This is a genomic window from Amycolatopsis dendrobii, assembly GCF_014145675.1.
Taxonomy (GTDB): domain Bacteria; phylum Actinomycetota; class Actinomycetes; order Mycobacteriales; family Pseudonocardiaceae; genus Amycolatopsis; species Amycolatopsis dendrobii.
Genome location: NZ_JACGZW010000018.1, coordinates 56,434 through 114,104, shown reverse-complemented (window position 1 = coordinate 114,104; position 57,671 = coordinate 56,434). Strand labels below are relative to the sequence as shown.

Sequence of the window (57,671 nt, the reverse complement as noted above, 5' to 3'; positions counted from 1 at the left end):
CGGGTGAACTCGGCGGCCGCGCGTCATTCCCGGGGACGCCTTCCCTCTCGTTTCGTGTGGCGGTGACCGGCCGGCACGCCCCCCGACCGGCCGGTCACCGCTTCGCCCGTCTGCGGCGGCGGGGCGAATGGCGCCGCGGGGCGCCGCCCGGGACACTGGTCCGGTGCGCATTCCCGTCCCCCGGACCGAAACGTGACCCCCGGACTGGCCGAACTGGCCGCCGCCCATGGAGTCGCCACCCGCTACGAAAACGCCGACCAAGTCGAAGTACAGGTAGACCCCGACGTCGTAGTCGCCGTATTGGCGCAGTTAGACGTCGATGCCGGTAGTCCACAAGCAATTCGGCGAGAATTGGCCGCGGTGCGGGAAGCCGCCGCGGCGCACGTGCTGCCGCCGACAGTCGTGGTGCGCGCCGGGCAAGAACGCGAACTCGGCCAGACCGCGCGGGTCGAACTCGAAGACGGCACAACGCGTGACGTCGGCGCCACACTTCCGGCTGACCTTCCGCTCGGCTGGCACCGGATCGTGACCGCTGAGCAACGGGTTTCGCTCGCCGTCGTCCCGGACCGGCTGCCCGCGGTGCCGCCCGCGTGGGGCTGGATGCTCCAGCTTTACGCGCTGCATTCCGAGCGGTCGTGGGGGATGGGCGACTTCGGCGATCTCGCCGAGGTGGCGTCCCGGTCGGCCGCCGAACTGGGCGCGGGCGTGCTGCTCGTCAACCCGGTGCAAGCGATCAGCCCGGCGCATCCGGTGGAGCGGTCGCCGTACTCGCCGTCCAGCCGCCGGTTCGCGAACCCGCTGTACCTGCGGGTAACCGACACCGAAGCGTTCGCCCGCGCCGACGAGGACACCCGGCGGCGGGTGGAAGCGCTCGCTCCGGATCCGGTCGGCGAGCTGATCGACTACGACGCCGTGTGGACCGCGAAACGGGCCGCGCTGGAACTGCTGCGCCCGCACCATCCGCATCCGATCGAACTGGACGACGACCTTCGCGATTTCGCCGCGTTCGGCGCGCTCGCCGAGGTGCACGGCGGCGATTGGCGCGAGTGGCCCGAGCCGTTGCGCGATCCCGGCAGTGCCGAGGTGGCCGCCGCGCGCGAGGAACTGGCCGAGCGGATCGAATTCCACGGCTGGCTCCAGCAGCTTTGTCACGAACAGCTGGATAGCGTCCGCCGCGCCGCGCGCGAAGCGGGCATGCCGGTCGGTGTCGTGCACGATCTGCCGGTCGGCGTGCATCCCGGCGGCGCGGACACCTGGGCGCTGCGGGACGTTTTCGCCGCGCGGGTGCGGGTCGGCGCGCCGCCGGACGCGTTCAACCAGCAGGGCCAGGACTGGAATCTGCCGCCGTGGCGGCCGGATCGGCTCGCCGAAGCCGGGTACGCGCCGTTCCGCGACGTCGTGCGCGGCGTGTTGCGGCACGCCGACGGCATCCGCGTGGATCACGTCGCCGGGATGTGGCGGCTGTGGTGGATCCCGCCGGGCGAACCGGCGGGCCGCGGCACGTACGTGCACTACGACGCCGAAGCGATGCTCGGCGTGCTCGCACTGGAAGCGCACCGAGCGGGCGCGGTCGTGGTGGGGGAGGACCTCGGCACCGTCGAGGACACCGTCACCGAAACCATGCACGAACGCGGCCTGCTCAGCTCCGCGGTGCTGTGGTTCCAGCGCGACTGGGACGCGCCCGGCAAGCCGTTCGTCCGCCCGGACCGCTGGGACCCGGACGCGATGGCCAGCATTTCGACGCACGACCTGCCGACCGTGTCCGGCTGGCTCGAGGCCGAGCACGTCCGGGTCCGCGCCGAACTCGGCCAGCTCGACCGTCCGGTGGAGCAGGAGCACGCCGAGGCGGCGGCCGAACGCCGGGCACTGCTCGAACTGGTTGCGAGCGAAGGAATTCCGGACGACGACTTGGTGGTCGCCCTGCACACTCTGCTCGCTTCGGCGGCGTCGCGGCTGGTGCTCACCTCGCCGGCGGACGTCGCGGGCGAACGGCGCCAGCCGAATCTGCCGGGCACCGTGGATGAGTACCCTAACTGGCGCATCCCGCTTCCCGTCACTGTGGACGGGTTCTTCGCCGATCCGCGGGTGCGGGCGGCGGTCGCCCCGCTCGCCGCGGCCCGCCCGCTCCGCTGACCCACCCGAAAAGCCTGTCCGGACAACGAAAACCGATGCCCAAGGAGAAGCCCTGTGCGGCCCTGGCCCGGAAAGCCCTACCCGCTCGGCGCGACCTACGACGGCGTGGGGACGAACTTCGCGCTGTTCTCCGAGGTCGCCGAGCACGTCGATCTCTGCCTGTTCGACGACGAGGGCAACGAAACCCGCTCGCGGCTGGAGGAGGTCGACGGCTTCGTCCACCACGGCTACCTGCTCGGCGTCGGCCCCGGGCAGCGCTACGGATTCCGCGTGCACGGGCCGTACGACCCGAGCCGCGGCCAGCGCTGCAACCCGGGCAAGCTGCTGATCGACCCGTACGCCAAGGCGCTGTCCCGCGGCGTCGACTGGTCCGAGGCGCTGTTCAGCTACCGCTTCGACGACCCGGACCAGTTCAACGAGGACGATTCGGCGGGCCACGTGCCGTATTCGCTCGTGGTGAGCCCGTTCTTCGACTGGGCCAACGACCGCGCGCCGCGCGTGCCGTACCACGAAACGGTCATCTACGAGACGCACGTGCGCGGCATGACGATGACGCACCCGTTCGTCCCGGAGCGGCTGCGCGGCACGTACGCCGGGCTGGCGCACCCGGCCGTGGTCGAGCACCTGCAGAAACTCGGCGTGACCACGGTGGAGCTGATGCCGGTGCACCAGTTCGTCACCGACCACGGCCTCGACGAGAAGGGTCTGCGCAACTACTGGGGTTACAACACGATCGGGTACTTCGCGCCGCATGACGCCTACGCCGCGATGCAGGGCCAGGGCGGGCAGGTGCAGGAGTTCAAGGGCATGGTCCGCGCCCTGCACGAGGCGGGGATCGAGGTGATCCTCGACGTGGTTTACAACCACACCGCCGAGGGCAACCACCTCGGCCCGACGCTGTCCATGCGCGGCATCGACAACGAGGCGTACTACCGCCTGGTCGAGGACGATCCGCAGTACTACATGGACTACACCGGCACCGGGAACTCGCTCAACGTGCGCAGCCCGCACACGCTGCAGCTGATCATGGATTCGCTGCGGTACTGGGTGACCGAGATGCACGTGGACGGCTTCCGGTTCGACCTCGCCTCCGCGCTGGCCCGCGAGTTCTACGACGTCGACCGGCTCTCGACGTTCTTCGACCTCGTGCAGCAGGACCCGATCGTGAGCCAGGTGAAGCTGATCGCCGAACCGTGGGACGTCGGGCCGGGCGGCTACCAGGTCGGCAACTTCCCTCCGCTGTGGACGGAATGGAACGGGCAGTACCGCGACACGGTGCGCGATTTCTGGCGCGGCGAACCGTCCACCCTCGGCGAGTTCGCTTCGCGGATCACCGGGTCGTCGGACCTGTACCAGGACGACGGCCGCCGCCCGTTCGCGTCGATCAACTTCGTCACCGCGCACGACGGGTTCACGCTCGCCGACCTGGTGTCGTACAACGAAAAGCACAATGAGGCCAACGGCGAGGACAACCGCGACGGCGCGGACGACAACCGGTCGTGGAACTGCGGAGTCGAGGGCCCGACCGACGACGAAGAGGTGCTCGCGCTGCGCGCCCGGCAGCGGCGGAACCTGCTCGCCACGCTGCTGCTGTCGCAGGGCGTGCCGATGCTGCTGCACGGCGACGAACTCGGCCGGACCCAGCAGGGCAACAACAACGCGTACTGCCAGGACACCGAACTGTCCTGGATGGACTGGGAACTCGCCGCCGAGAACGCCGGCCTGATCGAGTTCACCGGCGCGCTCGCCGCGTTCCGCAAGGCGCATCCGGTGTTCCGCCGCCGCCGGTTCTTCCAGGGAAAGCCGGTGCGCAAGGGCGAGGAGCTGGGCGACATCGCCTGGTTCACCCCGGCCGGCGAGGAGATGACCGAGCAGAACTGGGACGACGCGTTCGGCAAGTCCGTCGTGATTTTCCTGAACGGGGAAGGGATTCCGGACCTCGACCCGCGCGGGATGCCGGTCGAGGACGATTCGTTCCTGCTCGCGTTCAACGCGCACTGGGAGGACATCGCGATGACCCTGCCGGGCAACGGCTACGGTCGCGAATGGACAGTCGTGGTGGACACGGAAACCGGGGCTGTCGGGCACAGCGATGTCGAGCCGGTCGAAGGCGGGGGCAAGTTCACCCTCGCCGCGCGTTCGCTGGTGGTTCTTCAGCGCACCGCCAAGGAGGGCGAATGAGCACGCCGTCCTCGACGTACCGCGTACAGCTGCGGCCAGAGTTCGGTTTCGCTGACGCCGCCGCGATCGTGGAGTATTTGCGCGAGCTGGGCGTCGGCGCGTTGTACGGCTCGCCGATGCTCGACGCGACGCCCGGGTCCACGCATGGTTACGACGTCACCGATCCGACGCGCGCCCGGGGCGAACTGGGCGGCGAGGAAGCGCGAAAGGCGTTGGCCGCGCGGCTGAAAGGAGCCGGGCTCGGGTTCGTCGTGGACATCGTGCCGAACCACATGTCGGTCGAAGTCCCGAAGGCGAACCAGTGGTGGTGGGACGTTCTCCGGAACGGCCAGGATTCGCCGTACGCGCCGTTTTTCGACATCGACTGGAGTCGCGGCCGGGTGCTGCTGCCGATCCTGGGCGACGACAACGACGAGCTGACTGTCGAGGGAGACGAACTCGTCTACTACGACCACCGGTTCCCGATCGCGCCCGGCACCGGCGGCGGCACGCCGCGAGAGGTGCACGCGCGTCAGCATTACGAGCTGGTCGGCTGGCGGCGCGGCAACCGGGAGCTGAACTACCGGCGGTTCTTCGACATCACGAACCTGGCCGCGGTCACCGTCGAACGGCCGGAGGTGTTCGCCGAGACCCACGGTGAGGTGCTGCGCTGGGTGTCCGACGGCGACGTCACCGGCCTGCGCGTGGACCATCCCGACGGGCTCGCCGACCCGGGCGGCTACTTCCGGCGGCTCCGCGAGGGCGCGCCCGGGGCGTGGCTGGTGGCGGAGAAGATCCTGCACCCCGGCGAGGCGCTGCCGCAGAGCTGGCCGGTCGACGGGACCACCGGATACGACGCGCTGCGCGAGATCACCGGCGTGTTCGTGGACCCGGCGGCGGCGTCGGTGTTCACCCGGCTCGCCGCCGAACAGGGCGTGCGCACCGACTATCACGCGGTCGAGGAGAACGCGCGGAGGCTGGTGACCGACGGGATCCTGGTCGCCGAGGTGCACCGGATCGCCGCGCTGCTCCACGGCGTGGACGCGGACGCGGCCCGCGCTGCGGTCGCCGAGGTGATGATCGCGTTCCCGGTCTACCGTTCGTACCTTCCCGAGGGTTCCGGCCACTGGGCGACCGCCGTCGCGCGCGCACGCAAGCGGCGGCCGGAACTGGCCCCCGCGCTCGACGCGCTCGACAGCCAGGTGCGCGGCGCGCCCGAGGGCGAGCTGGCGACGCGGATCCAGCAGACGTCCGGCATGGTCGTCGCGAAGGGCACCGAGGACACGACCTTCTACCGGTTCACCCGGTTCGCCGCGCTGAACGAGGTCGGCGGAAACCCGGACCGGTTCGGCTTGAGCACCGGGGAATTCCACACGCTGGCCGCGGGCCGGGCTGCCGCGGCTCCGGCCACGATGACCACGCTGACCACTCACGACACGAAGCGCTCCGAGGACACCCGCGCGCGGATGGCCGCGCTGTCGGAGGTCGCGGACGAGTTCGCGGTCGCGGTACGGCGGTGGACCGCCGCGCGCGGGATCGACGAGCCCGCGCTGAATCTCCTTGCGTGGCAGACGCTTGTGGGCGCGTGGCCGATCTCGCCGGAACGGCTGCGCGACTACCTCGACAAAGCCGCGAAGGAAGCGAAACTCCGCACCTCCTGGACGGACCACGACGAGGACTTCGAGCGAGCCGTCGCCGAGTGGCCGTCCGCGGTGCTGGGCGACGCGGAGCTTACGGCGGATGTCGAGTGCTTCGTCAAGCGGGTGCGCGGCGCGGGCTGGGCGAATTCGCTGGGACAGAAACTTGTGCAGCTGGCCGGACCCGGCGTGCCGGACGTTTACCAGGGCACCGAGCTGTGGGACTACTCGCTGGTCGATCCGGACAACCGCCGCGAGGTCGACTACGCCGCCCGGCGCTCCCTGCTCGAACGCGTCCAGGCGGGCGAACAGCCGGAGATCGACGAGACCGGCGCGGCGAAGCTGCTGGTGGTGCACCACGCGCTGACCCTGCGCCGGGACCGGCCGGAGCTCTTCACCGGATACCGGCCGCTGCAGGCGGAAGGCGTTGCCGCGGAACACCTTCTGGCCTTCGAACGCGGCACTGGCCTGACCGTCGCGGTCACGCGGCTGCCGCTGGGACTGGAGCGCGCGGGCGGCTGGCGCGACACCGTGCTGCCGCTGCGCACCGGCGAATGGACCGACGTGCTGACCGGCCGCGGGATCGGTGACGCACCGCAGGTTTCGGCGTTGTTCGACCAGTACCCAGTCGCGCTTCTGGTGCGGGAGGACTCCTGATGTTCCGCGTATGGGCACCTTCGGCCGAGCGCGTCCGCGTCCGGGTCGACGGCGCCGACCACGAGATGACCGCCGCCGCCGCCGGCGACGGCTGGTGGCAGGCCGACGTCACCGGCGCCGACTACGCCTTCCTGCTCGGCGACGACGACCGCCCGCTGCCGGACCCGCGCTCGCTGCGCCAGCCGAACGGCGTGCACGAAGCGTCGCGCGTCTACGACCATTCCGCCTTCGAGTGGACCGACCAGTCGTGGACCGGACGGCAGCTGCCCGGCGGCGTGGTCTACGAACTGCACGTCGGCACCTTCACCGAGGCAGGCACGTTCGACGCGGTCATCGAACGGCTCGGGCACCTGGTCGACCTCGGCGTCACGCACGTCGAACTGCTGCCGGTGAACTCCTTCGACGGCACCGCGGGCTGGGGCTACGACGGCGTCCTGTGGGGCGCGGCGCACGAGCCGTACGGCGGTCCCGACGGGCTGAAACGCCTGGTCGACGCGTGTCACGCCCGCGGGCTCGCGGTGCTGCTCGACGTCGTCTACAACCACCTCGGCCCGTCCGGCGCCTACCTCGACCGGTTCGGCCCGTACTTCGCCGGCCGCACCGACTGGGGCGCCGGGCTCAACCTCGACGGCCCCGGTTCCGACGAAGTCCGCCGCTACGTCATCGACAACGCGCTGGGCTGGCTGCGCGACTTCCACTTCGACGGCCTCCGCCTGGACGCGGTGCACGCGCTGGTCGACAAGCGCGCCGTGCACCTGCTGGAGGAACTCTCCGCCGAGGTCGACGCGCTGTCGGCGGCCCTGAACCGCCCGCTGACGCTGATCGCCGAGTCCGACCAGAACGACCCCAAGCTCGTCACGACCCGTGACGCCGGCGGCTACGGCCTGCACGCGCAGTGGTCCGACGACCTGCACCACGCGCTGCACGTCCGGCTCACCGGCGAAACCACCGGCTACTACACCGATTTCGCCGAGCCCGGCGCGCTGGCCAAAACCCTGCGGGAGGCGTTCTTCCACGCCGGGACCTGGTCGTCGTTCCGCTCGCGCGTCCACGGCCGCCCGCTGGACCGGCGCGCCGCCCCCGGCCACCGGTTCCTGGCCTACTTGCAGGACCACGACCAGATCGGCAACCGCGCGACCGGCGACCGGCTGTCCGCGACCGTTTCGCCCGGCCTGCTGGCCTGCGGCGCGGCGGTGGTGTTCTGCTCGCCGTTCACGCCGATGCTGTTCATGGGGGAGGAGTGGGCCGCCGAGACGCCGTGGCAGTTCTTCGCGTCGTTCCCGGACCCGGAACTGGCCGAGGCCGTCCGGACCGGCAGGCGCCGCGAGTTCGCCCGGCACGGCTGGGGCGAAACGGACGTCCCGGACCCGATGGACCCGGCCACCGTCGCCCGCTCGCGGCTCGACTGGACCGAACCGGGCACACCGGGCCACCGCGAGATCCTCGGCCTGTACCGGACGCTGATCCGTCTCCGCCGCACGCATCCGGAGCTGACCGATCCGCGGCTGGACCGGGTCGTGGTGGAGACCGCTCCGGACGACGCGTGGCTGATCCTGCACCGGGGCGCTCTGCGGCTGGCGTGCAACTTCGGGGCGAAGCCGGTCGAGCTTCCGGTGGCGGGGGAGGTGCTGGCTTCGTGGGGCAACCCCGAGGCCGGCTCCACCGGGACGGTGCTGCCCGCGGAGTCGTTCGTCCTGGTCGCTGCCCGCTGACCTCGGGGTACTGGCGGAGCATCGCCGTCAACGCCTCCGCCAGCCGGTCCCGAAGCTCTTGCGGCGCAACCACCTCCGCCAACGGGCCGAGCCGCAGCAGATCATGCACGGCTTGGTCCGGCTGCTCGACCGGAACGACCACCCGAGTCCATCCGTCCGCCTCGGCAACACCACCCGCGGCCGCGCGGGCCACGGCCGGTTCGGCGAGCTGCGGCAAAAGCCGCATCCCCTCCGGAGACAGCCGCAGTACCGCCTCGCCCCGGTGCCGCCGGGCGTCGAAGTCGTCGAGATAGTCCGACCAGCAGCGGCCCAGGTCGAAGTCGTCGGCCCGATCGAAGGTCTCGTCCAGCAGCGCCGCCTCGACGATCCGCGCCACCCGGTAGGTCCGGAACTCCCCGGAACGCCGGGCGACCAGGTACCAGTGACCGGCCTTGAGCACCACGCCGTACGGCTCGACGGTCCGGGCGACTTCGCGGGGCGCGGCCCAGCGCTGGTACCGGATCCGGACACGGCGCTGCTGCCACACCGCGTCCGCGACTGCCGGCAGCTGCGGCGTGGCTTCTGTGTCGTGGTACCAGGACGCCGCGTCCAGGTGGAACCGCTCGCGGACCCGGTCGGCGTGGGATCGCAGTTCGGCCGGGAGCGCGGCCAGCAGTTTGCGCTCCGTGTTCGCGACGACCGGTCCGAGGCCCAGTCCGGAGGCCGCGACGGGCAGGCCGGCGAGGAAGAGCGCCTCGGCCTCCTGCCTGGTCAGGCCGGTCAGCTGGGTGCGGTACCCGTCGACCAGCCGGTACCCGCCGTCGTGCCCGGGCTCGCCGTACACCGGGATCCCGGCGGCGCTCAGCGCCTCGATGTCGCGGTAGACGGTGCGCGGCGAGACCTCCAGCCGGGCGGCCAGTTCGTCGGCGGTCCTCGGCTGGCGGGCCTGCAGCAACAACAGAATCGAGACGAGCCGGCTCGCGCGCATGAGGGCCAGCATGCCGGGGTCCGCTGACAAAACCTGTCAGGAATCCCCGGGCCGGAGGGCACGCCCGGCCCGCGACCCCTACTGGCATCGCCATCGGTCCAGGTCATCACCCCTGCTCCGGGCAAGTTCAGCCAAGCGCCGGAGCCCGCGCCCGCCCCGGGTTTGAAAAGATCGGCGCATGGCACAGCGACCCGCATCCGACAACCAGGTCCTCGCCGGACGTCCGTTCCCGCTCGGCGCCCACCCGGAGGCGGGCGGCGTCCGGTTCGCGGTGACGTCCGCCGTCGCCGACGCGGTCGAGGTGTGCCTCATCGGCGACGACGGTTCCGAACGGCGGATCGAACTGACTGAACGCACGTTCGGCGTCTGGCACGGCCTCGTCCCGGGCGTCACGGTCGGTCAGCACTACGGCTACCGCGTGCACGGTCCGTACGACCCGGCGCACGGTTACCGCTGCAATCCGGCCAAGCTCCTCGTCGACCCGTACGCGCGCCGGATCGACGGCAAGCTCGCCAGCCTGCACGCCGCACAGGGCTTCACTGGCGACCCCGAGCGCGGTCCGATGTCCACTGTGGACTCGCTGGGCGCCGTGCCGCTGTCGGTCGTCACCTCGCCGGGCGGGCAGGACACCGGGGTCAAGCCGGAAGTGCCGTTCGAGGAATCGGTGATCTGCGAACTGCACGTGAAGGGGTTCACCCAGCAGCATCCGTTCATCCCGGAGGCGCTGCGCGGCACGTACCTCGGCCTCGCGCATCCGGTGGCGATCGAGCACCTGACCCGGCTCGGCGTGACGACGGTCGAACTGCTGCCGGTGCACGCGTTCGCCGACGAGCCCGCGCTGATCCGCTCGGGACGGCACAACTACTGGGGCTACTCGCCGCTGGGCTACTTCGCGCCGCACGCCGGGTACGCGAGCGAGCCGGGCCGCGAGGTCGAGGAATTCCGCACGATGGTGGCGGCCCTGCACGCGGCGGGCATCGAGGTGCTGCTCGACGTCGTCTTCAACCACACCTGCGAAGGCGGCCCGGACGGTCCGACGCTCTCGCTGCGCGGCCTCGACGCCCCGGCGTACTACCTGCACACCCGCCGCGGCCACATGGCCGACCTCACCGGCTGCGGCAACACTCTCGACGCCGGGTCGCCCACGGTCGTCCGCCTGGTCACCGATTCGCTGCGGTACTGGACGCAGGAGATGGGCGTCGACGGGTTCCGCTTCGACCTGGCGAGCACGCTCGGCCGCCCGCGCGGCGAGATGTTCGACCGCGAGTCGACGATGCTCACCGCGATCACCACCGACCCGGTGCTGTCCCGCTGCAAGCTGATCGCCGAACCGTGGGACGCGACCGGCGAGGGTTACCGCGTCGGCGACTTCGGCGCGCAGTGGGCCGAATGGAACGGCCGCTACCGCGACACTGTGCGCGATTTCTGGCGCGGCGCGACCGGCGTGCGGGACCTCGCGTACCGGCTGTCCGGCTCGTCCGATCTGTACGACCACAACCTGCGCCGCCCGTGGCAGTCGATCAACTTCGTCACCGCGCACGACGGCTTCACGCTGCGGGACCTGGTGTCCTACAACGAAAAGCACAATGAGGCCAACGGCGAGGACAACCGCGACGGCACGAACGACAACCGCTCGTGGAACCACGGCGCGGAGGGCGAGACCGACGACGCGGGGATCGTCGCGCTGCGCACCCGCCAGGCGCGCAACCTGTTCGCGACGCTGCTGCTGTCCACCGGCACGCCGATGTTCACCGCGGGCGACGAGATGTGGCGGACCCAGCACGGCAACAACAACGCCTATTGCCTCGACGACGAGACGTCGTGGATCGACTGGACCCCGACGGAGCTCTCGGAGCCGATGCTCGACTTCGCCCGCCGCGTGGTCCGGCTGCGTGCGCACAGCCCGGCACTGCGGCAGCCCGAGTTCTTCGAGGGCCGCACCACGGTCACCGGCAAGCCGGACCTCGTCTGGTTCCGCCCGGACGGCGAGGAGTTCGACGAGATCGACTGGTTCGACGAGGACCGCCGCACGCTCTGCATGTGGATCGACGGGTCGAACAGCCAGGCGCGCAACCGCGAGGGCGCGCTCGTCACCGACCACTCGTGGCTGCTGGTGCTGCACGCGGGAGCGGAGCCGGCGGAGATCGTGCTGCCCGGCCCGGAGTACGGCGAGACTTTCAAGCCCACTTTGGACACCAGCACCGCCGACGGCACCCCGGCCAACCCCGGCGTGCTGGAGCCGAAGGCGCGGATCACCGTCGAGGCGCGGTCGCTGCTGTTGCTGCGCGCGCCGCGCGACACGGTGGAGATCCCGCAGCTGTAAGGAGACACCGAGTCCGAGAAGTCCGGGCGATCCCCGTGATTGTCCGGGGCGCCATGGGGCATCCTGACTGGAGTCCGCCGCCGCCGAGAAAGCTTCACCAGGACATCCGCACCGATACTCGCCGGTAATCACCGGAACGCGCCGCCGATTGTTAACGCAATTCGGCGGGCGTGTTGCGGGCGGGAGACGGGAATGCGTCCGGGAGTTCCGCCGAATGGGCGCGTTTCGCCCGACCGGGTGGCGGGAAAATCAGAAAAAGGCCCCGCTGTCAACGGCTTTGGAGGAATCAGGCACACTGACCGTGCTCGCGGAAGCACACTCCGACCACCCTCCCACCCACCGTGAAAAAGGGGCATCGCCATGACCGGCAGGCTCGGGATCGACGACGTCGCACCCATTGTCAGCTGCGGCCGGTATCCGGCCAAAGCCGTTGCGGGCGAACATTTCCCCGTCACCGCCACGGTCTGGCGGGAGGGGCACGACGCGGTCGCCGCGACGGTCGCCTGGCGCGGTCCGGGCGACCGCGCCGCGCGCCAGACGCGGATGGCCGAACAGGGCCGCGGGCTCGACCGGTTCGGCGCGGTGATCGTGCCCGACGCCGAGGGCATGTGGACCTATCGCGTGGACGCGTGGAGCGATCCGTGGGCCACCTGGGAGCACGCGGTCGAGGTGAAGATCGCCGCGGGGCAGGGGCCCGGCGAGCTGGCGAACGACCTGGAAAGCGGCGCGCTGCTGCTCGACCGCGTCTCCCGCCGCCCGGAGCGCCGGGCCGAGCGCCCGCTGCTCGCCGGGGCCGCGGCCGCGCTGCGCGACGACGAACGCGATCTCGCCGAGCGCGTCGGACCGGCGCTCTCGCCCGAGGTCCGCCAGCTCATGCACGACTTCCCGGTGCGCGAGCTGATCACCAAGGGCCGCGTGCTGAAGCTGTGGGTCGACCGCAAACGCGCCGCTTTCGGTTCCTGGTACGAATTCTTTCCCCGTTCCACCGGCGGGGTCGACGCGCAGGGCCGCGCGGTGCACGGCACCTTCGCCACCGCCGAGCGCGAGCTGGACCGCGTCGCGGGCATGGGCTTCGACGTCGTCTACCTGCCGCCGGTGCATCCCATCGGCCGGGTGAACCGCAAGGGCCCCAACAACACTCTCGACGCGACGCCGGACGACGTCGGCTCGCCGTGGGCGATCGGCGCGGACGAGGGCGGGCACGACGCGATCCACCCGGAGCTCGGCACGATCGAGGATTTCGACTCTTTCGTGGCGCGCGCGGAGGACCTCGGCCTGGAGGTCGCGCTCGACCTCGCGCTGCAGGCCGCGCCCGACCACCCGTGGGTCGTCAAGTACCCGGAGTTCTTCACCACCCGCCCGGACGGCACCATCGCCTACGCGGAGAACCCGCCGAAGAAGTACCAGGACATCTACCCGGTCAACTTCGACAACGACCCGCGCGGCATCTACGACGAGGTGCTGCGCGTCGTGCTGCACTGGGTGTCGCACGGGGTGCGGATCTTCCGGGTCGACAACCCGCACACCAAGCCGCCGGACTTCTGGGCGTGGCTGATCCAGTCGGTGAAGGACACGCATCCGGACGTGCTGTTCCTCGCCGAGGCGTTCACCCGCCCGGCCCGGCTGTGGGGGCTGGCGAAGCTCGGCTTCACCCAGAGCTACACGTATTTCACCTGGCGCACCACGAAAGAAGAGCTGACCGAGTTCGGCACGGACCTGGTCGAGCATTGGGACCACGGCCGCCCGAACCTGTTCGTCAACACTCCGGACATCCTGCACGAATCGCTGCAGCACGGCGGTCCGGGCATGTTCGCGCTGCGTGCCGCGCTCGCCGCGACGATGTCGCCGACCTGGGGCGTGTACTCCGGCTACGAGCTGTTCGAATCCGAGGCGGTGCGGCCGGGCAGCGAGGAATACCTCGACTCCGAGAAGTACCAGCTGCGCCCGCGCGATTTCGCCCGCGCGCTCGCCGAGGGCCGTTCGCTCGAACCGTGGCTGGCCCGGCTCAACGCCATCCGCCGCGCGCATCCGGCGCTGCAGGGCATGCGCTCGCTGCGCTTCCACTCCGTCGACAACGACGCGCTGCTCGCTTACTCCAAACAGGACCCGGCGACCGGGGACACGATCGTCGCCGTGATCACCCTCGACCCGCACAACACGCAGGCGGGCACGCTCCGGCTCGACCTGCCCGCGCTCGGCTTCGACTGGCACGAGCGCCTCATCGCGCACGACGAGGTCACCGGCGAGACGTGGGACTGGGGCGAGGCGAACTTCGTCCGGCTCGAGCCGTGGCGGGCGGTCGCGCACATCGTGGCGCTGCGCCGCAGGCTCGCGGCCTGAACTCGACAACAGCACTTCGCGCGTGGTTATCCCGGAGCCGTTCGGGATAACCACTACTCAGCACAGGCAACTCACGACAAGGTGGAACGGATGGACGAGGAGAGCCGGCCCGGCGCCGCGGCGGGACTGGCGGGCGTGCCGCACACGGGTGAGGCGGTCACCGCCGACGGCCTGCTGGTCGAGCCCCAGGCGGACGATTTCGGGCACGCGCACGAGGCGCCGGCGGACCCGGAATGGTTCAAGAGCGCGGTGTTCTACGAGGTGCTGGTGCGCGCGTTCGCCGATTCGAACGGCGACGGCACCGGCGACCTGCGCGGGCTGGCGGGCAGGCTGGACTACCTCGAATGGCTCGGGGTGGACTGCCTGTGGCTGCCGCCGTTCTACGCCTCGCCGCTGCGCGACGGCGGCTACGACATCAGCGATTTCCGCGCCGTGCTGCCGGAATTCGGCAGCGTCGAGGACTTCGTGTACCTGCTCGACGAGGCGCACCGGCGCGGCATCCGGGTGATCACCGACCTGGTGCTGAACCACACCTCCGACGCGCATCCGTGGTTCCAGCAGTCGCGCTCGGACCCGGACGGCCCGTACGGCGACTACTACGTGTGGAGCGACGACGATTCCCGCTACGCCGACGCGCGGATCATCTTCGTCGACACCGAAACGTCGAACTGGACCTACGACCCGGTGCGCGGCCAGTTCTACTGGCACCGGTTCTTCACCCACCAGCCGGACCTGAACTACGAGAACCCGGCCGTGCAGGACGCGATGATCGACGTGCTGCGGTTCTGGCTCGACATCGGCATCGACGGCTTCCGCCTCGACGCCGTGCCCTACCTGTTCGAACAGGAAGGCACGAACTGCGAGAACCTGCCGCGCACGCACGATTTCCTCAAGCGCTGCCGCAAAGTCGTCGACGACGAGTACCCCGGCCGGATCCTGCTCGCCGAGGCGAACCAGTGGCCCAGCGACGTGGTCGAGTACTTCGGCGACGCGGAGTCCGGCGGCGACGAGTGCCACATGGCGTTCCACTTCCCGCTGATGCCGCGGATCTTCATGGCGGTGCGCCGGGAGTCGCGGTTCCCGATCTCGGAGATCCTGCTGCAGACGCCGCAGATCCCGTCCGGCACGCAGTGGGGCATCTTCCTGCGCAACCACGACGAGCTGACGCTCGAGATGGTCAGCGACGAAGAGCGCGACTACATGTACTCCGAGTACGCCAAGGACCCGCGGATGAAGGCCAACATCGGGATCCGCCGCCGGCTGGCCCCGCTGCTGGACAACGACCGCGACCAGCAGGAGCTGTTCACCGCGCTGCTGCTGTCCCTGCCCGGGTCGCCGGTGCTGTACTACGGCGACGAGATCGGCATGGGCGACAACATCTGGCTCGGCGACCGCGATGCCGTCCGCACGCCGATGCAGTGGACGCCGGACCGCAACGCCGGGTTCTCCACGTGCGATCCGGGCCGCATCTACCTGCCGGTGATCATGGACCCGGTGTACGGGCACCAGGCGCTGAACGTCGAGGCGCAGGCCGACAACGCGGCGTCGCTGCTGAACTGGACGCGCCGGATGATCGAGGTCCGCAAACAGCACCACGCGTTCGGCCAGGGCGATTTCGCCGATCTCGGCGGCTCGAACCCGAGCGTGCTCGCCTACCAGCGCCGGTGGCTGCGCCCGGACGGCCGCGAGGACGTCGTGGTGTGCGTCAACAACCTGTCCCGTTTCCCGCAGCCGGTGGAACTGGACCTGTCCGCGCACCAGGGCGCGACGCCGGTCGAGCTGACCGGCGGGGTGCGCTTCCCGGACATCGGCGAGCTGCCGTACCTGCTCACGCTGCCCGGCCACGGGTTCTACTGGTTCCAGCTGCTCGAGCCGGAAGAATGAGGTGAGTCCGCTGTCGCACCACGGTTCCCCGCCCGAACTGCCCGAGGTTTCCCGCGCGCTGACCGCCCTGCTGCCGGACTGGCTGCCCGCGCAGCGCTGGTTCGCGGGCAAGGACCGGCCGGTCGACGAGGTCCGCCCGGCGGGCCTCACCGCGCTGGCCGGCCCGGATCCGCTGCTGGTGCACGCGGTCGTCGACGTGGTGCAGGGCGACCGCACCGAGCCGTACCAGCTGCTGATCGGCCGCCGGTCCGGGGTGCCCGAGGTCGCGTCGGCAGCGCTGCTGGGCGAACGGTTCTACGAGGCGAGCGGCGACGCGGACCTCACCGCAGGGCTGCTGGACCGGATGGCGGCGGGGGAGTCCGCGGGGCCGCTGCGGTTCTCGGCGGAGCCCGACGCGAAGCTCGAACCGGGGCTGCGCTCGCGGCCGATCACCGCGGAGCAGAGCAACACCTCGCTGGTGTACGGCGGGCAGTACATCCTCAAGCTGTTCCGCAAGCTCAGCCCGGGGACGAACAAGGACCTGCTGCTGCACCGCGCGCTGCAGGACGCCGGGTGCAAGCACGTGGCGCGCGTGGTCGGCTCGATCTCCGGCGAACTGCACGGCGAACCCGCGACGATGGGGATGCTGCAGGAGTTCCTGCCGGACGCGGTCGACGGCTGGGCGATGGCGACCACGAGCGTGCGGGACCTGCTGGCCGATCCGGACCAGCCCGCGGCCGAGGCGGGCGGCGACTTCGCCGGGGAGTCCGAGCGGCTCGGCGCGGCGGTGGCCGAGGTGCACGCGGACCTCGCGACCGCGCTCGGCGCCGAGCCCGCGGACAGCGACGAGCTGGACCGCACGGTGCGCGCGATGACCGAACGGCTCGACCAGGTGTCCGAGGCGGTCCCGGAGCTGGCGGTGCACGCGCCCGCGCTGCGCGAGGTGTTCGAAGCCGTGCGCGCGCACGAGGCGCCGATTTCGCTGCAGTACATCCACGGCGATCTGCACTTGGGCCAGGTGCTGCGTACCGTCAACGGATGGCTGCTGCTGGACTTCGAAGGCGAACCGGCCGCCCCGGTCGCGGAACGGCACGCGCTGCGCTCGCCGCTGCGCGACGTCGCGGGCATGCTCCGGTCGTTCGACTACGCGGCGCACCAGCGGCTCGTCGGGCAGCCCGAGAACGCGGACGTGACCCGGCACGCGATGGAATGGGCCCGGCGCAACCGCGCCGCGTTCTGCGCCGGGTACGCCCGCGCCGGCGGCCCGGTCGGCGACCCGCAGGAGCACGCGGACCTGCTGCGCGCCTTTGAACTGGACAAAGCGGTGTACGAGGTCGCCTACGAGCACGCGAACCGGCCGGACTGGCTGAGCGTGCCCCTGGCGGCGATCGCCCGCAGCACCGACGGAAGCGAGTGACCCCGTGAACGCTGTCCCCGCGGATCTGCCCTCGGCGGCGCCGTCCCCGCTCGACATCGACCGGCTGCTGGCGGGCGAGCACCACGACCCGCATGCGGTGCTCGGCGTGCACACCGACGGCAGCGACATCGTCGTGCGCGCGCTGCGTCCGGGCGCGACGTCGGTGTCGGTCGTCGCGGGGGAGCGCCGCGTCCCGCTGGAGCGCGTGGCGGACGCGCTGTTCGCCGCGACGCTGCCGGAGCACCCGGGCGACTACCGGATCGAAGTCGGCTACGACAACCACACTGTCGTCACCGACGATCCGTACCGCTGGCTGCCGACGGTGGGGGAGCTGGATCAGCACCTGATCGGCGAAGGACGGCACGAACGGCTGTGGGACGTTCTGGGCGCGCACGTGCGCCGGTACGACACCCCGAACGGCGTCGTCGAAGGCGTGTCCTTCGCGGTGTGGGCGCCGACCGCGCGCGGCGTGCGGGTGATCGGCGACTTCAACGCGTGGGAGGGCCGCGGCCACCCGATGCGCTCGCTCGGGTCCTCGGGCGTGTGGGAGCTGTTCGTGCCCGGCGTTTCCGTCGGCAGCTGTTACAAGTTCCGCATCCTCGGCGCGGACGGGCACTGGCACGAGAAGGCCGACCCGATGGCGTTCGCGACCGAGGTGCCGCCCGCGACCGCGTCGAAGGTGACCGAATCGTCGTACGCCTGGGGCGACGGCGACTGGGTCGCCCGGCGCGAGGCGACCGACTGGGCCGACGCGCCGATGAGCGTGTACGAGGTGCACCTCGGCTCGTGGCGGCCCGGGCTCGGCTACCGCGAGCTCGCCGGCCAATTGGCCGACTACGTCGAGGAAACCGGCTTCACGCACGTCGAGTTCCTGCCGGTGGCCGAGCATCCGTTCGGCGGCTCGTGGGGCTACCAGGTCACGTCGTACTACGCGCCGACCTCGCGCTTCGGCTCGCCGGACGATTTCCGGCACCTGGTCGACCACCTGCACCAGCGCGGCATCGGCGTGCTCGTGGACTGGGTGCCCGCGCATTTCCCGCGCGACATCTGGGCCCTGGCGCGGTTCGACGGCAGCCCGCTGTACGAGCACGAGGACCCGCGGCGCGGCGAGCAGCCGGACTGGGGCACGCTCGTGTTCAACTTCGGCCGCAACGAGGTGCGCAACTTCCTCGTCGCGAACGCGCTGTTCTGGCTGGAGGAGTTCCACCTCGACGGCCTGCGCGTCGACGCGGTCGCCTCGATGCTGTACCTCGACTACTCGCGCAAGGACGGCGAGTGGCTGCCGAACGAGTACGGCGGCCGGGAAAACCTCGACGCGGTAAGGTTTTTGCAGGAGCTGAACGCGACTGTCTACAAGCGACACCCGGGCGTGGTGATGGTCGCCGAGGAGTCCACCGCCTGGCCCGGCGTCACCCGCCCGACGCATCTGGGCGGCCTGGGGTTCGGCTTCAAATGGAACATGGGGTGGATGCACGACACGCTCCGCTACCTGTCGCACGAGCCGATCCACCGGGCGTACCACCACAACGAGATGACCTTCTCGCTCGTGTACGCGTGGAGCGAGAATTTCGTGCTGCCGCTGTCGCACGACGAAGTGGTGCACGGCAAGGGCTCGCTGTGGGAGCGGATGCCGGGCGACGACTGGAACAAGGCCGCCGGGCTGCGCGCGCTGCTGGCGTTCATGTGGGCGCATCCGGGCAAGCAGCTGCTGTTCATGGGCGGCGAATTCGGCCAGCCGCGCGAATGGTCGGAGTCGCGGTCGCTGGACTGGCATCTGCTGGAAACGCCGCTGCACCGCGGCGTGCGCGACCTGATCCGGCAGCTGAACGCGGTCTACCGGGACACCGCCGCGCTGTTCAGCGGCGACGTCCGGCCCGAGGGCTTCCGCTGGATCGACGCGAACGACTCGGCCGGCAACGTGCTGAGCTTCCTGCGCCTGGGCGCCGACGGCTCGCGGCTGGCCTGCATCGCGAACTTCGCCGGGGTCCCGCACCACGACTACCGGGTCGGCCTCCCGTCCGCCGGGCGCTGGACCGAGGTGCTGAACACGGACGCGGAGTCCTTCGGCGGTTCGGGAGTCGGGAACCTGGGCGCGGTGGAGGCGACCGAGGAGCCGTGGCACGGGCAGCCGGCGTCGGCGGTGCTGCAGCTGCCGCCGAGCGGGGTGTTGTGGCTGCTGGAGGAACGCCCCTCCGCCGAGCTTGAGGCCTGACCCGCCACCGCGCACCGCTGCGGGCGGCAAACCTCCGTGAAGGGTCCCCTCGCGCCCTGGTCGCGGGTCGTGAGGGGGACCCTGACGGGATCAGATTCCCTGATGGTGGCCCTCGCGCGCCTCTCCGCGGCAGTCCGCAAGCCGTCAGTTCTGGCACCGGCCGGGCCGCTTGCCCGTCCGGCCATCCCGCGCTGCCCGGAATTCCCCTCGCGAGCGCCTTCGCCCGGCGGCGGTCGGAAAATGACCCACGCAGCGTCTTGCCGGTGAAGGCGCTGGTGGGCATACTTTGTTGCCATCCACAACAAACCCGGGGTGGCGCCGCCAGGCCGCCCCTCGAGTGATTGAGGGATGACGATGACGTCCTCGCACACCTCCTCCCGTTGGCGGCGGCTCGCGATCCCCGCGGCGCTCGCCCTCGCCGGCGCGGTCGCGCTGACGCCCGCCGGCCACGCCGCCCCCGCCCCCGCCGCCGCTCCGGCCGCCGGGTTCTCCGACGACTTCGACGGCCCGGCGGGCTCGCCCGCCGACGGGAGCAAGTGGAACTACGAAACCGGCGACAACAACGGCAACAACCACGAACGGCAGTGGTACACCTCGGGCGCGGCGAACGGCGCGCTCGACGGCCAGGGCCACCTCGTGATCACCGCGAAGAAAGAGAACTCCGGCAACAACTGCTGGTACGGCGCGTGCCAGTACACCTCGGCGCGGCTGAACACGTCCGGCAAGTTCAGCCAGGCGTACGGGCACCTGGAAGTCCGGATGAAACTGCCGCGCGGGCAGGGGATGTGGCCGGCGTTCTGGATGCTCGGCGGCGGGCAATGGCCGGACGACGGCGAAATCGACGTCATGGAGAACATCGGCAAGGAACCGAACACCGTGCACGGCACGATCCACGGCCCCGGCTACTCGGGCGCGGGCGGCATCGGCGCGGCGTTCAACGGCCCCGACTTCTCCGCCGACTTCCACACCTACGCGGTCGACTGGTCTCCGAACAAGATCGTCTGGCTGGTCGACGGGCAGGCCTACCAAACCCGCACCCCGGCGGACCTGAACGGCAAGAAATGGGTGTACGACCACCCGTTCTTCCTGATCCTCAACCTCGCGGTGGGCGGCGACTGGCCCGGCGACCCGGACGGCAGCACCCAGTTCCCGCAACAGCTGGTGGTCGACTACGTGCACGTGAGCTGACCACCCTCGCCGCCGGAACCCCGGCGGCGCGGAGAAGGCGCGGTCTCCGCGGGCCCCGTCCGGCTCAGCCCATTCTGAGCCGGACGGGGCTTTTCCGTGCTGCCGCTCGGGTACACAGCTTCCGCACGGATCACGGCAAGGAAAATCTCAGGTAGCGGGTGTTTGCTGAGCTGGCGGAGGGTCACGAGACGCGGGAGCGGAGCATGAACGAGCAGGAGCGCGGCGGGCACGACCAGGGACAGCCCGGCTACGGCGGGCAGGCGCAGCCCTGCTCGCCGGGAGCGGGGCAGCCGTACCAGCAGCAGGGCTGGGCTCAATGGGGCACTCCGCCGCCCGGCGCGTACGGTCCGCAGCCGGGCGGCCAGTACCCCGCTCCGCCGTACCCGACACAGCAGATGCCCCGGCAGCGTTCGCATCACCCGTTGCGGACCGCGGCCATCACGGTCGGCGCGATCGCGCTGTCGGTGGCGGTCGGGCTCGGGGTCGGGCACTTCGTGTGGACGCCGTCCGCGTCGCCCGGCGTTTCCGGGAACCAGAACTTCGGCTCGATCGGCAACCAGACCAACCCGTCGAACACGGCGATCGACCCGCAGGCGATCGCGAAGAAGGTCAGCGCGGGCATCGTCAACATCAATACCGAGCTGGGCTACCAGGGCGCGGCCGCGGCGGGCACCGGAATCGTGCTCACCTCCGACGGCGAGGTGCTCACGAACAACCACGTCGTCGAGGGCGCGACGAGCATCAAGGTCACCGACATCGGCAACGGCCAGACGTACACCGCTTCCGTGCTCGGCTACGACCGCAGCCACGATGTCGCGGTGCTGAAACTGGCCGGCGCGTCCGGCTTGGCGACGGAGACGCTCGGCGATTCGTCGTCGGTGAAGGTCGGCGACGCGGTCGTCGGGCTCGGCAACGCGGGCGGCGCCGGGGGAGCGCCGGTCCCGGCCGGCGGGCGGGTGACCGCGCTGAACCAGTCGATCACCGCGTCCGACGAATCGAACAGCTCGTCCGAGCAGCTGAAGGACCTGATCCAGGTCGACGCGAACATCCAGTCCGGCGATTCCGGCGGCCCGCTCGTGAACGCGCAGGGCCAGGTCGTCGGCGTGGACACCGCGGCATCGGCCGGGTACCAGTTCAACGGCGGCGGACGGCGCGGCCACGGCGGGCTCGGCAACGGCTTCCCCGGCGACAACTCGCAGGGCGACGGTTCCCAGGGCGACTCGCAGGGTGACGGTTCGCAGGGATCCAGCGGGAACGAGGGCTACGCGATCCCGATCAACCAGGCGATCTCCATCGCCCACCAGATCGTCGGCGGCACCGGCTCCGACACTGTCCACATCGGAAAGAGCGCGTTCCTCGGCGTGACCGTCAGCGACGCCGGACAGCAGCAACAGCAGGGCGGAACCGGCTCGGGAGCCGCGATCCAGCAGGTCGTCCCCGACGGCGCGGCCGCCAAAGCGGGTCTCTCGGCGGGCGACGTGATCACCGCGGTGGACGGCAAAGCAGTCGACTCGCCCACCGCGCTGACCACTCTGATGGACCAGCACCACCCCGGCGACAAGCTGACGGTGACGGTCGTCGACCAGACCGGTCAGCAGCAGAACGTCACCGTCGTGCCCGCCGAAGGCCCCGTGGGCTGACCCGCCGGTTGTCCGGACGGCTGATGCGTTCAGTCGTCCGGATAACGCGTGTCCAGCGAAACCGGTTCCCATGCCGCGAGATCGGCGAGCTGCTGCTCGAGCTTCGCCCGGATCCGGGTCACCGCCTCGGGCCCGAGCGGCAGCCGCAGCGGCGCGTCCGGAGTGTCGACCAGTTTGAGAATGGCCTCGGCGGCCTTCGCCGGATCGTTCGGCTGCGCGCCGTCCTGCGCGGAAAACCGTTGGCGCATCGCGCCTGCCGGGGTGTCGCGGTAGTCGTCGATGGGCTCGGAGAACGTCATCGACCGCCCGGCGAAGTCCGTCCGGAACGGCCCCGGCTCCACCAGGCTCACCCGGATCCCCAGCGGCGCGACCTCCCCGGCGAGCGCCTCGGACATCCCTTCCAGCGCGAACTTCGACGTCGCGTACAGCGCGTGCCCCGGATTCCCGACCACCCCGCCGACCGACGACAACTGCACGATGTGCCCGCTGCGCTGTGCCCGCAGGTGCGGCAGCACCGCACGCGTGACGTTGAGGACGCCGAACACGTTGGTTTCGAGCACCTGCCGCGCCTGCTCGTCGGTCAGTTCTTCGAGCGCCCCGACCAGCCCGTGCCCAGCGTTGTTGACCAGCACGTCGATCCGCCCGAACTCAGCGATCGCCGCGTTCACCGCCGCCTCCGCCGACACCGGATCCGTGACGTCCAGCCGGGCTTTGAATGTCTCCATCCCGTCGAGAGCTTTTGTGTCGCGAGCCGTGGCCACGACCTTTTCCCCGCGCTGCAGCACAGTTTCCGCGAGCACGCGGCCGAACCCGCTGCTCGCTCCCGTGATGAACCAGACGCGTCCGGGCATGCGAACCTCCCCAGGACGAGTTACTTTGATACCCAAACCAAACTACCTTGAGTTTCGAGGGAGTGTCCAGTTGGACTCAGTGGGGGCGGGCCTGCCCGAATGGCTGGCCGTGATGCCGGACGGCGTGGACGAGCAGGTCGAAGCGGCCCGCCAGCGGATCGGGCGGCTGTCGAGGCAGTTCGAGCAGGTGCTGCGCGACGTCGCGGAGGAATACGGTTTCAGCACGGGGGATTGGCAGGCATTGTCGGCCTTGCATCGCTCCGGCCGCGCTGCCGTTCTCACGCCGAAGGAACTGGCCGACCGTCTGGGCGTCACCTCCGGAACCGTCACCGTGCGAATCGACCGCCTGGAGCGCGCGGGCTTGGCCGAACGCGTCGCCGCGGCCTCCGACGGCCGGAGCCGCCCGATCCGCCTGACCCGCAAAGGCCGCGCCCGCTGGGCCGCCGCCACCCGGAAACGCACCGAACGGGAACAGGATCTGTTCAGCGCCGCCCTGACCGAAGACGACCTCTCCAGCCTGAACGCCCTCCTCGCCCGCCTCCTGACCCGCTTCGAAACCGAGTTCGGCCCTTCCTCCCCGCACGATGCCCTCCGCCCGGAGTGACAGTTTTTGTCGGTGGGCGGGACTAGCGTGAGCGGTACCTGACTGGAGGGAAGAACTGATGACCACTCTCAACGACCGCCCGAACACCGCATTGCTGGTCGTCGACGTCCAGAACGGCGTCGTCGCGGACGCGCACGAACGAGACAGCGTCGTGGCGAACGTGGCCGCGCTGGTGGACAAAGCTCGCGGAGCGGAGGTCTCCGTCGTGTGGGTCCAGCACAACGACGAGGGCCTGGAGAAGGGCAGCCCCGAATGGGAACTGGTCCCGGAGCTGAAGCGCTCTCCCGCCGAACCCCTGGTGGAGAAGTCCTACGGCGACTCGTTCGAAGACACCGCCCTGGAGTCGGTTCTCGCCGACCTGCGAGTGGGGCGCCTGGTGGTGAGCGGAGCCGAGACCGACGCTTGCATCCGCTCCACCCTGCACGGCGCCTTCGCGCGAGGCTACGACGCGACCTTGGTGAGCGACGCCCACACGACAGGAGACCGCACCACCTGGGGCGCGCCGCCGCCTGCGCAGGTCATCGCGCACACGAACCTGTACTGGAGCTATCAGACCGCCCCCGGCCGGACCGCGGGCACGGTCGCCACGAAGGAGGTCGCATTCAAGCCTGGCGCGTGAGACTGGCGCCGGGAGCCGGAGCAGAGGGCCCGAACGTCGCGCCGGCCTGATCGGCAGGGCTGCGAGGGTGGGCGCGAGCCTGCCCGGGGCTCGGAAGCCGAGGGCGGGAGAACAAGGGCGGCGGCCTGCCCGTGCCTGGTGGCGGGGCGGTGGCTGGCGACCGGCGATGGCGGGCGGCTTCCGGCTGCGCGGCGGAAGCGGGTTTGGGCGGAAGCCAGGTTGGTCCGGCTGAGCACGGGGGATGGGAGGCGGGCTGAGGCGGGATCCGGGTCGGCCTGGCTGGGTCTGGCGGGGTGCTGGAGGCGGGCTGAGGCGGGTTCCGGGTCGGCCTGGCTGGGTCTGGCGGGGTGCTGGAGGCGGGCTGAGGCGGGATCCGGGTCGGCCTGGCTGGGTCTGGCGGGGTGCTGGAGGCGGGTTGAGGCGGGATCCGGGTCGGCCTGGCTGGGTCTGGCGGGATGCCGGAGGCGGGTTGAGGCGGGATCCGGGTTGGTTCGGCTGGGGCCGGTGGGTGGCGGGGCGGAAGCCGGGGCGGCCCGGCGGCAGTCGTGGCCGGAGAGCAGAACGCGGCGCGGCAAGCTGCGCCGCGGTCTGGGCGAGAGTTCGCTCAGGCTGACGAGACCCTGCTCCGGGAAGGGGCCCCGCACCGGCCCTTCGCGGCATCTATCTGCGCCGGAAGCCGCCGAGTCGCTGGGTGACACACCGGCGACCGACCGGGGGAGAAGCAGCGTCGTCAGCACGAGCGCGCGGGTTTCGCGGCGTGGCGGCCCGGCCGGCGACGCCCGCCAGGTCCGCGCCCCGTCGCCGCGTCGCCGCGTGGCGAGGTCGGCAACTCGCCAGCGCGACCCAGGCACGCGCTTCGCGATGAGCCGAACGGTCATTCCGGGCCGGTACTCCCCGTTTGCTGCGGATCCCGCAGCGCGGCCGGACCACGACCACCCGCAAGACCGATTCAGTCGCGACGAGGGCCGCTCCCCGCGCCCGGCAGCCGCACCGCCGCCGAAACCAAGCAAGTATTCGTTCGTCACACCCGATGAGTGAGTCCTGCTTGTCCCCAAGCTAAAACCTCTCGCTCACCGGAACCCGGCAGCGGCGGAGCGGCGGCGCCCGCTCCGCCGCGACCAGCGGGCATCCCCGGCGGAAATCCCTCTGCCACCACGGCTTTCCCCGAAAATCTCCCCGGCCGGAGACCGCGAACCCGGGCCCTGTACCGGAAATGCCCCGCCCGCCGCGCCGCAGGGTGCCTCCCCGCGGCGCGAACCCGACCAGTTACGGTGGCGCGCGTGTCCTCGTTCCGTCCGGTGAGCGTGTCTTCGGGGAACCGGCGGATCAGCTGGGACCTCGTGCGCGGTGGGTGCGTCGTGCTGGTGCTGCTGTACCACGCGACCTACATGAGCGTCGTCGTGCATCCCGAACTCGGGCCGCGGCGGTTCGTGTTCCCGCATCAGATCGGGGCGAGCCTGCTGCTGGTGATTTCCGCGTACTTCGCCGCCGTGACGATCGGGCGCGGGTCGCTCGGCCGGTACTGGTGGGGGCGGATCGCGCGGTTGCTGCCGCCGTTCCTCGCCGCCGTCGTGGCGATCTACTTCGCGCTGCGGTACCTGTCGCCGCCCGGCTGGTTCAGCCCGCGGTTCGGCGACCTCGCCGGCAACCTCCTCATGCTCTGGAACTGGAAGCCCGCCGACTACCCCTTCCTCGACGGCTCCCACTGGACGATTCCGCTCCAGCTCATGGCGTTCACTGTCGCCGCGCTGCTCTACCGCGGCAGCTGGGGCCACGGGCGCAAGTTTCGCGTCCTGATGTGGGCCGTCCTGCTCGTCCCGCTCGCGCAGTGGCCGCTGCGCGTCTCCGGTCCGCCCGAGTGGTACCGCGTCATCGTCGACGGCTTCGGATTCCACCGCTGGCATCTGTTCGTCGCAGGCATCGCAGTCTGGCTCTGGACGAAGAAACGCGTGTCCACGACGGAATTCGTGCTGCTGGAAGTCCTCTGCGTCACCGCGCACGCCCTGCACGGCGCGGCCGTCACGCCGGCCGGGATCGACGTCGAATGGGGTTCGACGCTCGGCATCGCGGCCGGGATCGTCGTGATCTCGCTCGCCGCGGCCGGCCCGGACTGGAACCGGTTCCTCCCGTCGTTCGTCCAGCGCGCGATCACCTGGTTCGCCGGCGTCTCCTACGGCGTCTTCCTGATCCACCAGGCCATCGGTTACCTGGTGCTGCACTGGCTGTCCGGCCTCGGCGTCGACCCGCTGCTGCAGACCGCGGGGATGATCGCCACCGGCGTCGTCCTCGGCTGGGCCCTCACCCGCCTGGTCGAACGCCCAGCCCACCGCTTCCTCATGCGCGGCTACGACACGTGGACCGCCCGCCGCCGTCCCGACGACGAACCGGCCGCGGTCTCGGCGGGCAAGCCCGGCTGACCCGGGGCCCCTCTCGACGACGCCCGCCGCTGTGGGCGGCAGCACACGTCGATGTCCGGGTCATCCCTGATGCCGGAAAGCCGCGCGCGGCCATAGCGTGGCAGTCCGGGTTGAGCAGCAGAGGGGCGAGACAAGTGAGAATCGGTCGGTTGGTCGCTGTCGGTGTCGTGGCGGCGAGCGTCTCCGCGTGCCAACTCCCGCTGGTGCGGGACGACGGCGAATCGCACGACAGCGTCTCGGTGGGCTGGCCGGGCACCGTCAAGGACACCTCGACGATCACCGGTTCGGCGAAGGCCGTCAAGATCGACAGTTCCGCCGGCTACGTGCGGCTGCGTTCCGGCGGCGCGCCCGGCTCGATCACCGTCGAACGCGAAATCCGCTACCAGGGGGCCAAACCGGAGGGAACCTGGCACCGTCTGTCCGGGTCGACGCTCGAACTCAACGGGGAATGCGGCAGCCAGTGCGTCGTCTCCTACACGGTCACCGTGCCTGATCGGACGGCCGTGACCGGGAAAATGGGAGCTGGCGAGTTCGAGGCCGACAAGATCAGCTCGCTTGACCTGACGATGTCCGCGGGCAGGGTCGCCGTCCGAGACTGCGCCGGACCGGTGAAAGCCGTGACCTCTGTCGGCGAAGTCGACATCACCACGACTGTGCCCGCTGACGCCGCCATCAAGACCCAAGTGGGCGCGGTTTCCCTCAACGTCCCCGGCACGGACTACTCGGTGTCGGCGCACACCTCGGTCGGCGAACGGAGTGGCACCCTGCCGGACCGGCCGAGCGGCGCCCACCGCATCGATATCAGTTCCCAAGCGGGGGAAATCCGGCTCGACTCCCATTGATCCTTCAGAACCCCGGGCGCCGCAGGTGTTCATCGCTCCACTGTGGACACTCCGGCGGCCCGGGGATTTCGCTCGGCAGGAAGGCACGGCAAGTGCGGGATCAGACGGGCCGGGTTGCCTTGCCTGCGAATGGGTGACCCGGGTGCCCTGCCCGCGCGATCTGCGCCGAACGCCAGCGGCCCGCATAAGCCGCTCGTCGCCGCCAAGCCGATGCTCGCAACGGACCGCTTGCTGCTGCCGAGCCACCGTTCACGAACCGACTGTTGGTCACTGCTGCGCCGCCGTTCGCGGGGGCTGCTCGCCGCCGAGCCATCGCTCGGAAGAGGCCGCTCGTCATTGCTGAGCCGATGCTCGCCATGACTCAGTCACGGCCGCCGAGTCGCAGCCTGTGCCCCTTCGTCGTCGCTGAGCCGTGGTTCGCAACGGGCTGCTGGTGGCTGCTGTGCCATTGTTGGCAGGGCCGCTCGCAACGCCCCGCCCGTCGTTGCCGAGTCGCGTTTCGCAACGGGCTGTTCGCCGCTGCTGTGCCATCGTTGGCGAGTGGCTGCTTGTCGCCGCTGCTCGCAACGGCCGCACTCGTCGTCGCTGACCCGTGGTTCGCAACGGGCTGCTGGTCGCTGCTGTGCCATCGTTGGCAAGTGGCCGCTCCCCGCCGCTCGCAACGGCCCCACTCACGGCCGCCGAGGCGCCGCGCGCACCAAGCCGCCACCGCGAAACCGCGGCTCACAGCGCGAACGCGATACCCCGCACCACCAGCGCCGCGAAGAACACCACCGTGAACGCCAGATCGAACCCGACCCCGCCTGCCCGGATCGGGGGCAGCACCCGGCGCACCGGGGCGATCACCGGTTCGGTGGCCCGGTGGCTGATCCGGCGCACCTGGCCGAGCCACGCGGGCCCGGTCGCGACCAGGCGGGTCCAGTCCAGGACCATCCGCACCACCAGCACCACGATGAACACGGTCAGGACGTACCCGACCAGGGTCCCGATCAGGCTCATCGCACACCTCGCGTCTCCGGCAACGTTCTCACCTCTCCCAACGTCCGGCGGTCCCGCGAAGTGTCCGGTTCTCCCGGAATTCTCAGCGGATTGCCAGGATCCGCCCGATCGGGTATCGAGGAGGGCTCCGGAGAAGGGAGCGGCGGGTGCGCAGTGCGGCGTGGTTCGGGGCGTCCGGCCGGGCGGGGATGATCCACCGGTCGTGGATGCGGTCCCAGGGGTTCGGCCCGGAGGTGTTCGACGGCCGGCCGGTGATCGGGATCGCGGTGAGCGCGTCCGAGCTGGCCCCGTGCAACGTGCATCTCGACCGCGTGGCCGAGGCGGTCAAGCGCGGGGTCTGGCAGGCGGGCGGCTTCCCGCTCGCGTTCCCGACGATGGCGACCGGCGAGACGCTCATGCGCCCCACCGCGATGCTCTACCGCAATCTGATGGCGATGGAGGTCGAGGAGCTGATCCGGGCCAACCCGCTCGACGGCGTCGTCCTCCTCTCCGGCTGCGACAAGACGACCCCGGCGATGCTGATGGGCGCGGCGAGCGTCGACCTGCCCGCGGTGATGGTCACCGGCGGCCCGATGCTCAACGGCAAGTTCCGCGGCGGCGACGTCGGCTCGGGCACGCACGTCTGGAAGTTCGAGGAAGAAGTCAAGGCCGGCCGGATGACCGAGGAGGAGTGCTTCTTCGCCGAAGGCTGCATGGCCCGCTCGAACGGCCACTGCATGACCATGGGCACGGCGTCGACGATGGCCTGTCTCGCCGAGGCGCTCGGCATGCAGTTGCCCGGTTCGGCGACCTGGCCCGCGGTCGACGCGCGGCGTTTCGAGACCGCGCAGGCGGCCGGTCGGCGGATTGTCGCGATGGTGGAGGAAGACCTGCGCCCGTCCGAGATCCTGACCCGCGCGGCGTTCGAGAACGCGGTCCGCGTCAACGCGGCGATCGGCGGGTCCACCAACGCGATCGTGCACCTTCTCGCGCTGGCCGGGCGCGTCGGCGTCCCGCTCGCGATGAGCGACTTCGACGAGCTGGGCCGTGAAGTCCCCACGTTGGTGAATCTGATGCCCTCAGGGCAATTCCTCATGGAAGATTTTTGTTACGCCGGGGGAGTTCCCGTGGTGCTGACGAGGCTCGCCGAGGCGGGGCTCCTGCACACCGGCGTCCGCACGGTCACCGGCAAGCCGAGGGAACCGGCGGAGTGCTGGAACGACGATGTGATCACGGCCGTCGACGCGCCGTTCCAGCCGCCCGGCACCGGAACCGCTGTGCTCACCGGGAATCTCGCTCCGGAAGGCGCGGTCATCAAGCAATCCGCCGCCTCGCCGGAGCTGCTCGCGCACACCGGCCCGGCGCTGGTCTTCGACACCGCGGAGGACTACCACCGCGTCGCCGACGACCCGGACTTGCCCGTCACCCCCGACACGATCCTGGTGATCCGCGGCGCGGGTCCGAAGGGCTACCCGGGCATGCCGGAGGTGGCGAACGTCCCGGTGCCGAAAAAGCTCCTCGAACAGGGCGTCACCGACATCGTGCGGATCTGCGACGGCCGGATGTCCGGCACCGGCTACGGCACGGTCGTGCTGCACGTGAGCCCGGAATCGGCGGTCGGCGGCCCGCTCGCGCTCGTCCGTACCGGCGACCGGATCACGCTCGACACCCCGGCGCGCCAGCTGACCCTGCACGTGCCCGACGACGAACTCGCCGTCCGCCGCGAAGCGTGGACACCGCCGGAAAGCCCGTACCGCAGCGGATACACCTGGCTCTACCGCGAGCACGTCACCCAGGCTCACCTCGGCGCGGACTTCGATTTCCTGCACGGCACCCGCGGTTCCGCCGTGCCGAGGGATTCGCACTGATGCGCCGCCTCGGCAAAACCGCCGCGGGCTGGCAGGTGACCGACGGCGAGTCCGCCGGCGCGCTCCCGCCCGGCACCACGCTCGGCTCCCTGCTCGCGTTGCCCGCCGACGACTTCGCCGAAGCACTGGCGATCGAGCTCGTCCCGGGTGAACCAGGCGAGCTGCGGGCGCCGGTCGACGACGACACCGAGGTGTGGGCCGCCGGAGTCACCTACGATGTGTCGCGCGAGGCGCGGATGGAGGAGAGCGGCGACGCGGACGTCTACTCGCGGGTGTACGACGCGGAACGCCCGGAGCTGTTCTTCAAGAGCGTCGGGCACCGCGTGCGCGGGCCGGGGGAGCCGATCGGGGTGCGCGAAGATTCCGCTTGGGACGTTCCGGAACCCGAATTGGCGTTGGTGTGCAACGCGAACGGCGAGATCGTCGGGTACACGATCGTCAACGACGTGAGTTCGCGCAGCATCGAAGGCGAGAACCCGCTGTACCTGCCGCAGGCCAAGATGTACCGCGGTTCGTGCGCGGCCGGGCCGTGGATCGTGCCCGCGCAAGAGATCCCGGACCCGTACGCGCTCGGCATCACCGTGTCGATCCATCGCGCCGGAGCACTGCTCTGGGCGGGGGAGACGTCGACCGCGCGGCTGCACCGCCGGCTCGCGGATCTGGTCGCGTGGCTCTACCGCGGCGATGTTTTCCCGCGCGGCGCCGTCCTGGCCACCGGTACATCCGCCGTTCCCGGCCCGGACGTCACGCTCGAGGCGGACGACGAGGTCACCATCATGATCGAGGGCCTCGGCGCCCTCCGGAACCCGGTCCGGCGCGGCCGCTTCGCCTGAGCCGCTCTTGACGCGGCCACGAGCGCTCGGCTATTCAATCTCAGTTCACATATCTGGGTACTATTCATATTCTTGAACGGAGTTGCGGTGCTGCCTCCTTTCCGGTCTTCCCGTCCGCGTCGTCTCGCGGCGGTTCTCGCGACGGTCGCGGGGCTGCTCGCGACCACTGCCGGAGCGGCGACCGCCGCGCCCGCGCCGAGGTCCTGTTCGTTCGTCTGCGTGCCGGACCCCGTGGTGCTCGACGGCCTGCGCCTGGCAGGCAACAAGATCGGCCTGATGGCCGGGAATCCGACGCTGCGCACGTCGCTGTCGAACCTGCTGAGGCAGGCGGACGACGCGCTGACCAAGGGGCCGTGGACGGTCGTCGACAAGGAGCGCGTCCCGCCGAGCGGCGACAAGCACGACTACCTCAGCCTCGCTCCGTACTACTGGCCCAGCCAGCCGAAAACGCCGGAAAACCCGCAGGGCTGCCCGTACGTCGACCGCGACGGCCAGGTCAACCCCGAGATGAAGAACGTGCCGGACAAGGCCGAGCGGCTCGTCGCGTTCAACTCGATCTACCAGCTCTCGCTCGCCTGGTACTACACCGGCAAGGCCGAGTACGCCCAGCGCGCCGCGCTCGACCTGCGCACCTGGTTCCTCGACGCGGCAACGAAAATGAACCCGAACCTGAACTTCGCACAGGGCATCCCGTGCAAGACCGACGGGCGCGGGATCGGCATCATCGAGTTCTCCTATACGTTCACCCAGGTCCTCGACGCCGCGCGGATCCTCGAAGCGGGCGCGCCCGGCTGGACGAAGGCCGACGGCAAGGCGTTCCGCGGCTGGTCGGCGGACTTCCTGGCCTGGTTGCGCACCAGCAAGAACGGCACCGACGAGGCCAAGGCGACCAACAACCACGGCACCTTCTACGACCTGCTCGCCGCGGCGACCGCGAGCTACGTCGGCCGGCGCGACCTGGCCCGCGAGATCGTCCGCGACTCCGGCAAAGCCCGGATCGACCACCAGATCGCCGCGGACGGCGGCCAGCCCGAGGAATCCACCCGCACCCGGACGTACCACTACCACACGTTCAACCTGGTCGCCCTGACTCGCCTCGCGCAGCTGGGCAAGCACCTGGGCGTCGACCTGTGGTCGTACCGGAATCCGCAGGGCGGCAGCATTTTCGCCGCCGTCGACCACCTGCTCCCGGCGGCGACCGGCGCCGCGCCGTGGCCGTTGCCGGACATCCATTTCATCCAGTACGCCGCCCTCGACAGCGTGCACGCCGCCGCCGACGCGGGGGACCGGAAGGCCCGCGCCGCGGTCGGCCGCATCCCGGTCCCGCCCGGCGGCGACCTGTTCCCGGTGCGCCCGGCCGCCGAGCAGCTGGACGACGTTTCCACCACCTGAGCCCGTTTTCACCCGGACGCGGCATCTGCCGCGTCCGGGTTTCCGGCATCGGTCGTGAAACGATTCAGAAAGACCGATTCGCCGGAACGGGAAAGGGAAACGCCGTGATCAAGACCAGCCGGAGCATCGGCTCCGGGGCCCGGCGGGTGACGTTCGTCCTGCCGCTCGACACCCCGCCCGGCCCGGTGAGCGTGGTCGGCGACTTCAACGACTGGCAGCCCGGACGCCACGAACTCCGCAAACGCTCGAACGGCACGCGCTCGGCCGCGGTGGAGGTGCCGCCGGGCGCCCGGCTCCGCTTCCGCTACCTGGCCGACGGCGGCCGCTGGCTGGACGAGCCGGACGCGCCTGCCCGCGACGGGCGGGATTGCTTGTATATCGCGGATTGACCCGGGCGGCGTCGTGCGAGTGCGGTGGGGTTTCGGTTGCTTGGCTGATCGCGGCCGTTGGCTGGACGGCCCGGATGCCCCGGCCCGTGAGGGGCTGGACTGCCTTGGCATCGCGGACTGACCGGCCCAGCTTGGTTCCCTCCCGTCCGGCGAGGGCTGGGCTGGTGCGTGTTCGCACCGGTGAGAACCGGTGCGAACACGCACCAGCCCCGAGCGGTGTCCGCGTGGCTTGACCCGGGAGCCGACGGCGGCGGAAGCCGGGCGGCGATCCGGCGGCGGGCTTCCGCAGGCGGGTCGTGAGTGGCAATCCCGGTTCTAACCGCGATTGCCGCTCACGACCCCTTGAGCCGCACATCACCCCGCCCTAGTTTTGGAGCACTCGCTCCATTATCATCTGATCCATGCCCCGCCCCCGGATCCACGATCCCGAGCTGATTCTCGACACCGCCGAGCGCCTCATCGCCGACATCGGCCCCGAGGCGCTCACCGTCCGGCGGCTCGCGCAGGAGGCGGGCGTTCCGAACAGCACGATCTACCACGTCTTCGCCAATCTCCCCGCCCTCATCGGCCAGACCTGGCTCCGCGCCGCCACTTTCTTCCTCGACGAACAAGAACGCCTGGTCGACGAAGCTCCCGACCCGATCGAAGCGGTAGTCGCGGCCGCCGACACCTCCGCCGTGGTAGCCGAGGCGCGCCCGGACGCCGCGCGGATGATGATCGCTGTCCCGGCAAAGCGCGTACTGGGCCCGCAACTGCCGGACGAACTCGCGGAAGCCTTGCACGCCTTGGACAAACGCCTCGTCCGCCTCTTGATCCGCCTGGCCCGGCAACTCTGGAACCGCGGCGACGGACAAGCCGTAGAGGTCGTCACCGCCTGCGTGGTGGACCTCCCGACCGCTCTGCTCCGCCGCGAACTCGCCACCGGACCCGCCAGTGCGGAAAGCCGCGCACGGCTAGCCGCGGCGGTCCGCGCGATCCTCGCCCTCGAACCACCGCGAAAGTCCAGGAAGGATTGAAATGCCCACCCTCACCACCGCCGGCGCCGTCCACGTACTCGACTTCGGCGCCGACGAAAACCGGTTCGCCCCACCGTGGCTGGAGGAGGTCCATACGCACCTCGACACGGTCACCGCGGGCAAGGAACCCGCCGCGCTCGTCACGATCGGCAGCGGCAAGTACTACTCCAACGGCCTCGACCTCGACTGGCTCACCAGCCACCCGGACGACGCGGGCAAATACGTCACCAGCATCCACGAGCTCCTCGCCCGCGTGCTGGCGCTCCCGGTGCCGACGATCGCCGCGGTCAACGGGCACGCGTTCGGCGGCGGCGCGATGCTCGCGATGGCCCACGACTTCCGCGTCATGCGCGAGGACCGCGGCTACTTCTGCTTCCCCGAGGCCGACCTCAACCTTCCGTTCACCCCGGGCATGGCCGCGCTCGTCCAGGCGAAGCTCACCCCGGCCGCCGCGATCGCGTCGATGACCACCGGGAGCCGCTTCGGCGGTCCGCAAGCGACAGCGCTCGGCCTGGTCGACGCGACGGCCGCGCTGGAGGATCTGCGAACTGCGGCGGTCGAACGCGTCGCTCCGCTGGCAGGCAAGGACCGCGGCACGCTCGGGGCGATCAAGTCCACTATGTTCGGTCCGGCGCTGACCGCGTTGCGGGAGGCGGGAAACTGATCAGGTAGGCTCGCGTACGCGCGGCGGTGGGGCTCGCCGCTCCGGGGATCGCCCGGGCAACCGCGGTCGAGACCGCCAACAGTCCCTACTCGAACGGTGCCGCGTGTCCGTGGAGTAGGAGAAGACTGTGCCCGAAGAACCTCTCGACCCTGACGTCGACCTCAGGGATCCCGTGCAGCAACGCGAACTCGTCCGGCACCACGTGTCGGTGCTCGGGGTGATCGCGCTCGGCGGCGGGCTCGGCGCGCTGGCCCGCTACGGGCTCGCGCAGGCCCTCCCCGCCGAGACCGCCGGCTTCCCGTGGGCGACCTTCTGGACGAACGTCGCCGGCTGCTTCCTCATCGGCGTGCTGATGGTGCTGGTCACCGAGGCGTGGTCGGCGCACCGGCTGGTGCGGCCGTTCCTCGGCGTCGGCATCCTCGGCGGCTTCACGACCTTCTCCACGTACGCGGTCGAAGCGCGCAACCTGCTCCGGCCGGACACCGTACCGCTCGCCTTCGCCTACCTCGGCGGAACGCTCGCCGCCGCGCTGCTCGCCGTCCTGCTGGGGCACGCGATCACCCGCAAGCTGGTCCCGGTGGAGGTGGCCGTCTGATGACCGCCCTCCTCGTCTTCCTCGGCGCCGCGGTCGGAGCGCCGATGCGGTACCTGACCGACCGGGCCGTCCAGTCCCGGCACCAGAGCCTGTTCCCGTGGGGCACGTTCACCGTCAACCTGATCGGCTGTGTCCTGCTCGGCGGGCTCGCGGGTGCCGGGACCGCGCTGCCCGCGGCGGTCTATTCGCTGCTCGGCACCGGATTCTGCGGCGCCCTGACGACGTACAGCACGTTCAGCTACGAAACCGTCCGGCTGGTCGAGCGCCAGTCGTACTTCGCCGCGGCGGCGAACGTGGTCGTCAGCGTCGCGGCGGGCGTCGGCGCGGCGGCGTTCGCGTATGAGGCTGTCCACGCCTTGGCCGGGTAAGGGTGCGAGGTGCACAGCCGGACTGTCCGGGCTGTGCAGATCGCACGGTGACCTCGCCGGAGCTGCTGCTTACCGTGCTGGGAACCGTTCCCCTCCCGATGAGGAGTCGCCATGGCCTCGGCTGTCGGTGTCGACGATTACGCGCTGACCAGGGTGCCCGATTCCGCCCGTTATTCGTGGTGGTCGGTCGCCGTGCAGCGGTTCGGCCAGGTTTCCGCGCTGTCGCAGTTCCTGCTCGGCGCCACGATCGGCTTCGGGATGAGCTTCGGGAACGCCGTGCTGGCGTTCACGCTCGGCTCGGTCATCCTCGAACTGATCACCGTGCTCGTCGGCGTGATCGGCGTCCGCGAGGGCCTGACCACCTCGATGATCGCGCGCTGGACCGGCTTCGGCCGCGGCGGCTCGGCGCTCATCGGGCTGGCCATCGGGATCAGCCTGATCGGGTGGTTCGGCATCCAGTCCGCGGTCTCCGCGCAGGGCCTGGCCGCGCTGGTCGGCGGCCTGCCCGAATGGGGCTGGGCGCTCGTGTTCGGCCTGGTGGTGACCGCGATCGTGGTCCGCGGCTTCCACTCGATGGCCTGGACGGCGTACCTGATGGTGCCCGCGTTCCTGATCCTGGTCGGCTGGTCGGTGGTGTCCGAGCTGACCCGGCACGATCTCGGCGCGCTCGTGGCGTCGGCGCCGCCGGGTCCGTCGCTGTCCCTGCTGCAGGGCACGACGCTGGTCGCGGGCGGGTTCATCGTCGGCGCGGTGATCACGCCGGACATGACCCGGTTCAACCGCACCACCGGCGACGTCGTGAAGCAGACGCTGGTCGGCGTCACGCTCGGCGAGTACGTGATCGGCCTGGCCGGCGTGCTGCTCGCGCACGCGGTCGGCACGGCGCAGATCACCACGATCGTCACGTCGTCGGTCGGCTGGGTCGGGCTGCTGATCGTCATCGCGGGCACGATGAAGATCAACGACTGGAACCTGTACAGCTCCGGGCTCGGCGTCGTGAACTTCATCGGCACCGTGTCCGGGAAACGGGCGCACCGCGGCCTGGTCACCGCCGTGCTCGGCGTGGTGGGCAGCGTGCTCGCCGCGGCCGGGATCCTCTCGAAGTTCACCGATTTCCTGACCGTGCTCGGGGTCGCGTTCCCGCCCGTCGCCGGGATCATGGTGGCCGAGTACTTCGTGGTGAAGCAGTGGCGCGGCGACCTGGCGGAGGCGCGTGCCCGCGGCACGGTGCCGTCGGAGGCTCCGGTCTGGGTGCCCGCGACGATCGTCGTCTGGATCGCCGCGGCGCTGTTCGGCGAGTTCGTGGACTGGGGCCTGCCCAGCATCAACTCGCTCGTCGTCGCTTTCATCTTGTACGTGGCCGCCGGGAAGCTCGGCCTGGTCCGCGGGGTCGGCAAGAGTGCCACCGCGGACGCCGAACCGGCCCCGGCCGCCTGATTCCGTTACCTGGAAGGAGATTTGCCCGTGCGCATCGGCATCGACGTCGGCGGCACCAACACCGACGCGGTCCTGCTGGACGGCCGCGAGGTGCTCGCCTCGATCAAGACCAGCACCACCGAGGACGTCACCTCGGGCATCGTCGCCGCGATCGACGGGCTGCAGCGGCAGCGCGCGTTCGACCCGGCCGCGGTGCGGGCGGTCATGATCGGCACCACGCACTTCATCAACGCGCTCGTCGAGGCGCACCGGCTGGCCCCGACCGCGGCGGTGCGGCTCAGCCTGCCCGCGGGCGCGTCGCTGCCGCCGATGGTGGACTGGCCGCAGCGGCTGGTCGACGCGGTGTCCGGGCGCAGCTACCTGGTGCACGGCGGCCACGAGTTCGACGGACGGCACATCGCCGAACTGGACGAGAGCGAACTGCGCAAGGCGGCCGACGACATGGGCACGGCCGGAGTGCGCAGCGTCGCGATCACGTCGGTGTTCTCGCCGGTGAACGCGGAGTTCGAGGCGCGGGCGGCGGAGATCATCGCTTCGCAGCTGCCGGACGTCGCGATCTCGCTGTCCCACGAAATCGGCCGGATCGGCTTGCTGGAGCGGGAAAACGCGACGGTCATCAACGCCGCGCTGCGCGAGCTGGCAGCGCACATCGTGGACGGTCTGGCCGCGTCGGTCACCGGAGCGGGCATCACCGCTCCGCTCTACCTGAGCCAGAACGACGGCACGCTGATGGACGTCGACTTCGCCCGCCGCTACCCGGTGGCGACCTTCGCGTCCGGTCCGACGAACTCGATGCGCGGCGCGGCGGTGCTGTCCGGTTTGGACACATGCGCGGTGGTCGACGTCGGCGGCACCACGAGCGACGTCGGCGTGCTGCGGCAGGGTTTCCCGCGCGAGGCGACCACCGACGTGAGCGTGGCCGGGATCCGCACGAACTTCCGGATGCCGGACGTCCTTTCGATCGGCATCGGCGGCGGCAGCCGGGTCCGCGGCGACGCGGCCGGCGTGACCGTCGGACCGGATTCCGTCGGCTACGAGCTGACCTCGAAGGCGCTCGTGTTCGGCGGAGACACCTTGACCGCCACCGACATCGCGGTCGCCGCGGGACGGGCCGAGATCGGCGACCCGTCGCTGGTCGCGCACCTCGACCGGGACTTCGTCAAGGCGGCGCTGGACCGGATCGCCGCGGACGTTTCCGACGTCGTCGACCGGATGCGCACGTCGTCCGAGCCGCTTCCGGTGGTCGCGGTCGGCGGCGGTTCGGTGCTGCTGCCGGACGAGCTGGCCGGTTCCGGCGAGGTCCGCAGGCCGGACCACTACGCGGTGGCCAACGCGATCGGGGCGGCGATCGCGCAGATCGGCGGCGAGGTCGACCGGGTCTACGTGATCGAGCCCGGCCGCCGCGAGGCCGTGGTGGACGAGGCGAAGCAGGAAGCGGTCGACCGCGCGGTGGCCGCCGGGGCGAGCCCGGCGTCCGTCGGCATCGTCGACTTCGACGAGGTGCCGATCCCGTACCTGCCCGGCAACGCCACCCGGATCCGGGTCAAGGCGGTCGGCGACCTGCAGCTGGGGGCGTGAACAATGGCCGAGATCAAGTCAAAGATCACTGCGAACGATCTGGACGACATCGCGCGCGGCGCGGCGATCCTCGGCACCGGCGGCGGGGGAGACCCGTACATCGGCCGGTTGCTCGCGCAGTCCGCGGTCCGCGAGCACGGTCCGGTGCCGCTGGTGCCACTGTCCGATCTGGACGACGACGCCGTGGTGCTGCCGGTCGCGATGATGGGCGCGCCGACCGTCATGGTGGAGAAACTGCCGTCCGCCGAACAGGTCGGGCTCGCCGCCCGGACGCTGGCCACCTACCTGGGCAAGGAACTCACGCACATCGCCTGCGCCGAAGCGGGCGGCGTGAACTCGCTGATCCCGGTCGTCGCGGCGGCACAGCTGGGTCTGCCGCTGGTGGACGCGGACGGCATGGGCCGCGCGTTCCCGGAACTGCAGATGGTTTTGCCTACCCTGTACGGAATCCGCGCGACCCCGATGTCCATTGCGGACGAGAAGGGCAACCGCGGCGTACTGGACACTGTGGACAATCACTGGGCGGAGCGGCTGGCCCGGTCGGCGACCATCGACATGGGTTGCTCGGCGATGATCAGCAATTACGCGATGTCCGGCGCGCAGGCCCGCGAGTCGATGGTGCCCGGCACGCTCACGCTCTGCGCGGAACTCGGCGCGCTCGTGCGGCAGGCGCGCGAGGAGCACGAGAACCCGGTGGACCGCGTGGTGGCGCGGCTGCGCGGGCGGACGCTGTTCAGCGGCAAGGTCGTCGACGTCGCCCGTCGCACCGTCACCGGCTTCGCCCGCGGCGAGGCCCGGCTGTCCGGAATGGACGGTGACACCGGGACGGAAATGCTGCTGCGGTTCCAGAACGAGCACCTGGTGGCCGAGGCGGACGGCGAGGTGCGCGCTTCGGTGCCGGACCTCATCTGCACGCTCGACCGGGAGTCCGGCGAAGCCGTCACCACCGAAGGCCTGCGTTACGGCCAGCGGGTCACGGTGATCGCGGCCCCGGCGGATCCGCGCTGGCACACCCCGGAAGGCATCGCGCTGGCCGGTCCGCGGTACTTCGGCTATGACCTGGACCCGATCGGGGTCGCGGGATGAGCTGGACACTGACCGAGGACCATCTCGAAGACCTCGCCCGCGGCGCGGCTGTTCTCGGCACCGGTGGCGGCGGCGACCCGTACGTCGGGCGGCTGCTGGTGCGCGAGGCGATCCGCGAATACGGACCCGTCACCGTGCTCGATCCGGACGACCTGGACGACGACGCCCTCGTGATCCCGACCGCGCAGATGGGCGCGCCGACCGTCGTGCACGAGAAGCTCCCGAACGGCGCCGAGCCCGAGCTTGCCTTGCGGGCGCTGGAAAAACACCTCGGCGCGAAGGCCGACGCGACGATGCCGATCGAATGCGGCGGGATCAACTCGATGATCCCGCTGGTCGTCGGCGCGCGGCTCGGCCTCCCGGTGGTCGATGCCGACGGCATGGGCCGGGCGTTCCCGGAACTGCAGATGGAGACGTTCGGCGTGTACGGCGTCCCCGGTTCGCCGATGGGGATCGCCGGGGAGCGCGGCGAGACCGCGGTGATCGACACCGGGGCCGACAACCGGCGGATGGAATGGCTCGCGCGCGGGGTCACCATCCGGCTCGGCGGCGTCGCGCACATCGCCGAGTACTCGATGAGCGGCGCGGACGTGAAACGCACCGCCGTGCCTCGCACGTTGTCGCTCGCGCTGAGCGTCGGCCGGGCGATTCGCCTTGCCCGCGAAGAGAATGCGGATCCGATCGCGGCATTGGCGACGGCGCTCGGCGACACGTTGTACTCGCATCTGCGCGTGTTGTTCCGCGGCAAAGTGTCCGATGTGGAACGCCGGACCGAAGAAGGGTTCGCCAGAGGACGCGCCGCGGCGGTGTCCTTCGACGGCGAGCACAAGCTGGAAATCCTGTTCCAGAACGAAAACCTGGTGGCGCTCGTCGACGGGGAGGTGCGCTGCCTGGTCCCTGACCTGATCTGCGTGCTGGAGGCGGAATCCGCCGAGCCGATCACCACCGAGACCCTGCGCTACGGCCAGCGGGTCACCGTGGCCGGGATCTCGACGCCGCCGCTGATGCGCACTCCGGAGGCGCTGGCCACGTTCGGCCCGGCGGCGTTCGGGCTGGCGCACGATTTCGTCCCCGTGGAGGTGGCTTCGTGAGTTCGCTCGACGGCCGGGCGGTCGTGGTGCTCGGCGGCGGTTCCGGAATCGGGCTGGAGGTCGCCCGGCGCGCGACGGCGGCGGGCGCGCTCGTCCACCTCGGCGGCCGGACCGGCGACAGACTGCGGGCCGCCGCCGCGGAACTGGGCCCGACCGCGACCTGGCAGGCCGTGGACACCACCGACCAGGCGTCGCTGGCCGAGTTCTTCGGCGCGCTGGACCGGGTCGACCACCTGTTCACGCCCGCCGCGTCCTACACCGTCGGCCCGATGCGGGACCTGAGCGACGCGGAGGCGGAAAGCCCGTTCGTCACGAAGTTCTGGGGCCAGTACCACGCGGTGAAGCACGCCGCGCCGAAGCTGTCGGACGACGCTTCGGTGGTGCTGATGTCCGGCGTCGCGAGCGTGCGCCCGCCCGCCGCGGCGCCGGCGTACATCGCGTGCAACGCGGCGATCGAGGGACTCGGCCGCGGACTCGCGGTGGAGCTGGCGCCGGTGCGGGTGAACGTCGTGTCGCCGGGCACGATCGACGGGAACCTGTGGGCCGGGCGTCCGGCGGCCGCGCGGGAGGCGAGTTTCGCGCAGTACCGCGCCGACACCCTGCTGCACCGCGTCGGCCGGGAGTCCGAAGTGGCCGACGCCGTGCTGTACCTGTTCACCAGCACGTACACCACCGGTTCGACGCTGTATCCGGACGGCGGCTACAGCTTCCGCTGATACGCTGACCAGCCATGCGCATCACCGCCGCGGACGTGCCGGCACTCGAACGCGGCGTCGCGCTGCTCGGGTCCGGCGGGGGCGGGGACACCGTCACCGCGGCGGTGCTGCTGCGGCGGATGACCGAATCCGGCCGCGAACCCGTCGTGCACCCGATCGCGGATCTGCCGCCGGACACGCTCGTGGTTCCGGTGGGGATCGTCGGCGCGACCGCCGCCTTCGCCGAGAAACTGCCGAGCGGCGACGAATTCGTTTCGGCGATCGCGGCGATCGAACGCTGGACCGGGCGGCGCGCGCAGGCGTTGATGACCATCGAGATCGGCGGTCTCAACGGCCTGCTTCCGCTGGTGATCGCCCAGGAGCTGGGGCTGCCGTGCGTGGACGCGGACCTGTCCGGACGCGGCCTGCCGCGGCTCGACCAGCTCTCGGTCGCCGCGACCGGCCGCGGCGTCGCTCCGGTCGCGATGGCCGAACCCGGCGGCCGGGTGGTGGTGCTCGCCGCCGCGCCGGCCTCGGTGGTCGAGAGCGGGATCCGCGCGTTCCTGGCCGGCTCCGGCGGCTGGGCGGCGATCGCGCTGGCCCCGATCCCGGCCGGAGAACTGGCCGAGCACACCGTGCCGGGCACGACGAGCGAGGCGCTCGCGCTCGGCGCCCGGGTGCTCGCGGCGGGGGAGAGCCCGGAGCTCGCCGCGCTGGAAACCGCCCTCGACGGCCAGGTTCTCGCGCGCGGCCGGGTGCTGGAGGTGTCGCGGCACGTCGGCCCGGGACACCACGGCCGCCCCGGCTTCGGCCGCGGCTCGGCGACGCTGACCGACCACCGCGACGGCGCGTTGCTGCGGCTGGAAATGGAGAACGAGTACCTGCTGGCGCTGCGGGACGGGCTGCCGGTGGCGTCCACTCCGGACGTGCTGTCGGTGCTCGACCGCCGCACCGGCGTCCCGCTGCAGTGCGACGCGATCCGCGCCGGGGTCGAGGTGGACGTCGTATGCCTGGCCGCGTCGCCGTTCTGGACCGATCCGCGCCGGCTTCCGCTGCTGGAGCCCCGCGCGTACGGAATCGACTGCGATCCGGTGGTAGCCCGGTGATTCTCCGTCAGCTGCTCGCGCTGCCTTCGTGGGCCGGCCCGGTCCGGGTGTGTTCCGGCGAGTCTGGTTTGGACCGTCCGCTCAAGACGGTCAAGGCCGCGCTGGACGCGTCTGGCACACCCGCTCCCGGCGAGCTGGTGGCGGTCCTGCGCCCGCTGGGTTCCGATTGGCAAATCGACGCTCTCTTGCGCCGGTGTGCGGATGCCCGAGCCGCCGGAGTCCTGCTTCCGGGAGCCGAACCGCTTGCCGCCTCACGACTTCTGGCCGAACGGCTGTCGGTGCCCTTGCTGGTCACCTCGGCCGATCCGCTCGATCTGCTCGTGGACGCCCGCCTCGCTCTCGCCGCTCCGGACCTCGACCGCGCCGACGCGGTGCTCGCCGCGCACCGGGCGCTGGGGGAGCGGTTGCGGCCGCCGGAAGAAATCGTGACCGTGCTGCGGCGGCTGCTGGACGCTCCCGTCGCCGTCCTCGACGACCGCGGCGAAGTGCTCGCCGGAGAGCTCGCCGAGGCCGCCCGTGTGCGAGTACACGAGCCGGTCCCGCAACGCGTCGCTCTCGCGGATGGTGTGCTGCTGGCACATCCTGCGGTGCTGCCGCAACCCGCGGTATGGCTGGCCGCCGAGCTGACCGGCGCGAAGGCGCCACGCGCGGACGTCGTCGCCGCGACGCTGGCCGTCGCCGCCGGGGCCGTGCAGCGCTGGCTGCTGGCGCACCGCCTGGAACTGGAACGCGACGCCCGTTCCCGGTCCGCCCTGCTGGGCGATCTGCTGCGCCAAGACACCGAACCCGGTGCCGACCTGCGCCGGCGCGCGGCGGATGCGGGCTGGCGACTCGGCGGCTGGCACGTCGGCCTGCGCATCGGCGTGCCCGCGGACGTCGACACTGTCTCCCGCACGCAGGAGGTCGTGCGCGCACTCCGGGCCGAGTCGATCGACGCGGTCACCGTCGAACACGGCGAGGGCTGGACCGGCTGGGTCACCTTCGAGCAGGAACCGACCGCGGAGCGGGTGCGGGCGTTGTCCGCGCGGCTGCGCGCTGTGCACCACAGCCTGCGCCGCACCCTCGACGCACACCTGGGCGTCGGCCGCCCGCACGCCGACGGTCTCACCGCGACAGTCGCTGAAGCCACCGACGCCGCCCGCCTCGCCGCGGCCCGTCCGGAGACCGGGCATTTCCTGCACGTAGACCAGCTCGGCATGGCCCAGCTGCTCCTGGAATGGACCCGCACGGACACCTTCGAGCCCGCCGCACGCGCGTTGCTCGCCCCGCTGGTTTCGGTGCCCGGCGACCTGATCCGCACCCTCGCGGCGTACCTCGACGTCGAGTCTTCGCTCGCCGAAACCGCGACGGTGCTGGGGATCCACCGCAATACCGTGGCCGCGCGGATCAGCCGGATCGAGCAGTTGCTGCAGGTCGACCTGTCCCGTCCGGACGAACGGCTCGCCCTGCACCTGGCCGCCCGCGCGGTGATCCTCGCCCGGTCGGCCGAGTAGTACTGGCAGGGCCAGCTACGGCCTTGGGCAACGGCTGAGCGGAAGGCAGACTCGAGGCATGGGCAAGAACGACCTTGGCGATTTCCTGCGGGCCCGCCGCGGCGGGCTGAAGCCGGGCGAGATCGGTCTTCCGGACGGATTCGACGTCGGACGGCGGGTCTCCGGCCTGCGCCGCAGCGAGGTCGCGCAGCTGGCCGGGGTGAGCACCGAGTACTACACCCGGCTGGAACAAGGCCGGGCCCGGCAGCCGTCCGAGCAGGTGCTGCACGCCCTCTGCGACGCGCTGCGGTTCGACGACATCGAGCGGCGGCACCTGTTCGCTCTCGCGGGCGCCACAGCCGAACGCGTGGACCAGGCCGAGCACGCGTCCCGGCTGCGTCCGGCGCTGCGGCAGGTGCTGGACTCGATGGAACTGGCGTCGGCGTTCGTCAGCGACCGGAACCTGACGGTCGTCGGCGGGAACGCCTTGTGGGCCTTGCTGTTTCCCGACGTGGCCGAGCTGCCGCGGCGGGAACGCAGCATGGCGCGCTGGACGTTGCTGGACCCGCGGGCCCGCCTGGTGTGGCGGGATTGGGAACGCGTCGCCCGCGACTACGTGCACGGATTGCGGCTCGCCGCGGCCGCGCAGCCGCGGAATCAGCACATCGCCAACCTGATCGGCGAGCTGATGATGCGGTCGCCGGAGTTCCCGGCGTGGTGGTCGGAACACCGCGTCCAGGAACGCAGCACCGGTCTCAAACGCCTGCGCCATCCGGTCGCCGGCGATCTCGAACTGCAGTACGAGATCTTCGCCTCGGTCGCCGATCCGGGCCAGTCGATGGTCGTCTACAGCGCTCCGGCCGGTTCGCCTTCGCAGGAACGGCTGCGGCTGCTGGCCAGCTGGGGCCGCGAACCCGCCGAGTACTGACCTTCGCCCTTCATCAGGCCCCGCCGCACCCGCGGGGTCCATGCCGTCATGCCCCACGAAAGGACACTTCGCAGTGAGCAAGACAATCCTGATCACCGGCGTCAGCACCGGCCTCGGACGGGCCATCGCCCGGCGAGCCCTCGCCGCCGGGCACCAGGTCGCGGGCACGGTTCGCACCGAGGAGCACGCGGCCGCTTTCCGGGCAGCAGACCCCGGACGCGCCCGGGCTTTCGTCCTCGACCTGACCGACGCGGACCGGATCGAGCCGACCGTGCGTGCGGTCGAAGCGGAACTGGGCCCGATCGACGTTCTCGTGGCCAACGCCGGATACGGCCTCGAAGGCACCTTCGAGGAGTCGTCGATGGCGGATCTGCGCCGCCAGTTCGAGGTCAACGTCTTCGGCACGGTCGCGACCGTCAAGGCGGTCCTGCCCGGCATGCGCGAACGGCGCGACGGCCAGATCTTCGTCATCACCTCGATGGGCGGGCACACCACCTTCCCCGGCCTGGCGTTCTACGAGGGCAGCAAACACGCTCTGGAAGGCATCACCGACACCCTCGCCCAGGAGGTCACGCAGTTCGGCGTGCGGGTCACCGCCGTGGCGCCCGGTGCGTTCAAGACCGACTGGGCGGGCCGCTCGCTGGTCCGCGCCCCGCGCAGCATCGCCGACTACGACGCCCTGTTCGACCCGATCCGGACCCGCCGCCAGGCCCTCGCCGGACAAGGCATCGGCGACCCCGACCGCGCGGGCGACGCCATCCTGAAGCTGCTGGACGAGGAGAACCCGCCGGTGCACCTCCTGCTCGGCTCGGACGCGCTGCGCCTGGTCACCGCCGGACGCCAGCGGGTGCAGGCCGACTTCGACGCCTGGCAGGACCTCACGCTCTCCACCGACTCCGCCGAAGGCGGCGTCACCGTCGCCTGACCCGGTCCGGGAGGGGAACCCGGCGTTCCCCTCCCGGCAGGTCAGACGCGCCCGCGAACGAGGTCGATCAACCGTCCGAGCACGTGACCGCCCCCGGCGCGCACGCCGTTGTGCTCGTACTCGTTGGTGATCCACGGCCGCAGCGTCGGGATCAGCCGCGCGGTTTCCTCGGAGAACGCCCGCTCGACGTACATGTCGTTGGCGTAGATCGCGGCGGCGGCCGGGACCGTGCACTCGCGCAGCACGTCGGCGTCGTACAGCCGCGGCCATTCGTGCGCGGCGAGCAGTTCCGCGGTCTCCTTCATCGGACGGAGGCTGTGGAGGTCGTCGAACAGCGAGGGGAACACGTGCTCGCCGGTGAACAACGCCCGGTCGGTGCGGAACTCGTCCGGCAGCACGCGCTCGGCGGACCAGCGGGTGGCGAACCCGTCGGAGTACGACGACTCGTGGATCACCGAATACAGCGGATTGCGCGCGCTGAACGGCAGCGAGTTCGCGACGTCGTGCGCGAACGCGGGCGACTCAGGGTCTCGCTCGATCAGATAATGCAGCGCTTCCTCGCCGCCGCTGGCGCCGAAGAGGTAACCGAGCTGCCGGAACAACCGCGCGGTCAGCGGACTGCCGTCGGGCAGGACCACGGCGCCGTCGTCGAGCAACGGCAGCAGCGCCTCGACGCGCGCGCGATCGCCGGGGTAGCGGAGGTAGTACCGGCGGTTGCGCTCGAGGAGGTTGGCGAACGTCGCGGTGTAAACCTCGTCCGGATGCCGCGCGATCGGCGGCAGCCCGCCGGTGAAGAACGCCTCGGCCAGGCCCTCGGGGTGCTGGGAAAGGTAAGCGAGCGTGCAAAACCCGCCGAACGACTGCCCGAGCACGCTCCACTTCTCGACGCCCAGCTGCTTCCGCACGAACTCCGCGTCGCGCACGATCGCGTCCGCGCGGAAGTGGGTGAGGTATTCGGCCTGCTCGGCAGGCGTGCCGGCGAGCGTGCCGACCGGCGTGGAGCGCCCGGTGCCGCGCTGGTCGAGCATGAGGACCCGGTACTCCTGCAACGCTCGCGGCAGCCAGCTGGGCGTCCCGCGCGACGGCCGCGGCGCTTCGTGCCCGGGACCGCCTTGGAGGTAAACGAGAAACGGCCGGTCCAGCCCGTCCGGATCGGCGACCTCGCGCGCGAAGACGGTGATCTTCGCGCCGTCCGGCCGGGAATGGTCGAGGGGGACGGAGAACTCGTGCTCGGTGAGCACCAGGCCGGGAACGCGCACGGTGGTTGCCATACGGGCGATTCAACCAGAACGGGCGTCCGGGAAGCCACGGAAATTGGCGGCTGCGGTCTATTGTGGACAGTTGCCCCGGTGCGCGCGTCCGGTGGCCCGCTCGTCCGGGTGCGGCTTGGGCGGTTCCCCCGGCAGCCCAGTCGTTTCCCGCTGGGTTCGGCGCGGAGCGCCCGCTCGGCCGCCGAGCCTCGCCCCGGCCGGGGCCGGCGTTACTCCTTGCCCATCGACCGGCGGATCTCGGCCAGCTTGTCCTTCGCCGCCTCCTTGCGGTCGGCGATCTTCTTGTCCAGCGACTGCAGATCCTCCGGCCCGCCGATCCCCGCGAGCTCCTGCGAACCGACCGAGGTGGTGTAGCGCTTCTCGATCCGGTCCCGCACGAAGTCGAACGACGGGGCTCCGTTGTCGCTGTAGTCGGGTTCCGGGAGGTCAGCGGGCGGCGGGCCGGAACTCTCCACGATCTCCGCGTCGAGCGGCTGCTGCTCGCCGGGCTTGTCCGCGCTCATCGTCTCGCCTCTTCTCGGTCGTCGGCTCCGCCTCCGACCCTAGCCGACCTAGCGCGGACGGGTGGATGTTTCGCCGCCGGCGGTGTGCGGTAGCCCATCAGGGAGAGAAAGGAGCCCGCGATGCTTCGCCCCCGCTCGACCGCGCCGCCCGCCCCGCCCGAGCCCGTTCCGCCGGGTCCGGTGGAGCCCGACCCGGTGACGCCGGGACCGGACCGTCCGCTTCCCGACCCCGAACCCCTCCCGCCCGACTCCGAACCCGGCCCCGAGCTGGCGGCGGCCGGTCCCTTGTGGACGGTCCGGCCGGAGTGAACCCGCGGGCCCCGGGGCGCGCTCGCGCAGTTCTCCGTTCCCTGCACCGCGCCGGACCGCTTCGCGCAATCCTCGGCGAAGCACCCGGGAACTCCGGCGTTCAGCCGCGAAATCCGCCTGCCTCCAGGGCCGCGTCCACCTTCGCCCGGTGCGCCTCCGCCCACTCGTCGAGCGTCTGCGCCTCCTCCTTGGCCAGCTTCGCCCGCGCGTCCGCCAGCACCTGCGGAGCATCCGCCCCGGGCACCACGACCACGCCTTCCTCGTCCGCCACGACGATGTCCCCGGCGTGCACCGTCACCCCGCCGCACCGCGCGGGCTCGCCGAGCGGGGTCACCTTGGCTTTCGTCCCGGGAATCGGAATCACGCCGCGCGCGAACACCGGAAAGCGCGCCTCGCGGACCTCCGAGAGGTCGCGGATCACGCCGTCCAGGACGAAGCCCGCGATGCTGCGGCGCTGAGCGGTCGCGCAGACGTTGCCGCCGGCCAGCGCGTAGTCGACGTCTCCCGATTCCGCGACGATCACCGCTCCGGCGGGCGCGCGATGGATGGCCGCGTGCAGCATGAGGTTGTCGCCCGGCGGGCAGCGCACCGGGTACGCGGGCCCGGCGAACCGCGGCACGGGACCCCACAAGGGCCGGATGCCGTAGTCGAGCACCTGGCCGCGGCCGAGGAGGTCGGCAAGGGTCGTGGTCGGGATGTCGGCGAAACCGTCGTCCATGGACGGCGATGCTCTCACGCGCGGCGCGGCCGGATACCGTTCCGTGGCACCGATCACGGAGGAGAAGATGGCTTTCCGGCACACCGTCGCCAAGTCCCCGGTCGGCGACCTCACCCTGGTCGCCGACGGCAGCGCGCTGGTCGCCGTCTACTTCGACGGCCACAGCCGGACTCCGCGTTTCCCGGACTTCGGGCCGCGCGCCGACGACCGTTTCGCCGACGCGACTCAGCAGCTGGACGAGTACTTCGCCGGCCGGCGCCGGACCTTCGACCTCGAACTGGACCCGCGCGGCTCCGAGTTCGAACGCCGCGTGTGGCAGCTGCTGACCCGCATCCCCTACGGCGAGACCCGCACCTACCGCGACCTGGCCGTCGAACTGGGCGAACCGGGCGCGGCACAGGCGGTCGGCAACGCGAACGGCTGGAACCCGCTGAGCATCGTCGTGCCGTGCCACCGGGTGGTCGGCAGCAGCGGCGGCCTCACCGGATACGCGGGCGGCGTCGACCGGAAACGGTTCCTGCTGCGGCTGGAAGAACCGCCCGCGGACGACGCCGGACGCCTGTTCTGAGGGTGTTCACCCCAGCGCGGCGCGACCGTGCTTCCAATACCCCTGGAACGCGATCGCCTGCTTCGGCACCCCGCGCTCCCGCGTGAGGAACCGCCGTGCACCGGTGGCGAGCCCGCTTTCCCCGGCGACCCACGTGTATCCCGGCGGATCGGAAAGATCGAGCTGGCCGAGGACGTCGAGCGCGAGCCGCCCCGGCAGCCGGCCGTCCTCGCGGACCAGCCACTGGACCTCGGCGCCGAGCGGTACGTCGACCGCCTGAACGTCGTCCCGCGCCCCGACCTCCAGCAAGACGGTGGCCCGCAAACCCGGCGAGGACTCCAGGATCGCCAGCGCTGCCGGAATCGCGCTCTCGTCAGCGAGCAGAAGCTGCGTGACGCCTTCCGGCGGCAGGTACGTGACGCCCTCGTCGAGAATCCCGACCTCGTCGCCCGGCCGCGCGTTCTCGGCGAACTTCGAGGCCGGACCGCCGTCGCCGTGCACCGCGAACTCGATGTCCACCTCGCCGGGCCGCGCCGCCCGGATCGTGTAGTTCCGCACCCACGGCCGGGACGCGGTGCTCATGAGCATGTGCTGCGCGAGCCAGCGGGTGCTCGACGCGGTGGGGAGACGCAGCCCGCGCTGACCCTCGCGCGGAAAGAACAACCGGCACCATTGATCGAACCCGAGCGGCGCGAAGTCCGCGAGATCCTCCCCGCCGACGGTGAGGGTCACGAAATGCGTGGACGTCCGTTCGGCGCGCAGCACGGACGCCCGGAGCAGCCGCCTGCGGTCAGGCGTGCGGCGCTGGGGGAGGGTCGGCATGGAGTATTCCCGATTCAGTTAGGTAAGGCTTGCCTTAGGCAAGGTTAGCCGGTGCCGCGTCAGTACGGCAAGGTCCGCCCTGGCGGCAGCTGTGCGTACGCCTTGCCTAGTGCGGATGCGTCCGTTCGGGCCAGTCTGCCGAGGGTTGCTTTCGCTGGGTGATCACTCTCCGTGTCACTCATGTGGGTGACGGTTGACTGCTCAATAATCCGACTCGCCGTGACACTCTGTGTATCACTCCACGTCGATCCTGGGGGTCGAGGTGGAGTTTCTCCGCATGGCGACCGTGCGAATGAACGTGCATCTTCCCGTGTCAGGGCCGGTTCGCCGCAGTTCGCGGACGCGTCAAGAGGTCTGGACAAGTCGCCGCTAGAGTGTCCGCCGGGTGTCGAATCGGTGACCGCGAAGAGTAGCGAAAACCGTCACTCGAACCGCTGGGCGACGCTGGGGGACCGTTCACCGCGACACTGCCAGTAGAACTGGCTGGTGACGCACCGTCTTCGCCAGGATGAGCGCATCCGGGGCCCGCGCCGCACGACAGCCGGGGCTCGGACAGCCGTCGGAATCGGTCCGCCGGCCGGAAGAGAAAGGGATGACGACCTCATGACGGTGGTTCCCTGCCTCGCCGACCATCCGCGCCACACTGGGCAGCCGCCCGCACCGGAGGCAGGCGCGGTGCTGGTCCTGGAGCCGCGGCCGGACCCGCCGGGCCCGGAGCCCGCTGGGGAAGGGAAGCTGGCTCGCGATCCGGGGAAGCTGGCGCGGCCTGTCGGGCTGCGCGGAGGCAACACGGCGCCGGCTGGCGAAGCCGCGACGGAAGCAAGCGTCGGCAACGCAGCTGCGGGCATCGCGTCCGCGCCCAGCGCAGCCGATGAGGCCGCGAGTACCGCGACGGAAGCCAGCGCGGTCGAAGCGCACTCAGCCGACCTCGGCCAGCCCGGCGATGCGGCCGCACCAGACGCAGTCGAAAGCACAGCAGCGAAAGCCAGTTCAGCTGAGCCCGCTCAGTCGGCAACCGACTCGGCCAACCCCATCTCAGCCGCATCCGCCACACCTCAGCCAGCCGAACCGCTCCGCCCCGATCCCGATCACCCCGCCCGAGTTCGCGTCGTCGTGGACTGGGACCCCTTCTCCCGCCCGCCCCGCCGGGTGGCGACCCGGGACGAGATGCTCGCCTCCGCGCACCGCGTCCTGGCGCGGCGCCAGCCCGGCCGGCACCGCAAGCCCGACAACCGCGATCCCTGGATCTCCCGGGCAGCGGATTTCGTCGTCGCCTGGGCGGCCACGCTCCGGTTGGCGTTGCTTCTCCTCGCCGGTGCCGCGTTCCTCACCGGTCTCGCGCTGATGAACAGCCCGATCGCGGGCGTCGCGGTGACCTCCGTGACGCTCGCCGCGGGTGTCGCGGCGTGGGTGGCCCGGCCGCGAAGGTCGCCGACGCATCGGTGCTGAACGACGTCGGTCCCGCGCGCGGCCGTTCGACGAGAGCGCCCCCGAGGCTTGGAACCCCGAGTTCATCGAGTAATTCGTCCAGGACTGGACCGAACGCGGCATCCTGATCGCCGCCGAGGGCGTGCACCCCTCGGCGAAAGGCGCGATCGCCGGCAAACCACGCGGCGCGACGCCGGTCGCGACGGACATGCCGTTCACCGGGGCCAAGCAGGTCATCGGCGGGTTCGCGCTGGTCAACGCCGCGGACCGGGCGCAGGCGGTCGAGTGCGCGGGCCTGTTCGACGAGATCGAGGTCGAGGTACGGCAGGTCGTGGAGTTCGCCGACCTCCTCGATCCGACCGCGGAACAGCCCAGCGCGCCGGGGGCATCCGGGCGCATTCGCGAGCCAGGTCTTTGTCATTCGTCGACCCGCACCGCACCGCACGGGGATCTTCGTCCTGGGGACAGGGCGGGGTCCGAGGAGGCAGCGGTGCGGGTCGTGCTCACGGCGGTCTTGACCACGATGTCAGCGCTCATGCCGGTCCAAGCGAAAACGGCCCAGCCCGCGGCGAAGATCGTGGTGTGCACAAACACTGCGACGACCCGCTCGCGGTCACGACGGCGCTCGACGACCGGGTCCTCCAGGTGCACTTCGCCGACGGCGACCCGATGGGCTGGGCGGTCGTCGACCGCTCGCGGCCCGGGGATCAGGTGTGGCTCGACCGGTCCTTCGACGGCGGCGCGACCTGGGACGGCGGCGCGCAGCTCGGGTTCACCACCGCGCCGTCCGGGGTCGGCGGCTGGCGCACCCAGATGTACAACAACGACGACTGGAACAACCGCGGCGTCGGCGCCCTGCGCGCGTGCGGCAGCGCCGTCGGCACCGGCCGATCGCTTGCACCCCTTGGGCGCGCACCCGCTGGAACGCGGCGAACCACGCGCAAGCGGCGGCGACCGCGATGATGGCGCTCTACGACAACGGCACCGGCTACTTCCGCAACGGCGGCGGCTGGGGCACCGCCGTGTCGCTGGCCGCGGTGATCCGCAACGCTTCGGTCAGCCGGATGGCTGGCTGCGACTACGTGATGGCCACGACGTGCGACGAGAATGCCAACGCGGGCCGCGGCCAGTTCCGCAACGAGTTCTCCGACGACACCGGCTGGTGGGCGATGGCGTGGCTCGACGCCTACGACCGCACCGGCCAGCAGCGCTACCTCGCCGCCGCGAAGGCCGACGCCGACCACATGCAGACCTTCTGGACCAGCGAGTGCGGCGGCGGCATCCGGTGGAAAGAAGGCCTGACGTACAAGGCATCCATCTCCCAACAGCCTGTACATCCAGGTCAACGCGACTATCGCCGACCGGACCGGCGACGCGACCTACCGGACCCGCGCGCGGCAAGGCTGAGATTGGTTCCGCGGCAAGGGACTCATCGGGTCTGACGGCCTGGTGGCAGACGGCGTTGACGGCGCCAGTTGCGCCGCGGTCGGCCAGCGCTACACGTACAACCAGGGCGTGCTGGTCTCCGGTCTCACCGCGCTGTCCAAGGTGACCGGCGATCAGAACCTGCTCAGCACCGCCCGTGCGGTGGCCGGCTCGACGACGCGCACCGGTTCGTACTTCACCGGCTCCGACGGCATCGTCCACGACCCGGGCGAGGGCAGCAGCTGCACCGACGACGGGTCGTACTTCAAGGCCGGACTCGTCCGCGGTCTGTCCGAACTGGACGCCGCGACGCCCGGCGCGCCCTACCGGGATTTCCTGACCAGGCAAGCGGATTCCGCCTGCGCCCGCTCCCGCGATGACTTCGACCAGTACTCGCGTTCGTGGTCCTCCAGCGCGAACAAGGGCCCGGGCTGCCAGGCCGCCGCGCTCGTCCTGATGAACGCCGCGGATCAGCCCGGTCCGTGACCGACAGCACACCCGCCTCCGCAAGGCCCATCCGGGTACGGTTGACGGTGCCACGGAATCCTGCGTGGTTCATGCGGACGGGGAAGGGTGATCGTGGAGCTGAAGGTCGGGTACAAGGCGTCGGCGGAACAGTTCGGGCCTCGCGAGCTGGTGGAGTTCGCGGTGCGGGCCGAGGAGCTGGGGCTGGACTCGGTGTGGGTGTCGGACCATTTCCTGCCGTGGCGGCACGAGGGCGGGCACGCGCCGTGGGCGCTGGCGTGGATGCCCGCGGTGGCGGAGCGGACCAGCCGGGTGCTGATCGGGACCAGTGTGCTGACGCCGACGTTCCGGTACAACCCGGCGGTGATCGCGCAGGCGTTCGCGACGATGGCGCTGCTGTCGGACGACCGGGTGATCCTGGGCGCGGGCACCGGCGAGGCGCTGAACGAGATCGCGGTGTCGGGCCGGGAGTGGCCGGAGTTCAAGGAGCGGTTCGCGCGGCTGCGCGAGTCGGTGCGGCTGATGCGGGAGCTGTGGAGCAAGGACAGCGTCGATTTCGAGGGCGACTACTACCGGCTGGTGAACGCGAAGATCTACGACCGGCCGGAGCGTCCGGTGCCGGTGTACATCGCCGCCGGGGGCCCGGTGGTGGCGAAGTACGCGGGCCGCGCGGGCGACGGGATGATCTGCACGTCGGGCAAGGGCATGGAGCTCTACACCGGGAAGCTGATGCCGGCGATGGCCGAGGGCGCGGCCGCGGGTGAGCGGGACGCGTCGAAGGTGGACCGGATGATCGAGATCAAGATGTCGTACGACCGGGATCCGGAGAAGGCGCTGGCCAACACGCGGTTCTGGGCTCCGCTGTCGTTGAGCGCGGAGCAGAAGCACACGGTGTCCTCGGCGGAGGAGATGGAGCGGCTGGCCGACGAACTGCCGATCGAGCAGGTCGCGAAGCGGTGGATCGTCGCTTCCGACCCGGACGAGGCGGTCGCGCAGATCAAGCCCTATCTTGACGCGGGCCTGAACCACCTGGTCTTCCACGGCCCCGGCCATGACCAGGAGCGGTACCTGTCGCAGTTCGCCGAGGACGTGCTGCCGCGACTGCGCGCGCTGTCCTGACTGCTGTTTCTCGGGAACCCCCGTCCGGCTTCGGCTGGGCGGGGGTTTTCAGTCTTCGCTGGGGAAAAGGATCGGGCTGAGCAGGTATCGCCTGCGTCCTGGAGCGGGCGAGTTCGCGAGCATGGGCGCGATGGCTTTGCGCATGCCGTCGATCATCGCGAGCAGTTCGTCGCGGTCCAGCCAGACCGCGTGCTGCCGGTAGCCGACGAGATCCTCGACCGGATCCGCCTCGTCCCGGCTCAGGTAGGCGTCGAACTCGGCGACCAGCGCGGCGGTCGCGGCGGCGAATCCGCGCCGGTGGTCGTCCGGGGTCAGCCGGGCGATCGCGTTCTGGTCGACCGACGCGCGTTCCTTGCGCAGCCGGTAGGTCCGTTCGACCGCGCCGCGCACGCGCTGTTCGTCGGCCACCTCGAGGACGCCGCCGTCGGCGAGGAGGTCGACGTGACGGTAGACCGTCGCCTTCGAAACGTCCGGGAGCAGCGCGCCCAGTTGCGCGGTGGTGAGCGCGCGGTCGCCGCGCAGCGCGTGCACGATGCGCAGCCGCACGGGATGTCCGAGAAGAGTCAACACGTCCACTCCCGAATGTTCTCACGAGGTGCTACCATTCTCATAACTTGAGAACAATGGGGGCGGGGATGATGCCGAGCGAACTGGCGGCGGCTGTCGCCGGACAGGCCAGAGACGGCCGGTTTGACGAGGTGGAGACGCGGTTCTCGCCGGAGCTGCGGGCGGCGGTGCCCGGTGCGGTGCTGGCAACGGCGTGGAACGCGCAGGTCGGCGAGCACGGTCCGGTGACCGCGCTCGGCGAACCGGTCGCCGAGCCCGCGGGTCCGGGGCTGACGCGCGTTCAGGTGCCGGTCGTCTGCGCGCGGGGCGGATTCCTCGTGGTGCTGTCGGTCGGCTCGACGGGAACCGTTGCGGGGCTTCGGTTCGCGTCCGCTGCGGTGTGGACCGAACCGTCCTATGCGGACGAGTCGGCGTTCGCCGAGCAAGATGTCGTTCTTTCCGCGGAAGAGCATTCGGTGCCGGGGACGGTGACCGTGCCGCGAGGGGACGGGCCGTGGCCGGGCGTCGTCCTGCTCAGCGGAGGCGGAATCTTCGACCGCGACGAGACGGCCGGGCCGAACAAGCCGCTCAAGGATCTCGCGTGGGGCTTGGCTTCTCGCGGCGTCGCGGTGTTGCGCTTCGACAAGGTCACGCACGCCCGTCCCGAGCTGGCGGCCGCGCCTGGCTTCACGATGTCGGCGGAGTACGTGCCGCACGCCGTCGCGGCCATCCGGCTTCTGCGGGCGCACGGCAGCATCGATGCGTCGCGGGTGTTCGTGGCCGGGCACAGCATGGGCGGGAAGGCCGCGCCGCTCGTGGCGGTCGCCGAGCCGTCGGTCGCGGGGCTGGTTCTGCTGGCGGCTGACGCCGAGCCGATGCACCGGGCCGCGGTTCGGGTGGTCCGGCATCTCGCTGCCTTGGACGCCAACGTCGAAGCGCTTGTCGAGCCGATCGCCCGGCAGGCCGAAGCGGTCGCTGATCCGGCATTGTCGCCGTCGGCGCCGGGGGAGGGGTTGCTGTTCGGCTATCCCGGGTCGTACTGGCTGGAGTTGCGCGAGTACGACCCTGTCGCGACCGCTGCGGCGCTGGAGGCGCCGATGCTGGTGCTGCAGGGCGGCCGGGATTATCAGGTCACCGTCGAAGACGACCTGGCCCGCTGGCGGGCCGGGCTGCCGGATGCCGCGGTCCGGGTCTATCCGGCGGACGACCACCTGTTCTTTCCCGGCACCGGTCCGTCCACTCCGGACAGTTACCGGGAACCGCGGCATGTCGACGCGAAGGTGGTGGCCGATCTCGCGGACTGGCTGGCACAGCAGTGACCGAGGTCCGCACGAGGGCGCGGACCTCGGTCGCCGTCACTGCCGCCTGAACCGCCTTCTGCGGGCCGCCACCAGGAAGCCCGTGCCTCCGGCGAGCAGCGCCCCGCCGAGGATCAGCAGCATCGGCAGGAGCGGGATCCCGGTCGAGGCCAGCGAATCCGTGTCCGTCGCGCCCGGAGCGGGCGGATGGGCCGCCGGGGGAGCCGGGTTCGGGCTCGTCGCCGGTGGCGCGGACGAGGCGGGCGGTCCCGGCGGCAACGGAAGGTAGACACCGGCGTCGATGGTGTGGTCGACCCCGCCCGCCTCGGCGGGAGCGGTCACCGGTGCGTAGCCGTCGCAGAGCCGTCCGGACTTCGGCGGCACGACGTTCGAATCGTGCGCCCGGTCCGGTCCGGCCGCCGGGAGCGTGAACCGCAGGTCGGTCGCCGGCGGCGTTCCGGGCACGTTGTCCGTCGCCGCGGTGCAGACGTCGAACTGCACGGTGTACTTCTCGCCCGGCTTCAGCTGGTACTCCGCGCCGACGCCGCCGAAATAGTACTCGCCCGCCTTGTCGGTCTCGGTGCTGGCGACCTTCTTGCCGTCGGCGTCGAGCAGATTCACCGTCGCCTTCGCGAGCGGGACCTCGTCCGTGCGGTTCGGGTCCTGGATGCCGTTGTGGTCGCCGTCGAACCACACGAGGTTGCCGATCTGGATCGGCGCGTTGGCCGCTTGGTAGGCGATGTCGCCGAGCCCGCCCGCCTTGCCGAAGCTGTTGACCGGCCCCACGAACGCGTATCCGTGCTTCGGATTGTCGTGCCCCGGGCCGATGCCGGTGTCGACGTCGTAGTAGCCGACGCCGTCCGAACTGACCTGCTGTGCCGGGTCGAGCTGGGTGCTGATCACCCATTGCTGCTGCGGGACATAGGCGACCGAACCCTGCGCGGCCTCTTGGTGCAGGCCGTTTCCGGAGCGGTCGGGATCGTAGAAATCGCCGTGGAAGTATTCGACCGTGCCCGCCGGTTCGCGGCCGTTCGTCGCGGGCGTGCCGTGGTTCGGGCAGAGCCCGGTGCCCTCCCAGTCGTACCCGCCGCCGGGCGCCGCGCAGGCCATGGTGATGTCGCCGCCGGACATGCCGGTCGCGACCCCGGTGCGCCCCGGACGCGGGTCGATGCCGGAGCCGAAGACGTCCATGAACCGGTCGCGGAAGCCGAGGATCA

General features: G+C 71.0%; 47 protein-coding genes and 3 pseudogenes (1 of these 50 running past the window's edge). 41 read left to right on the top strand and 9 right to left on the bottom strand.

From position 1 onward, the window contains the following. Positions 1-192: 192 nt before the first annotated feature. Genes malQ through treZ form a run of 4 tightly spaced genes read left to right on the top strand, consistent with a single transcriptional unit; the run spans position 193 to position 8,299 of the window. Positions 193-2,133 carry a 4-alpha-glucanotransferase gene (malQ, locus tag H4281_RS39530; RefSeq protein ID WP_182895957.1) on the top strand — a complete coding sequence of 647 codons (1,941 nt, stop codon included), beginning with the start codon at positions 193-195 and terminating at the stop codon, positions 2,131-2,133. Between the two features lie 54 nt (positions 2,134-2,187). Continuing rightward, positions 2,188-4,314: a glycogen debranching protein GlgX gene (gene glgX, locus H4281_RS39525; protein WP_182895956.1), complete on the top strand. Its 2,127-nt coding sequence runs from the start codon at positions 2,188-2,190 to the stop codon at positions 4,312-4,314. Next, positions 4,311-6,587 (top strand): malto-oligosyltrehalose synthase, encoded by a 2,277-nt coding sequence (gene treY, locus H4281_RS39520; RefSeq protein WP_182895955.1) that lies wholly within the window; start codon positions 4,311-4,313, stop codon positions 6,585-6,587. The genes glgX (H4281_RS39525) and treY overlap by 4 nt, the downstream gene beginning before the upstream one ends. Next, positions 6,584-8,299, top strand: a complete 1,716-nt coding sequence (treZ, locus tag H4281_RS39515) for a malto-oligosyltrehalose trehalohydrolase (RefSeq protein WP_182896011.1) — start codon at positions 6,584-6,586, stop codon at positions 8,297-8,299. Before treY ends, treZ begins: the two co-directional genes overlap by 4 nt. A gap of 76 nt (positions 8,300-8,375) precedes the next feature. On the opposite strand, the pseudogene H4281_RS39510 reads toward treZ, so the two are convergent. Further along, positions 8,376-9,266: pseudogene (locus H4281_RS39510) on the bottom strand (helix-turn-helix transcriptional regulator); the annotation flags it as partial. Between the two features lie 178 nt (positions 9,267-9,444). Here H4281_RS39510 and glgX (H4281_RS39505) point away from each other — a divergent pair. The 7 genes and pseudogenes from glgX (H4281_RS39505) to H4281_RS39475 all read left to right on the top strand — a co-directional run bounded on the left by glgX (H4281_RS39505) (position 9,445) and on the right by H4281_RS39475 (position 22,249). After that, positions 9,445-11,589 carry a glycogen debranching protein GlgX gene (gene glgX, locus H4281_RS39505; protein ID WP_182895954.1) on the top strand — a complete coding sequence of 715 codons (2,145 nt, stop codon included), beginning with the start codon at positions 9,445-9,447 and terminating at the stop codon, positions 11,587-11,589. A 360-nt stretch (positions 11,590-11,949) separates the two neighbouring features. Next, positions 11,950-13,929 carry an alpha-1,4-glucan--maltose-1-phosphate maltosyltransferase gene (locus H4281_RS39500; protein WP_182895953.1) on the top strand — a complete coding sequence of 660 codons (1,980 nt, stop codon included), beginning with the start codon at positions 11,950-11,952 and terminating at the stop codon, positions 13,927-13,929. 90 nt (positions 13,930-14,019) lie between these two features. Beyond that, positions 14,020-15,813, top strand: coding sequence for a maltose alpha-D-glucosyltransferase (gene treS / locus H4281_RS39495; protein ID WP_182895952.1), 1,794 nt, complete (start codon positions 14,020-14,022; stop codon positions 15,811-15,813). A 1-nt stretch (position 15,814) separates the two neighbouring features. Next, positions 15,815-17,209 (top strand): maltokinase N-terminal cap-like domain-containing protein, encoded by a 1,395-nt coding sequence (locus H4281_RS39490; RefSeq protein WP_237600223.1) that lies wholly within the window; start codon positions 15,815-15,817, stop codon positions 17,207-17,209. A gap of 4 nt (positions 17,210-17,213) precedes the next feature. Then, entirely contained in the window at positions 17,214-19,421 is a 2,208-nt protein-coding gene (gene glgB / locus H4281_RS39485; RefSeq protein WP_182895951.1) for a 1,4-alpha-glucan branching protein GlgB, read from the top strand. A 354-nt stretch (positions 19,422-19,775) separates the two neighbouring features. Continuing rightward, a pseudogene (locus H4281_RS39480) lies at positions 19,776-20,606 on the top strand (glycoside hydrolase family 16 protein); the annotation flags it as partial. Positions 20,607-20,812: 206 nt separating this feature from the next. Next, entirely contained in the window at positions 20,813-22,249 is a 1,437-nt protein-coding gene (locus tag H4281_RS39475) for a trypsin-like peptidase domain-containing protein (protein ID WP_182895950.1), read from the top strand. 29 nt (positions 22,250-22,278) lie between these two features. On the opposite strand, the gene H4281_RS39470 is transcribed toward H4281_RS39475, so the two are convergent. Continuing rightward, on the bottom strand, positions 22,279-23,100 hold the full coding sequence (locus H4281_RS39470; RefSeq protein ID WP_182895949.1) for an oxidoreductase: 822 nt from the start codon (positions 23,098-23,100) through the stop codon (positions 22,279-22,281). A gap of 79 nt (positions 23,101-23,179) precedes the next feature. Here H4281_RS39470 and H4281_RS39465 point away from each other — a divergent pair, with 79 nt between their 5' ends. The 4 genes from H4281_RS39465 (at position 23,180) to H4281_RS39450 (ending at position 27,582) form a co-directional block, all read left to right on the top strand. Then, the gene (locus H4281_RS39465) at positions 23,180-23,704 is read left to right on the top strand and encodes a MarR family winged helix-turn-helix transcriptional regulator (protein ID WP_237600900.1); all 525 of its coding nucleotides are present in this window, start codon (positions 23,180-23,182) and stop codon (positions 23,702-23,704) included. A gap of 58 nt (positions 23,705-23,762) precedes the next feature. Continuing rightward, positions 23,763-24,323: an isochorismatase family protein gene (locus H4281_RS39460; protein WP_182895948.1), complete on the top strand. Its 561-nt coding sequence runs from the start codon at positions 23,763-23,765 to the stop codon at positions 24,321-24,323. Positions 24,324-25,603: 1,280 nt separating this feature from the next. Then, positions 25,604-26,740: an acyltransferase family protein gene (locus H4281_RS39455; RefSeq protein WP_312872266.1), complete on the top strand. Its 1,137-nt coding sequence runs from the start codon at positions 25,604-25,606 to the stop codon at positions 26,738-26,740. 149 nt (positions 26,741-26,889) lie between these two features. After that, on the top strand, positions 26,890-27,582 hold the full coding sequence (locus H4281_RS39450) for a DUF4097 family beta strand repeat-containing protein (protein WP_182895947.1): 693 nt from the start codon (positions 26,890-26,892) through the stop codon (positions 27,580-27,582). A gap of 723 nt (positions 27,583-28,305) precedes the next feature. On the opposite strand, the gene H4281_RS39445 is transcribed toward H4281_RS39450, so the two are convergent. Then, a complete protein-coding gene (locus H4281_RS39445; RefSeq protein WP_182895946.1) occupies positions 28,306-28,581 on the bottom strand; it encodes a YggT family protein in 276 nt (91 codons plus the stop codon). A 107-nt stretch (positions 28,582-28,688) separates the two neighbouring features. Between H4281_RS39445 and H4281_RS39440 the strand changes: the two genes are divergently transcribed. From H4281_RS39440 to H4281_RS39360, 17 genes are all read left to right on the top strand, one after another. Next, a complete protein-coding gene (locus H4281_RS39440) occupies positions 28,689-30,428 on the top strand; it encodes an IlvD/Edd family dehydratase (RefSeq protein WP_312872269.1) in 1,740 nt (579 codons plus the stop codon). Next, complete coding sequence (locus tag H4281_RS39435; RefSeq protein ID WP_182895944.1) at positions 30,428-31,261, top strand: fumarylacetoacetate hydrolase family protein; 834 nt, start codon at positions 30,428-30,430, stop codon at positions 31,259-31,261. The genes H4281_RS39440 and H4281_RS39435 overlap by 1 nt, the downstream gene beginning before the upstream one ends. Before the next feature lie 87 nt (positions 31,262-31,348). Next, on the top strand, positions 31,349-32,653 hold the full coding sequence (locus tag H4281_RS39430) for an alginate lyase family protein (protein ID WP_312872265.1): 1,305 nt from the start codon (positions 31,349-31,351) through the stop codon (positions 32,651-32,653). 104 nt (positions 32,654-32,757) lie between these two features. Next, complete coding sequence (locus tag H4281_RS46000) at positions 32,758-33,042, top strand: isoamylase early set domain-containing protein (protein ID WP_182895943.1); 285 nt, start codon at positions 32,758-32,760, stop codon at positions 33,040-33,042. A 401-nt stretch (positions 33,043-33,443) separates the two neighbouring features. Further along, positions 33,444-34,058 carry a TetR/AcrR family transcriptional regulator gene (locus tag H4281_RS39420; RefSeq protein ID WP_182895942.1) on the top strand — a complete coding sequence of 205 codons (615 nt, stop codon included), beginning with the start codon at positions 33,444-33,446 and terminating at the stop codon, positions 34,056-34,058. Position 34,059: 1 nt separating this feature from the next. Next, on the top strand, positions 34,060-34,722 hold the full coding sequence (locus H4281_RS39415; protein WP_182895941.1) for an enoyl-CoA hydratase/isomerase family protein: 663 nt from the start codon (positions 34,060-34,062) through the stop codon (positions 34,720-34,722). A gap of 127 nt (positions 34,723-34,849) precedes the next feature. Beyond that, positions 34,850-35,317 (top strand): fluoride efflux transporter CrcB, encoded by a 468-nt coding sequence (gene crcB, locus H4281_RS39410; protein WP_182895940.1) that lies wholly within the window; start codon positions 34,850-34,852, stop codon positions 35,315-35,317. Next, entirely contained in the window at positions 35,317-35,685 is a 369-nt protein-coding gene (gene crcB / locus H4281_RS39405; protein ID WP_182895939.1) for a fluoride efflux transporter CrcB, read from the top strand. Before crcB (H4281_RS39410) ends, crcB (H4281_RS39405) begins: the two co-directional genes overlap by 1 nt. A gap of 111 nt (positions 35,686-35,796) precedes the next feature. Continuing rightward, the gene (locus tag H4281_RS39400) at positions 35,797-37,122 is read left to right on the top strand and encodes a purine-cytosine permease family protein (RefSeq protein ID WP_182895938.1); all 1,326 of its coding nucleotides are present in this window, start codon (positions 35,797-35,799) and stop codon (positions 37,120-37,122) included. Positions 37,123-37,149: 27 nt separating this feature from the next. After that, positions 37,150-38,700, top strand: a complete 1,551-nt coding sequence (locus H4281_RS39395; protein ID WP_182895937.1) for a hydantoinase/oxoprolinase N-terminal domain-containing protein — start codon at positions 37,150-37,152, stop codon at positions 38,698-38,700. A 3-nt stretch (positions 38,701-38,703) separates the two neighbouring features. Then, positions 38,704-39,786, top strand: coding sequence for an S-methyl thiohydantoin desulfurase family protein (locus H4281_RS39390; protein ID WP_182895936.1), 1,083 nt, complete (start codon positions 38,704-38,706; stop codon positions 39,784-39,786). Further along, a complete protein-coding gene (locus tag H4281_RS39385; RefSeq protein WP_182895935.1) occupies positions 39,783-40,877 on the top strand; it encodes an S-methyl thiohydantoin desulfurase family protein in 1,095 nt (364 codons plus the stop codon). Before H4281_RS39390 ends, H4281_RS39385 begins: the two co-directional genes overlap by 4 nt. Next, positions 40,874-41,593 carry an SDR family oxidoreductase gene (locus tag H4281_RS39380; protein WP_182895934.1) on the top strand — a complete coding sequence of 240 codons (720 nt, stop codon included), beginning with the start codon at positions 40,874-40,876 and terminating at the stop codon, positions 41,591-41,593. Before H4281_RS39385 ends, H4281_RS39380 begins: the two co-directional genes overlap by 4 nt. 14 nt (positions 41,594-41,607) lie before the next feature. Continuing rightward, on the top strand, positions 41,608-42,678 hold the full coding sequence (locus H4281_RS39375) for a DUF917 domain-containing protein (RefSeq protein WP_182895933.1): 1,071 nt from the start codon (positions 41,608-41,610) through the stop codon (positions 42,676-42,678). Further along, positions 42,675-44,171 carry a helix-turn-helix domain-containing protein gene (locus H4281_RS39370; protein WP_182895932.1) on the top strand — a complete coding sequence of 499 codons (1,497 nt, stop codon included), beginning with the start codon at positions 42,675-42,677 and terminating at the stop codon, positions 44,169-44,171. The genes H4281_RS39375 and H4281_RS39370 overlap by 4 nt, the downstream gene beginning before the upstream one ends. A 58-nt stretch (positions 44,172-44,229) precedes the next feature. Then, entirely contained in the window at positions 44,230-45,078 is an 849-nt protein-coding gene (locus tag H4281_RS39365; RefSeq protein WP_182895931.1) for a helix-turn-helix transcriptional regulator, read from the top strand. Positions 45,079-45,151: 73 nt separating this feature from the next. Beyond that, a complete protein-coding gene (locus H4281_RS39360; RefSeq protein WP_182895930.1) occupies positions 45,152-46,003 on the top strand; it encodes an oxidoreductase in 852 nt (283 codons plus the stop codon). 41 nt (positions 46,004-46,044) lie between these two features. Here the strand turns inward: H4281_RS39360 and H4281_RS39355 are convergent, their stop codons facing one another. After that, entirely contained in the window at positions 46,045-47,274 is a 1,230-nt protein-coding gene (locus H4281_RS39355) for an alpha/beta fold hydrolase (RefSeq protein WP_182895929.1), read from the bottom strand. 209 nt (positions 47,275-47,483) lie between these two features. Further along, positions 47,484-47,777 carry a hypothetical protein gene (locus H4281_RS39350; protein ID WP_182895928.1) on the bottom strand — a complete coding sequence of 98 codons (294 nt, stop codon included), beginning with the start codon at positions 47,775-47,777 and terminating at the stop codon, positions 47,484-47,486. 120 nt (positions 47,778-47,897) lie between these two features. Here H4281_RS39350 and H4281_RS39345 point away from each other — a divergent pair, with 120 nt between their 5' ends. Beyond that, positions 47,898-48,086: a hypothetical protein gene (locus H4281_RS39345; RefSeq protein WP_182895927.1), complete on the top strand. Its 189-nt coding sequence runs from the start codon at positions 47,898-47,900 to the stop codon at positions 48,084-48,086. 100 nt (positions 48,087-48,186) lie between these two features. Here the strand turns inward: H4281_RS39345 and H4281_RS39340 are convergent, their stop codons facing one another. Then, entirely contained in the window at positions 48,187-48,804 is a 618-nt protein-coding gene (locus H4281_RS39340; RefSeq protein WP_182895926.1) for an RraA family protein, read from the bottom strand. A 43-nt stretch (positions 48,805-48,847) separates the two neighbouring features. Here H4281_RS39340 and H4281_RS39335 point away from each other — a divergent pair, with 43 nt between their 5' ends. Then, positions 48,848-49,372, top strand: a complete 525-nt coding sequence (locus tag H4281_RS39335) for a methylated-DNA--[protein]-cysteine S-methyltransferase (protein WP_370648188.1) — start codon at positions 48,848-48,850, stop codon at positions 49,370-49,372. Between the two features lie 6 nt (positions 49,373-49,378). Here H4281_RS39335 and H4281_RS39330 read toward each other — a convergent pair whose 3' ends face one another. Then, positions 49,379-50,173: a siderophore-interacting protein gene (locus H4281_RS39330; RefSeq protein ID WP_182895925.1), complete on the bottom strand. Its 795-nt coding sequence runs from the start codon at positions 50,171-50,173 to the stop codon at positions 49,379-49,381. 603 nt (positions 50,174-50,776) lie between these two features. Between H4281_RS39330 and H4281_RS39325 the strand changes: the two genes are divergently transcribed. The 6 genes and pseudogenes from H4281_RS39325 (at position 50,777) to fgd (ending at position 54,610) form a co-directional block, all read left to right on the top strand. Next, positions 50,777-51,622 carry a hypothetical protein gene (locus H4281_RS39325; protein WP_182895924.1) on the top strand — a complete coding sequence of 282 codons (846 nt, stop codon included), beginning with the start codon at positions 50,777-50,779 and terminating at the stop codon, positions 51,620-51,622. Then, a pseudogene (locus H4281_RS45995) lies at positions 51,612-51,950 on the top strand (YciI family protein); the annotation flags it as partial. The gene H4281_RS39325 and the pseudogene H4281_RS45995, both read left to right, overlap by 11 nt. 233 nt (positions 51,951-52,183) lie before the next feature. After that, positions 52,184-52,564 (top strand): hypothetical protein, encoded by a 381-nt coding sequence (locus H4281_RS39320; protein ID WP_182895923.1) that lies wholly within the window; start codon positions 52,184-52,186, stop codon positions 52,562-52,564. Beyond that, entirely contained in the window at positions 52,561-53,043 is a 483-nt protein-coding gene (locus tag H4281_RS46465; RefSeq protein WP_182895922.1) for a glycoside hydrolase family 76 protein, read from the top strand. Before H4281_RS39320 ends, H4281_RS46465 begins: the two co-directional genes overlap by 4 nt. A 7-nt stretch (positions 53,044-53,050) precedes the next feature. After that, positions 53,051-53,512, top strand: coding sequence for a glycoside hydrolase family 76 protein (locus H4281_RS46460; protein WP_182895921.1), 462 nt, complete (start codon positions 53,051-53,053; stop codon positions 53,510-53,512). Positions 53,513-53,605: 93 nt separating this feature from the next. Next, positions 53,606-54,610 (top strand): glucose-6-phosphate dehydrogenase (coenzyme-F420), encoded by a 1,005-nt coding sequence (gene fgd / locus H4281_RS39305; protein WP_182895920.1) that lies wholly within the window; start codon positions 53,606-53,608, stop codon positions 54,608-54,610. A 48-nt stretch (positions 54,611-54,658) separates the two neighbouring features. On the opposite strand, the gene H4281_RS39300 is transcribed toward fgd, so the two are convergent. Next, positions 54,659-55,186, bottom strand: a complete 528-nt coding sequence (locus H4281_RS39300) for a helix-turn-helix domain-containing protein (protein ID WP_182895919.1) — start codon at positions 55,184-55,186, stop codon at positions 54,659-54,661. Positions 55,187-55,233: 47 nt separating this feature from the next. On the opposite strand from H4281_RS39300, the gene H4281_RS39295 reads away from it, so the two are divergent. Further along, positions 55,234-56,475 carry an alpha/beta hydrolase family protein gene (locus tag H4281_RS39295; protein WP_182895918.1) on the top strand — a complete coding sequence of 414 codons (1,242 nt, stop codon included), beginning with the start codon at positions 55,234-55,236 and terminating at the stop codon, positions 56,473-56,475. Between the two features lie 36 nt (positions 56,476-56,511). On the opposite strand, the gene H4281_RS39290 is transcribed toward H4281_RS39295, so the two are convergent. Next, a protein-coding gene (locus H4281_RS39290; protein WP_220508517.1) for an SdrD B-like domain-containing protein crosses the window boundary here: on the bottom strand, positions 56,512-57,671 show its 3' portion. The gene runs 1,261 nt beyond the window's last position; only the last 1,160 of its 2,421 coding nucleotides appear in the window; its start codon lies beyond the right edge, outside the window; it ends in the stop codon at positions 56,512-56,514.

What these genes read in the sequence shown, in the direction of transcription:
- treY (WP_182895955.1), top strand. Translation starts at nt 4,311, where the DNA reads ATGAGCACGCCGTCCTCGACGTACCGCGTACAGCTGCGGCCAGAGTTC.
- H4281_RS39350 (WP_182895928.1), bottom strand. Translation starts at nt 47,777, where the DNA reads ATGAGCGCGGACAAGCCCGGCGAGCAGCAGCCGCTCGACGCGGAGATC.
- H4281_RS39460 (WP_182895948.1), top strand. Translation starts at nt 23,763, where the DNA reads ATGACCACTCTCAACGACCGCCCGAACACCGCATTGCTGGTCGTCGAC.
- H4281_RS39365 (WP_182895931.1), top strand. Translation starts at nt 44,230, where the DNA reads ATGGGCAAGAACGACCTTGGCGATTTCCTGCGGGCCCGCCGCGGCGGG.
- H4281_RS39390 (WP_182895936.1), top strand. Translation starts at nt 38,704, where the DNA reads ATGGCCGAGATCAAGTCAAAGATCACTGCGAACGATCTGGACGACATC.
- H4281_RS39325 (WP_182895924.1), top strand. Translation starts at nt 50,777, where the DNA reads ATGACGGTGGTTCCCTGCCTCGCCGACCATCCGCGCCACACTGGGCAG.
- H4281_RS39340 (WP_182895926.1), bottom strand. Translation starts at nt 48,804, where the DNA reads ATGGACGACGGTTTCGCCGACATCCCGACCACGACCCTTGCCGACCTC.
- H4281_RS39345 (WP_182895927.1), top strand. Translation starts at nt 47,898, where the DNA reads ATGCTTCGCCCCCGCTCGACCGCGCCGCCCGCCCCGCCCGAGCCCGTT.
- H4281_RS39375 (WP_182895933.1), top strand. Translation starts at nt 41,608, where the DNA reads ATGCGCATCACCGCCGCGGACGTGCCGGCACTCGAACGCGGCGTCGCG.
- H4281_RS39400 (WP_182895938.1), top strand. Translation starts at nt 35,797, where the DNA reads ATGGCCTCGGCTGTCGGTGTCGACGATTACGCGCTGACCAGGGTGCCC.
- H4281_RS39500 (WP_182895953.1), top strand. Translation starts at nt 11,950, where the DNA reads ATGACCGGCAGGCTCGGGATCGACGACGTCGCACCCATTGTCAGCTGC.
- H4281_RS39435 (WP_182895944.1), top strand. Translation starts at nt 30,428, where the DNA reads ATGCGCCGCCTCGGCAAAACCGCCGCGGGCTGGCAGGTGACCGACGGC.
- H4281_RS39415 (WP_182895941.1), top strand. Translation starts at nt 34,060, where the DNA reads ATGCCCACCCTCACCACCGCCGGCGCCGTCCACGTACTCGACTTCGGC.
- H4281_RS39355 (WP_182895929.1), bottom strand. Translation starts at nt 47,274, where the DNA reads ATGGCAACCACCGTGCGCGTTCCCGGCCTGGTGCTCACCGAGCACGAG.
- H4281_RS39420 (WP_182895942.1), top strand. Translation starts at nt 33,444, where the DNA reads ATGCCCCGCCCCCGGATCCACGATCCCGAGCTGATTCTCGACACCGCC.
- crcB (WP_182895939.1), top strand. Translation starts at nt 35,317, where the DNA reads ATGACCGCCCTCCTCGTCTTCCTCGGCGCCGCGGTCGGAGCGCCGATG.
- H4281_RS39470 (WP_182895949.1), bottom strand. Translation starts at nt 23,100, where the DNA reads ATGCCCGGACGCGTCTGGTTCATCACGGGAGCGAGCAGCGGGTTCGGC.
- H4281_RS39385 (WP_182895935.1), top strand. Translation starts at nt 39,783, where the DNA reads ATGAGCTGGACACTGACCGAGGACCATCTCGAAGACCTCGCCCGCGGC.
- H4281_RS39445 (WP_182895946.1), bottom strand. Translation starts at nt 28,581, where the DNA reads ATGAGCCTGATCGGGACCCTGGTCGGGTACGTCCTGACCGTGTTCATC.
- H4281_RS39475 (WP_182895950.1), top strand. Translation starts at nt 20,813, where the DNA reads ATGAACGAGCAGGAGCGCGGCGGGCACGACCAGGGACAGCCCGGCTAC.
- H4281_RS39330 (WP_182895925.1), bottom strand. Translation starts at nt 50,173, where the DNA reads ATGCCGACCCTCCCCCAGCGCCGCACGCCTGACCGCAGGCGGCTGCTC.
- glgX (WP_182895954.1), top strand. Translation starts at nt 9,445, where the DNA reads ATGGCACAGCGACCCGCATCCGACAACCAGGTCCTCGCCGGACGTCCG.
- treS (WP_182895952.1), top strand. Translation starts at nt 14,020, where the DNA reads ATGGACGAGGAGAGCCGGCCCGGCGCCGCGGCGGGACTGGCGGGCGTG.
- H4281_RS39295 (WP_182895918.1), top strand. Translation starts at nt 55,234, where the DNA reads ATGGGGGCGGGGATGATGCCGAGCGAACTGGCGGCGGCTGTCGCCGGA.
- H4281_RS46465 (WP_182895922.1), top strand. Translation starts at nt 52,561, where the DNA reads ATGATGGCGCTCTACGACAACGGCACCGGCTACTTCCGCAACGGCGGC.